57 protein-coding genes and 1 pseudogene (2 of these 58 running past the window's edge) are annotated in these 56,211 nt (G+C 60.4%); 10 read left to right on the top strand and 48 right to left on the bottom strand.

From position 1 onward, the window contains the following. From M0746_RS05240 to M0746_RS05205, 8 genes are all read right to left on the bottom strand, one after another. A protein-coding gene (locus tag M0746_RS05240) for a YkgJ family cysteine cluster protein (protein ID WP_258448405.1) crosses the window boundary here: on the bottom strand, window positions 1-224 show its 5' portion. 31 nt of this gene lie to the left of the window's left edge; 224 of the gene's 255 nt are visible here — the first part of the coding sequence; the start codon lies at window positions 222-224; its stop codon lies off the left edge, out of view. Between the two features lie 163 nt (window positions 225-387). Next, window positions 388-861: a translation initiation factor 2 gene (locus M0746_RS05235; protein WP_258448404.1), complete on the bottom strand. Its 474-nt coding sequence runs from the start codon at window positions 859-861 to the stop codon at window positions 388-390. 77 nt (window positions 862-938) lie between these two features. Further along, window positions 939-2,378, bottom strand: coding sequence for an aminotransferase-like domain-containing protein (locus M0746_RS05230; RefSeq protein ID WP_090285127.1), 1,440 nt, complete (start codon window positions 2,376-2,378; stop codon window positions 939-941). A gap of 723 nt (window positions 2,379-3,101) precedes the next feature. Further along, complete coding sequence (locus M0746_RS05225) at window positions 3,102-3,914, bottom strand: OmpA family protein (RefSeq protein WP_208940231.1); 813 nt, start codon at window positions 3,912-3,914, stop codon at window positions 3,102-3,104. Next, window positions 3,911-4,267 carry a DUF4398 domain-containing protein gene (locus M0746_RS05220; RefSeq protein WP_093099465.1) on the bottom strand — a complete coding sequence of 119 codons (357 nt, stop codon included), beginning with the start codon at window positions 4,265-4,267 and terminating at the stop codon, window positions 3,911-3,913. The genes M0746_RS05225 and M0746_RS05220 overlap by 4 nt, the downstream gene beginning before the upstream one ends. Window positions 4,268-4,276: 9 nt before the next feature. Further along, window positions 4,277-5,098, bottom strand: coding sequence for a substrate-binding periplasmic protein (locus tag M0746_RS05215; protein ID WP_258448403.1), 822 nt, complete (start codon window positions 5,096-5,098; stop codon window positions 4,277-4,279). A gap of 79 nt (window positions 5,099-5,177) precedes the next feature. Further along, a complete protein-coding gene (locus tag M0746_RS05210) occupies window positions 5,178-6,107 on the bottom strand; it encodes an electron transfer flavoprotein subunit alpha/FixB family protein (protein WP_208940229.1) in 930 nt (309 codons plus the stop codon). Continuing rightward, entirely contained in the window at window positions 6,108-6,857 is a 750-nt protein-coding gene (locus M0746_RS05205) for an electron transfer flavoprotein subunit beta/FixA family protein (RefSeq protein ID WP_090285137.1), read from the bottom strand. A gap of 546 nt (window positions 6,858-7,403) precedes the next feature. On the opposite strand from M0746_RS05205, the gene M0746_RS05200 reads away from it, so the two are divergent. Continuing rightward, window positions 7,404-9,068 (top strand): electron transfer flavoprotein-ubiquinone oxidoreductase, encoded by a 1,665-nt coding sequence (locus M0746_RS05200; RefSeq protein ID WP_208940228.1) that lies wholly within the window; start codon window positions 7,404-7,406, stop codon window positions 9,066-9,068. Window positions 9,069-9,250: 182 nt separating this feature from the next. Here M0746_RS05200 and M0746_RS05195 read toward each other — a convergent pair whose 3' ends face one another. Then, window positions 9,251-10,141: an AraC family transcriptional regulator gene (locus tag M0746_RS05195; RefSeq protein WP_258448402.1), complete on the bottom strand. Its 891-nt coding sequence runs from the start codon at window positions 10,139-10,141 to the stop codon at window positions 9,251-9,253. 192 nt (window positions 10,142-10,333) lie between these two features. Here M0746_RS05195 and M0746_RS05190 point away from each other — a divergent pair, with 192 nt between their 5' ends. Then, entirely contained in the window at window positions 10,334-11,386 is a 1,053-nt protein-coding gene (locus M0746_RS05190) for an NAD(P)-dependent alcohol dehydrogenase (protein WP_258448401.1), read from the top strand. Between the two features lie 11 nt (window positions 11,387-11,397). On the opposite strand, the gene M0746_RS05185 is transcribed toward M0746_RS05190, so the two are convergent. From M0746_RS05185 to M0746_RS05165, 5 genes are all read right to left on the bottom strand, one after another. Then, a complete protein-coding gene (locus M0746_RS05185) occupies window positions 11,398-12,201 on the bottom strand; it encodes an IclR family transcriptional regulator (protein ID WP_090285143.1) in 804 nt (267 codons plus the stop codon). Window positions 12,202-12,263: 62 nt separating this feature from the next. Beyond that, window positions 12,264-13,574 carry an MFS transporter gene (locus M0746_RS05180; RefSeq protein ID WP_258448400.1) on the bottom strand — a complete coding sequence of 437 codons (1,311 nt, stop codon included), beginning with the start codon at window positions 13,572-13,574 and terminating at the stop codon, window positions 12,264-12,266. Between the two features lie 170 nt (window positions 13,575-13,744). Next, window positions 13,745-14,893 (bottom strand): galactonate dehydratase, encoded by a 1,149-nt coding sequence (gene dgoD / locus M0746_RS05175; RefSeq protein ID WP_007908327.1) that lies wholly within the window; start codon window positions 14,891-14,893, stop codon window positions 13,745-13,747. A 62-nt stretch (window positions 14,894-14,955) separates the two neighbouring features. Next, window positions 14,956-15,576 (bottom strand): 2-dehydro-3-deoxy-6-phosphogalactonate aldolase, encoded by a 621-nt coding sequence (locus M0746_RS05170; protein WP_093099455.1) that lies wholly within the window; start codon window positions 15,574-15,576, stop codon window positions 14,956-14,958. 18 nt (window positions 15,577-15,594) lie between these two features. Continuing rightward, a complete protein-coding gene (locus M0746_RS05165; protein ID WP_258448399.1) occupies window positions 15,595-16,584 on the bottom strand; it encodes a 2-dehydro-3-deoxygalactonokinase in 990 nt (329 codons plus the stop codon). A gap of 192 nt (window positions 16,585-16,776) precedes the next feature. Here M0746_RS05165 and M0746_RS05160 point away from each other — a divergent pair, with 192 nt between their 5' ends. Beyond that, complete coding sequence (locus M0746_RS05160; protein WP_258448398.1) at window positions 16,777-17,250, top strand: hypothetical protein; 474 nt, start codon at window positions 16,777-16,779, stop codon at window positions 17,248-17,250. A 3-nt stretch (window positions 17,251-17,253) separates the two neighbouring features. On the opposite strand, the gene M0746_RS05155 is transcribed toward M0746_RS05160, so the two are convergent. Further along, on the bottom strand, window positions 17,254-17,733 hold the full coding sequence (locus M0746_RS05155) for a GNAT family N-acetyltransferase (RefSeq protein ID WP_258448397.1): 480 nt from the start codon (window positions 17,731-17,733) through the stop codon (window positions 17,254-17,256). Between the two features lie 223 nt (window positions 17,734-17,956). Between M0746_RS05155 and M0746_RS05150 the strand changes: the two genes are divergently transcribed. The 5 genes from M0746_RS05150 (at window position 17,957) to M0746_RS05130 (ending at window position 21,086) form a co-directional block, all read left to right on the top strand. Next, entirely contained in the window at window positions 17,957-18,610 is a 654-nt protein-coding gene (locus M0746_RS05150; RefSeq protein WP_258448396.1) for an HD domain-containing protein, read from the top strand. 109 nt (window positions 18,611-18,719) lie between these two features. Next, window positions 18,720-19,970 carry an MFS transporter gene (locus M0746_RS05145; RefSeq protein WP_258448395.1) on the top strand — a complete coding sequence of 417 codons (1,251 nt, stop codon included), beginning with the start codon at window positions 18,720-18,722 and terminating at the stop codon, window positions 19,968-19,970. 25 nt (window positions 19,971-19,995) lie between these two features. Further along, a complete protein-coding gene (locus tag M0746_RS05140; protein WP_093099449.1) occupies window positions 19,996-20,337 on the top strand; it encodes a hypothetical protein in 342 nt (113 codons plus the stop codon). Window positions 20,338-20,384: 47 nt separating this feature from the next. After that, window positions 20,385-20,642: a hypothetical protein gene (locus M0746_RS05135; protein ID WP_208940221.1), complete on the top strand. Its 258-nt coding sequence runs from the start codon at window positions 20,385-20,387 to the stop codon at window positions 20,640-20,642. 63 nt (window positions 20,643-20,705) lie between these two features. Further along, a complete protein-coding gene (locus M0746_RS05130; protein WP_258448394.1) occupies window positions 20,706-21,086 on the top strand; it encodes a Rho termination factor N-terminal domain-containing protein in 381 nt (126 codons plus the stop codon). 114 nt (window positions 21,087-21,200) lie between these two features. Here M0746_RS05130 and M0746_RS05125 read toward each other — a convergent pair whose 3' ends face one another. The 27 genes and pseudogenes from M0746_RS05125 to M0746_RS04995 all read right to left on the bottom strand — a co-directional run bounded on the left by M0746_RS05125 (window position 21,201) and on the right by M0746_RS04995 (window position 46,051). Then, on the bottom strand, window positions 21,201-22,130 hold the full coding sequence (locus M0746_RS05125; RefSeq protein ID WP_258448393.1) for a PfkB family carbohydrate kinase: 930 nt from the start codon (window positions 22,128-22,130) through the stop codon (window positions 21,201-21,203). Next, window positions 22,123-23,589 (bottom strand): purine-cytosine permease family protein, encoded by a 1,467-nt coding sequence (locus M0746_RS05120; RefSeq protein WP_258448392.1) that lies wholly within the window; start codon window positions 23,587-23,589, stop codon window positions 22,123-22,125. The genes M0746_RS05125 and M0746_RS05120 overlap by 8 nt, the downstream gene beginning before the upstream one ends. A gap of 217 nt (window positions 23,590-23,806) precedes the next feature. After that, entirely contained in the window at window positions 23,807-24,805 is a 999-nt protein-coding gene (locus tag M0746_RS05115; RefSeq protein WP_258448391.1) for an ADP-ribosylglycohydrolase family protein, read from the bottom strand. After that, the gene (locus M0746_RS05110) at window positions 24,802-25,515 is read right to left on the bottom strand and encodes a GntR family transcriptional regulator (protein WP_258448390.1); all 714 of its coding nucleotides are present in this window, start codon (window positions 25,513-25,515) and stop codon (window positions 24,802-24,804) included. Before M0746_RS05110 ends, M0746_RS05115 begins: the two co-directional genes overlap by 4 nt. A gap of 196 nt (window positions 25,516-25,711) precedes the next feature. After that, complete coding sequence (araH, locus tag M0746_RS05105; RefSeq protein ID WP_093106558.1) at window positions 25,712-26,680, bottom strand: L-arabinose ABC transporter permease AraH; 969 nt, start codon at window positions 26,678-26,680, stop codon at window positions 25,712-25,714. Between the two features lie 12 nt (window positions 26,681-26,692). Then, complete coding sequence (araG, locus tag M0746_RS05100; RefSeq protein ID WP_258448389.1) at window positions 26,693-28,240, bottom strand: L-arabinose ABC transporter ATP-binding protein AraG; 1,548 nt, start codon at window positions 28,238-28,240, stop codon at window positions 26,693-26,695. A gap of 53 nt (window positions 28,241-28,293) precedes the next feature. After that, window positions 28,294-29,298 (bottom strand): substrate-binding domain-containing protein, encoded by a 1,005-nt coding sequence (locus M0746_RS05095; protein WP_258448388.1) that lies wholly within the window; start codon window positions 29,296-29,298, stop codon window positions 28,294-28,296. A gap of 136 nt (window positions 29,299-29,434) precedes the next feature. Beyond that, window positions 29,435-30,253, bottom strand: a complete 819-nt coding sequence (locus tag M0746_RS05090; RefSeq protein WP_258448387.1) for an SDR family oxidoreductase — start codon at window positions 30,251-30,253, stop codon at window positions 29,435-29,437. Between the two features lie 272 nt (window positions 30,254-30,525). Beyond that, a complete protein-coding gene (locus tag M0746_RS05085; RefSeq protein WP_258448386.1) occupies window positions 30,526-31,401 on the bottom strand; it encodes an SMP-30/gluconolactonase/LRE family protein in 876 nt (291 codons plus the stop codon). Between the two features lie 128 nt (window positions 31,402-31,529). Beyond that, window positions 31,530-32,246, bottom strand: a complete 717-nt coding sequence (locus M0746_RS05080) for a FadR/GntR family transcriptional regulator (protein WP_258448385.1) — start codon at window positions 32,244-32,246, stop codon at window positions 31,530-31,532. A gap of 193 nt (window positions 32,247-32,439) precedes the next feature. Then, window positions 32,440-33,000 (bottom strand): DUF1285 domain-containing protein, encoded by a 561-nt coding sequence (locus M0746_RS05075; RefSeq protein ID WP_258448384.1) that lies wholly within the window; start codon window positions 32,998-33,000, stop codon window positions 32,440-32,442. A gap of 15 nt (window positions 33,001-33,015) precedes the next feature. Further along, on the bottom strand, window positions 33,016-33,621 hold the full coding sequence (locus tag M0746_RS05070; RefSeq protein WP_025113023.1) for a DUF4823 domain-containing protein: 606 nt from the start codon (window positions 33,619-33,621) through the stop codon (window positions 33,016-33,018). A 164-nt stretch (window positions 33,622-33,785) separates the two neighbouring features. Next, window positions 33,786-34,754 carry a GTP 3',8-cyclase MoaA gene (locus M0746_RS05065; protein WP_258448382.1) on the bottom strand — a complete coding sequence of 323 codons (969 nt, stop codon included), beginning with the start codon at window positions 34,752-34,754 and terminating at the stop codon, window positions 33,786-33,788. A gap of 137 nt (window positions 34,755-34,891) precedes the next feature. After that, entirely contained in the window at window positions 34,892-35,530 is a 639-nt protein-coding gene (locus M0746_RS05060; RefSeq protein ID WP_160059005.1) for a TetR/AcrR family transcriptional regulator, read from the bottom strand. Between the two features lie 350 nt (window positions 35,531-35,880). Next, a complete protein-coding gene (locus M0746_RS05055; RefSeq protein WP_258448381.1) occupies window positions 35,881-36,672 on the bottom strand; it encodes a TatD family hydrolase in 792 nt (263 codons plus the stop codon). A 12-nt stretch (window positions 36,673-36,684) separates the two neighbouring features. Continuing rightward, the gene (locus M0746_RS05050; protein ID WP_090285187.1) at window positions 36,685-37,041 is read right to left on the bottom strand and encodes a PilZ domain-containing protein; all 357 of its coding nucleotides are present in this window, start codon (window positions 37,039-37,041) and stop codon (window positions 36,685-36,687) included. Window positions 37,042-37,083: 42 nt separating this feature from the next. Next, entirely contained in the window at window positions 37,084-38,067 is a 984-nt protein-coding gene (locus tag M0746_RS05045) for a DNA polymerase III subunit delta' (RefSeq protein ID WP_258448380.1), read from the bottom strand. After that, window positions 38,060-38,692, bottom strand: coding sequence for a dTMP kinase (tmk, locus tag M0746_RS05040; RefSeq protein WP_208940207.1), 633 nt, complete (start codon window positions 38,690-38,692; stop codon window positions 38,060-38,062). The genes M0746_RS05045 and tmk overlap by 8 nt, the downstream gene beginning before the upstream one ends. A 19-nt stretch (window positions 38,693-38,711) precedes the next feature. Continuing rightward, complete coding sequence (gene mltG, locus M0746_RS05035) at window positions 38,712-39,884, bottom strand: endolytic transglycosylase MltG (RefSeq protein ID WP_258448379.1); 1,173 nt, start codon at window positions 39,882-39,884, stop codon at window positions 38,712-38,714. A gap of 3 nt (window positions 39,885-39,887) precedes the next feature. Beyond that, entirely contained in the window at window positions 39,888-40,703 is an 816-nt protein-coding gene (gene pabC, locus M0746_RS05030; protein ID WP_258448378.1) for an aminodeoxychorismate lyase, read from the bottom strand. Further along, entirely contained in the window at window positions 40,703-41,947 is a 1,245-nt protein-coding gene (gene fabF, locus M0746_RS05025) for a beta-ketoacyl-ACP synthase II (protein ID WP_085655165.1), read from the bottom strand. The genes pabC and fabF overlap by 1 nt, the downstream gene beginning before the upstream one ends. Window positions 41,948-42,055: 108 nt before the next feature. After that, window positions 42,056-42,294: pseudogene (gene acpP / locus M0746_RS05020) on the bottom strand (acyl carrier protein). Window positions 42,295-42,490: 196 nt separating this feature from the next. After that, on the bottom strand, window positions 42,491-43,234 hold the full coding sequence (gene fabG, locus M0746_RS05015; protein WP_016770989.1) for a 3-oxoacyl-ACP reductase FabG: 744 nt from the start codon (window positions 43,232-43,234) through the stop codon (window positions 42,491-42,493). 16 nt (window positions 43,235-43,250) lie between these two features. Beyond that, entirely contained in the window at window positions 43,251-44,189 is a 939-nt protein-coding gene (gene fabD, locus M0746_RS05010) for an ACP S-malonyltransferase (RefSeq protein ID WP_258448377.1), read from the bottom strand. 123 nt (window positions 44,190-44,312) lie between these two features. Continuing rightward, window positions 44,313-45,323 (bottom strand): phosphate acyltransferase PlsX, encoded by a 1,011-nt coding sequence (plsX, locus tag M0746_RS05005; protein ID WP_258448376.1) that lies wholly within the window; start codon window positions 45,321-45,323, stop codon window positions 44,313-44,315. A gap of 4 nt (window positions 45,324-45,327) precedes the next feature. Beyond that, on the bottom strand, window positions 45,328-45,510 hold the full coding sequence (rpmF, locus tag M0746_RS05000; protein WP_003179396.1) for a 50S ribosomal protein L32: 183 nt from the start codon (window positions 45,508-45,510) through the stop codon (window positions 45,328-45,330). Window positions 45,511-45,523: 13 nt separating this feature from the next. Continuing rightward, the gene (locus tag M0746_RS04995) at window positions 45,524-46,051 is read right to left on the bottom strand and encodes a YceD family protein (RefSeq protein ID WP_003204262.1); all 528 of its coding nucleotides are present in this window, start codon (window positions 46,049-46,051) and stop codon (window positions 45,524-45,526) included. A 105-nt stretch (window positions 46,052-46,156) separates the two neighbouring features. On the opposite strand from M0746_RS04995, the gene M0746_RS04990 reads away from it, so the two are divergent. Next, on the top strand, window positions 46,157-46,735 hold the full coding sequence (locus M0746_RS04990) for a Maf family protein (RefSeq protein ID WP_258448375.1): 579 nt from the start codon (window positions 46,157-46,159) through the stop codon (window positions 46,733-46,735). A 51-nt stretch (window positions 46,736-46,786) separates the two neighbouring features. Here the strand turns inward: M0746_RS04990 and sppA are convergent, their stop codons facing one another. Genes sppA through rluC form a run of 3 tightly spaced genes read right to left on the bottom strand, consistent with a single transcriptional unit; the run spans window position 46,787 to window position 49,405 of the window. Continuing rightward, window positions 46,787-47,776 carry a signal peptide peptidase SppA gene (gene sppA / locus M0746_RS04985; RefSeq protein WP_093099410.1) on the bottom strand — a complete coding sequence of 330 codons (990 nt, stop codon included), beginning with the start codon at window positions 47,774-47,776 and terminating at the stop codon, window positions 46,787-46,789. Window positions 47,777-47,796: 20 nt separating this feature from the next. Continuing rightward, window positions 47,797-48,459 carry an HAD-IA family hydrolase gene (locus M0746_RS04980; protein ID WP_093099409.1) on the bottom strand — a complete coding sequence of 221 codons (663 nt, stop codon included), beginning with the start codon at window positions 48,457-48,459 and terminating at the stop codon, window positions 47,797-47,799. Beyond that, window positions 48,446-49,405, bottom strand: a complete 960-nt coding sequence (gene rluC / locus M0746_RS04975) for a 23S rRNA pseudouridine(955/2504/2580) synthase RluC (protein ID WP_187677799.1) — start codon at window positions 49,403-49,405, stop codon at window positions 48,446-48,448. Before rluC ends, M0746_RS04980 begins: the two co-directional genes overlap by 14 nt. A 698-nt stretch (window positions 49,406-50,103) precedes the next feature. On the opposite strand from rluC, the gene rne reads away from it, so the two are divergent. Further along, complete coding sequence (gene rne, locus M0746_RS04970; RefSeq protein WP_258448374.1) at window positions 50,104-53,361, top strand: ribonuclease E; 3,258 nt, start codon at window positions 50,104-50,106, stop codon at window positions 53,359-53,361. A 189-nt stretch (window positions 53,362-53,550) separates the two neighbouring features. Here rne and M0746_RS04965 read toward each other — a convergent pair whose 3' ends face one another. The 3 genes in view from M0746_RS04965 to M0746_RS04955 are tightly spaced (each overlapping or abutting the next) and all read right to left on the bottom strand, a layout consistent with a single transcriptional unit that may run on beyond the window. Next, window positions 53,551-54,147, bottom strand: coding sequence for a nucleotidyltransferase family protein (locus tag M0746_RS04965; protein WP_258448373.1), 597 nt, complete (start codon window positions 54,145-54,147; stop codon window positions 53,551-53,553). Next, entirely contained in the window at window positions 54,144-55,124 is a 981-nt protein-coding gene (locus tag M0746_RS04960) for an XdhC family protein (protein ID WP_208940197.1), read from the bottom strand. Before M0746_RS04960 ends, M0746_RS04965 begins: the two co-directional genes overlap by 4 nt. After that, window positions 55,124-56,211, bottom strand: partial view of a xanthine dehydrogenase family protein molybdopterin-binding subunit gene (locus M0746_RS04955; RefSeq protein ID WP_258448372.1) — the 3' end only. Its footprint extends 1,234 nt past the window's final position; only the last 1,088 of its 2,322 coding nucleotides appear in the window; the start codon falls outside the window, past its right edge; its stop codon occupies window positions 55,124-55,126. The genes M0746_RS04960 and M0746_RS04955 overlap by 1 nt, the downstream gene beginning before the upstream one ends.

The raw sequence follows: 56,211 nt of genomic DNA, 5'->3' as shown, positions 1-56,211 counted from the left end.
ATCAGCCTGATCGCTTCTTCAGAGCTGCTGCCACAGACTTCGACATCCGCCGCGAAGCCCGAGCACACCGGCGGACGCTCCGGGCGGCCGAAGATGTTGCACAGGTTATCGACCGACAGCTGCACGCAACGTTCGCCGGCAGGTTTGCCATCGGGCATGCCAGGAATCGGCGAACTGATGGAAGGGGCAATGCAGCAAGCGCCACAGCCTTCACGGCATTTCATGACGAACAATCCTCGCAACGGGCGATGTGTAAAGAGACGGGAAACAGAGTAACCGCTAAAACGGCTGTTTCAAATTGTCTGCGGCGGGTTTTCAGCGATAAGTGAAAGTGACTGACCAGTCTCCGACAAAGCGTCTGTTCTGTGGGTCACAGGCAAGTGTCATTTACTGTTTGAATTCGAAGTCCAGCGCCGCGCCTTCAACTTCGCGGCGTTCGTCATTGCGCAGTTGCAACTGCATTTCGTTGCTGAGCAAACGTCCGTTGAGCTGGAAGCCGCTGTCCTTTTCGCCAAACATCTGCGGCAGAATCGCCTCGCGCTTGGGCAACTCCACGGTGCCTTTGGGCTTCAACTCTTCAACCATGTCCTTGGGTAGGCTGAGGTCGAGCTTGGCCTTCGGCAATCGGGTTTTCGCGACTTCGCTGGCAGGTTTCGATTTCGAGGCTACCGGGCGGCGCTTCTTCACGGTGGCGGCTTTTTTCGCCTGCGCTTTCTTGACCGGCGCTGCGGTTTTCGCGGTTTTCTTGCTCGTACTGGTCGCCGCGGGTTTTTCCTGGGTGGCAGCCGCCATGACACTCGGCGCCTGACCGATCATCAACAAACCCAGCAAAACCCACGCGGCAGGAGCAATCGCTTTCATGGACCCAACGAACTGACGGCAGAGGGCCACATGCTCGCTTTTTGCGCGCGACAAGACAAGCCTGACCTGCCGCTCGTTCAGAATCCGCCAGCGGTTTCCTGGCACAGTTGCGTCGCCAACAGCCCCAGCGTCATCAACGCCCGTTCCGCCTCACGGTTCCACGGGATGCCGCAGTTCAGGCGAATACAGTGGTTGAATTGCTCGGTATTACTGAAGATCAGCCCCGGCGCAATGCTGATGCCCTGCTGCAACGCACGGACATGCAATTCCTGCGTATTGACCCGTCCCGGCAAGCTCACCCAAAGGATGAAACCGCCCGTGGGCCGGGTCATTTGCGTACCTTCGGGGAAGTGCTGCTGCACGGCCAGCTGAAATGCGCTGAGGTTTTTCCGGTATTCCTGGCGGATGTAGCGCAAATGCCGGTCATAGCCGCCGTTTTCCAGATAAGCAGCAATCGCCATCTGCGTGACGCTGCAAGCCGAATGCGTACTGAAGGTCTGCAAGCGCTGGATTTCCTGCTGATACTTGCCAGCGATCATCCAGCCGATGCGCACACCCGGCGACAGGGTCTTGGAAAAGCTCGAACAGTAGATCACCCGATCGAGGCGGTCATAGGCCTTGAGCGCTTTGGTCTTGCCCTGCTCGAACATCAGCTCGCCGTAGATATCGTCTTCGACGATCTGGATATCGAAATCCGAGGCCAGGCGCAGCAGTTGCTTCTGCCGCTCTTCGGGCATGGTGCCGCCCAGCGGATTGCTCAGGCGCGTAGTCAGCACCAACGCCTTGATCGACCACTGGTTGGCCGCCAGTTGCAGCGCTTCCAGGCTCATGCCGGTGGCGGGGTCACTGGGGATTTCGATGACCTTGAGACCGAGCAGATCGGCCAGTTGCAACAGACCGTAATACGTCGGCGATTCAGCAGCAATCAGATCCCCCGGCCGGGTCAGCACCCGCAATGACATTTGCAGGGCATCAACACAACCGTGGGTAATTACCACCTCGGATGGATCGACCACCACCCCGGCGTCACGCATGCGAATCGCCACCTGCCGACGCAACGGTTCAAAACCGGGGCTGAACATGTAACTGAAAGCGCGCGGACTATGGAAACGGGTGACCTTGGCCAATTGCTGATGCAGCGCACGCACCGGCAAATAATCGACACTCGGCACCGCCGCACCCAGCGGAAACACCCCTTCGCGTCGCGACTCGACCAAAACCTGCTGAATGATACTGCTGCGCGTCACCAGCCCCGGCCGCTCAACCCGCGCAATATCCGGCGTCGGCGCCGTCAGCGCCGGCGTCTGATGCACGTAATAACCCGACTGCGGCCGCGCCCGGATCAAACCCTGATCCTCAAGATTGGCGTAAGCCTGCAACACCGTCGCATGACTGACATTGAGCTGCGAACTCATCTTGCGCACCGAAGGCACCCGCTCCCCCGGCTGATAAACGCCACGCCGAATATCCTCGGCCAGCTGCTGAGCAATACGTTGGTAGAGCAAGAGATTGGTCATGACGCAGCACTCGATTTCACGGGCGATTTTATTCTTGTGCGAAACAATACCGGAACAGTTTAGAAGTGTACTGGGACAGTTGTCACTTTAGTCGACGATACAGTGCGGTGTCTGCCGGGACTGTGCTGTTTTTTTGAGAAGTGGTGGAGGAATGTCGATCAAGATCAAAAGCCCCTCACCCTAGCCCTCTCCCAGAGGGAGAGGGAACTGACCTTGGTGGATGCGAGGGCTACGTCGACCTGCGATACCGAGTCGAATGCAAATTTCAAACCCAACCAAAATCGGCTCCCTCTCCCTCGGGAGAGGGCTGGGGTGAGGGGCAGCCACACCGAAAATCCCAAGCCAACCACTCGCTTCTAACCACTCATTACAATGAGCGAAGCTCGAGTGCCCTTGATCTTGATCTTGCCTAACCAGCGACATCGGAAGGCTGAGCGCAGGGATTGATCCGGGCGTGGGAGCGCAGCGACCGTCTGGCGCAGCCAGACACAGCGGACGTAGGTGCAGCGAAGCAAACCGTAGCCGCTGCGCCCGGATCAGTTCCGGAGCGAAGGAACCCGAGCCTGCGAGGGCCGAACGCAGGAGCAAAGCCTTTGGTTCCTTTTTGGCGTCTGAAAAAGGGACTCGCCGTAAGGGCGAAACCGCCACCCGCATCACCCCAAAAAACGGATATTCACCCAAAAACCCAAGAACCTGGTCGGCCCAGAGGCCGCCAAGGCCAACCTAACGAGCCGCCCCGAGCTGCCCCTTCTCATCAGAAAAAACAATCTCCACCCGCCGATTCTGCGCCCGCCCACGCTCGGAAGCGTTGGCGTCTACAGGATACTCATCCCCATACCCCTCAACCTGAATCCGCTTGTCATCAATCCCCAGGTCAATCAGCACATCCGCCACCGACTGCGCCCGGTCGCGAGACAACTTGAGATTCTCCTGCTTGCCGCCGGTACTGTCGGTATACCCCTCGATGCGCACCACACGCTTGGGATTCAACTGCAGGAACTGGACAATCTTCAACACCACCCGATTGGCCGAATTCTTCAGCTCCGCTTCCCCGGTATCGAACAGCACATCGCCCAAGGTCATCACCAGGCCGCGGTCAGTCTGCGTAGTCGCCAGCGCGACAATCTGCTCCTCGAGCCACTTGCCCTGCTGCTGCACACTCAGCAGCTTCGATTCGCGCAAAGCCAGTTGCAGACGCTGCCGCTCAAGTTCGAGCTTGGCCGCACGCTCTTCGTTGAGCACCTGATTGGTATGCTCACGAGCAATTTCGCTGTAACGCTGGCTCAGATAAGCGTAATGCACCACGTCCGAACCGCTGCCCCAATAGGTCGACAAACGATCGGCACGGGCCAAAGACTCACCGGCCCGAATCACGTCTTTGGGCGCGATACGCAACACGTTCGAATCTTCCTTGACCTTCTGGAAGTCGCCACCAGCCTGCTGCAAAGCCTCTTCGCTGTGCTGCCCGGCGCAGCCAGAAAGGCTGGCGCAGCCGACGAGGATCAGGCCGCCGAGGATTTTCACTGACAGATTCATTGGGCATTCCCCAGTTGCTTGCGCAGTCGGGTGATGCGGGTGTTCAGTACATTCAATTGCTCTTCACTTTTCTGCGTCAGCACCTTGGCTTCGGCCAGCCGCGCATCCAGCTCAGCCTGCTCGGCGCGCATTCGCGCGTTGCGGTAAGACTGATCAGCCATGCTGCCTCTGGCGCGGGTGTACTTGGTTTCTGCCAGTTTCATTTCCGGCACTTCGTCGGCCGTGGCGCCAACAGCCTTGGCCTGAGTGATGGCCTGCTCGGTCAGACGCATTTGTTCGATGGGTGCCGGATCAGTCGCGCAACCGGCCAGAGCCAGAACGGCCACGGCCGCGAAAAGAGGTCGAATACTCACTAAAAATCCCTACTGTTTGGGGGTACTGACGGGTTGTGGCGGCTGTTGCTGCTGCGCCTTCCAGCGCTCGATATTGCGTTGCAGTGCAGCCTCCGTCAGTCCGGACGCGGGCAATTCTGTCATCTTTTTGGCGAGCTGTCCGCGCAACCACGGATCGTTGCATGCCGAGTTATGGGAAACCGCAAGGAACAGACCGGGCCGATCTATGGGTTGCTCGAACGCCAACAGATCGTTGGTCATGCCCAGCGCCTGCGCGGCCGCCATGCCTGAATAGCGGCCGGCGAGTACGTATTCCACCTCACCCAATAGCAGTTTCTGCAGAGCCTGGGTGAGGTTGGCTGTCTTGGTCAGGGTCAGATTCTGCTCGGCGAAAGTGCCGAATGCCTGGGTCATCCGCGACTTTTCCGACAGCGCGCCGGCATGTCCGTGCAGGTCTTTGGCTTCGCTGTAAACCAGGGTCGAGCCTTTGCGGGTCCAGACCAGATAGTCGTTTTCCAGCAGCGGCGGATGAATGTAGTCGAGGCTTTCCAGCTCATTGAGGGTCAGTGGCGCATCGGCGAGCATGTCCATGCGTCCGCTGCGCACCTCGTCGAGGGCTTGCGCGCGCTTGCCGGCATAGAGCAGCTCGATTTTGATGCCGAGGTCTTTGCCGACTTGCTGCAACAGGTCGGCACTGGCGCCAATCAGCCGTTTCGGGTTTTGCGGGTCCTGCCACAGGTACGGTGGCGCATCCGGGCTGCCGGTGACGACAAGGCGCTCGCACTTGCCCGCCGCTGATACCAGCAAGGGCAACAGGGCCAGCCCCAACAACCATCCGCAGCGCAGATCCATGGCAACACGCTCCCACTCAAATCCGAGACAAAAAAAGCCCGACCAAACGGTCGGGCTCTTTATAAGTGAAGCAGCTGGATTAGACCAGCTTCTCCAGCTCAGGTACGGCTTCGAACAGGTCAGCCACGAGGCCGTAATCGGCCACCTGGAAGATCGGCGCTTCTTCATCCTTGTTGATCGCAACGATCACTTTGGAGTCTTTCATGCCGGCCAGGTGCTGGATCGCGCCGGAGATACCGACGGCGATGTACAGCTGTGGCGCAACGATCTTGCCGGTCTGACCGACCTGCATGTCGTTCGGTACGAAACCTGCGTCGACCGCAGCGCGCGAAGCACCGACGGCTGCGCCAAGCTTGTCGGCCAGAGCGTACAGGTGTTTGAAGTTGTCGCCGTTCTGCATGCCGCGGCCGCCGGAAACGACGATCTTGGCAGCGGTCAGCTCTGGACGGTCGGACTTGGCCAGTTCTTCGCCAACGAAGCTCGAAGTACCTGCATCGTGCGCAGCGCCAACGGCTTCAACGGCAGCCGAACCGCCTTCTGCGGCAACCGGGTCGAAACCGGTGGCACGCACGGTGATCACTTTGATCGCAGCGGTCGACTGGACGGTAGCGATGGCATTGCCGGCGTAGATCGGACGCTTGAAGGTGTCAGCGCTTTCGACCGAAATGATCTCGGAGATCTGGTCAACGTCAAGCTGCGCAGCAACGCGCGGCAGGATGTTTTTGCCGTTGGAGGTAGCGGCAGCCAGGATGTGGCTGTAACCAGCGCCAAGCTCGGCCACCAGCGGGGCAACGTTTTCCGGCAGCTGATGCGCGTAAGCGGCATTGTCAGCATTCAGGACTTTGCTCACACCGGCGATTTTCGCAGCGGCTTCGGCCACCGGGCCTGCGCCCTGACCGGCTACCAGCACGTGGATGTCGCCGCCGATTTTGACAGCGGCAGCCACGGTGTTCAGCGTGGCCGGAGCCAGCACTTTGTTGTCGTGTTCAGCAATAACCAAGATAGTCATTTAGATTACCTTCGCTTCGTTCTTGAGTTTTTCAACCAGTTCAGCCACCGACTTGACCTTGATGCCCGCGCTGCGTGCAGCCGGCGCTTCGACTTTCAGGGTCTTGTTGGTGGAGGCGGTGGAAACGCCCAAAGCGTCCGGAGTCAGCGTCTCGAGAGGCTTCTTCTTGGCTTTCATGATGTTTGGCAGGGACGCATAACGCGGCTCGTTCAAACGCAGGTCGGTGGTGACGATGGCTGGCAGTTTCAGCGAAACGGTCTGCGCGCCGCCGTCGATTTCGCGGGTCACGGCAACCGTGTCGCCGGAGACTTCGACTTTCGAGGCAAACGTGCCCTGACCGTAGCCGCTCAGTGCAGCGAGCATCTGGCCGGTCTGGTTGTTGTCGCTGTCGATCGCCTGCTTGCCAAGGATCACCAGTTGCGGCTGTTCCTTGTCGACCACGGCCTTGAGCAGCTTGGCCACGGCCAGGGAAGTCAGATCTTCAGCGGATTCGACGAGGATGGCACGGTCGGCACCCAGAGCCAGTGCGGTACGCAGCTGCTCCTGAGCGGTGGTCGGGCCGATGGAGACGACGACGATTTCAGTCGCAACACCCTTCTCTTTCAGGCGTACGGCTTCTTCCACTGCGATTTCGCAGAACGGGTTCATCGACATCTTGACGTTGGCGAGATCGACGCCGGAATTGTCCGCCTTGACGCGAACCTTGACGTTGTAATCCACAACGCGTTTGACAGCTACAAGAACCTTCATGGATTCCTCGTTACTCTCCGGTGAAAAGAAAGTCGCCTAGGCGAACCTGGCGGTTGATGTTCATCAGGCTAAAGGGCACCTCTAAAAACGCCGACATGGGTGCAAGGTTTGCGATGTGAATGTCGCTGACCGTTCGTCAGCGGTGACTGACCAGTCGTGGATTTCCACCTCGAGCGAGCGCAGCACGAAAACCGCGCTGCGCTCCACCTTTTACTGCCTGTGCCCTGTCTTTAGACGTGCTCCTGAAAGCGCCAGTCCGCTTACGACCAGCGCAAAACCGCCCGTATATTGACCGGAACGCCTATTCCGGTCAATACAGCAAAATGACCACTCATAAGCCGCGCTTCTTTGATTTCTCTGGGCTGGAGGCAATTCAAACAAACGTTTGTATTGGACGCTGAGAGTGGTGTAGATATAATGCGCCGCCTAGAGAGAAAGGTGGGTTTCCCGTTATTCCCCTTGACGTTAACGTAAAGGCTGGCGGGATGCGACATCAAACCTCCAAATCAGAAAAAAAACTGTTGAGCCTTGAGTAGGAGATAGCCTGTGGAACGCGAATACATGGAATTCGACGTGGTCATCGTCGGTGCCGGCCCCGCGGGTCTGTCCGCCGCCTGCCGTCTGAAGCAGAAGGCCGCTGATGCCGGTAAGGAAATCAGCGTCTGCGTGGTCGAAAAAGGCTCCGAAGTCGGCGCTCACATCCTCTCCGGTGCGGTGTTTGAACCCCGTGCACTGAACGAGCTGTTCCCGGACTGGAAAGAACTTGGCGCCCCGCTGAACACGCCGGTGGCCCGCGATGACATTTTCGTGCTGAAAAACGCCGAAAGCGCGCAGAAAATTCCTGACTTCTTTGTGCCCAAGACCATGCACAACGAAGGCAACTACATTATTTCCCTTGGCAACCTGTGCCGTTGGCTGGCCCAGCAGGCGGAAAACCTCGGCGTGGAAATCTACCCGGGCTTCGCCGCTCAAGAAGCACTGATCGACGAAAACGGCGTGGTCCGCGGGATCATCACCGGTGATCTGGGCGTCGACCGCGAAGGCAACCCGAAAGAAGGCCTGTATACCCCCGGCATGGAACTGCGCGGCAAATACACGCTGTTCGCCGAAGGCTGCCGTGGCCACATCGGCAAGCAACTGATCAAGCGCTACAACCTCGACAGCGAGGCTGACGTTCAGCATTACGGCATCGGCCTCAAAGAAATCTGGGAAATCGACCCGGCCAAACACCAGCCAGGCCTGGTGGTGCATACCGCCGGCTGGCCGCTGGACATCATGGGCACCGAGAACACCGGCGGTTCGTTCCTCTATCACCTGGAAAACAATCAGGTTGTGGTCGGTCTGATCGTCGATCTTTCCTACAGCAACACCTTCCTGTCGCCGTTCGACGAATTCCAGCGCCTCAAGCATCACCCGGTGCTGGCGCAGTACCTGGAAGGTGGCAAGCGCATCAGCTACGGCGCCCGCGCCATCGCCAAGGGCGGCCTGAACTCGCTGCCGAAAATGGTCTTCAAGGGCGGCGCGCTGATCGGTTGCGATCTGGGCACCCTGAATTTCGCCAAGATCAAAGGCAGCCACACCGCGATGAAGTCCGGCATGCTTGCGGCCGAAGCGGTGGCTGACGCGCTGTTTGCGGAAAAGGACGGCACTGAAGAGCTGACCACCTACGTCGATGCCTTCAAGAACAGCTGGCTCTATGAAGAACTGTTCGCCAGCCGTAACTTCGGCGCGGCGATTCACAAGTACGGCGCGATCATCGGCGGTGGGTTCAACTGGCTGGACCAGAACATTTTCGCCGGCAAACTGCCGTTCACCCTGCGTGACACCAAGCCGGATTACGCCTGCCTCAAGCTCGCGGCCGACTGCAAGAAGATCGACTATCCGAAACCCGACGGCAAGCTCAGCTTCGACAAACTCAGCTCGGTGTTCATCTCCGGTACCAACCACGAAGAAGAACAGCCGTGCCACCTGAAGCTGACCGATCCAAGCATTCCGATCAGCAAGAACCTGCCACTGTACGACGAACCGGCGCAGCGCTACTGCCCGGCCGGCGTATACGAAGTGGTGACCAAAGAGGACGGCGAAAAGCGCTTCCAGATCAACGCCCAGAACTGCGTGCACTGCAAGACCTGTGACATCAAGGACCCTGCGCAGAACATCACCTGGGTTGCGCCGGAAGGCGCCGGCGGCCCGACTTACCCGAACATGTAAGTCGAAGCGCTGAACAACAAGGCTCCCTGCACGGGGGCCTTGTTGTTGCCTGCAATTTACGCAACAACACCGACCCCCTGTAGGAGTGAGCCTGCTCGCGATAGCGGTATATCTGTGCCGACAATATCGACTGACACACCGCCATTGCGAGCAGGCTCACTCCTACAAGGGACAGCGCAGGCTCAGGCAGCCCGCTCATCCCCGGGACTACGCTCGAAGTAGCGCTTGTACTCGCGGCTGAACTGCGACGTGCTCTGATACCCGACCCGATGCGCCACCTGCGCCACGCCCAGCCCTTCGGCCACCAGCAACGTCTGCGCCTTCAACAAGCGTAAACGCTTCAGATACTGCACCGGCGACAGCAGCGTGCTGCGTTTGAAGTGCTCATGAAAGGTCGACACGCTCATGTTGGCGCACCCGGCCAGGGTCTCGACGTTCAGCGGCTCGGTGTAATGCGCGTGCAGATGACTGATCGACGCCGCCACTCGCGCAAACTGCCCCTGCTGTTCGACCAATGCCCGCAGCACATCCGCCTGCGGTCCGCGCAAGGCGACAAACAACAACTCACGCACCCGCGCCGGGCCGAGAATCTGGCACTCCAGCGGATCGTGCAAACAACTGAGCAAGCGCTCAACGCAACCGCGCATGCCATCGTCAAGCACCACCGAGGTCATCGACTCCGGCGTCTGCGCCGGAATATGCCGCCCCGGCGCCAGGCCCATCGCAAACACCAGTTCACCCAGCAATACCCGATCGATCGCCACCGAGACGCCAAGCAGCGGTGCATCCGGCAAGGCAAATGTCTCGCATTCGAACGGCACCGGCAGCGCCTGAATCAGGTAATGCCCGGCGCCATATTCCATGGTGCGCGGCCCGAGAAACGCCAGTTTGCTGCCCTGGGCGATGATCATCAGGCTCGGTTCATAAATGTGCGGGCCGCGCGCGACGTCACAACTGGCGCGCAATATCTGCACGCCGGGCAAGCCGGTCTGGCTGTAACCATCGCGCAGCGCCAGCGGTTCGATCAGCGAAACCAGCCGGGCGTTGGCATCAAGATGACGGGTCAGTTGCATTGAGTCGTTCTTCACAAAAAAACACGCAATAAGGGATGAAAGCATCATCGCAGATCCGTTTGCCAATGCGACCGCGCAAACCCGCATGCCGGAGAATTAGGCATGAGACCCGGAGAATTCGCCATGGCCGCACAAGCATTCGGCGCCCAGAATCCGCTGCCTCACTTGTTCCTGCTTTAGCGAGGTTTGCCCATGTACACCGCGATCGGTTATGCCGCCCAGTCAGCCACCACTCCCCTCGCCCCGATGAAATTCGAACGCCGCAGCCCGCGTGCTGACGACGTTGCCATCGAGATTCTGTATTGCGGCGTCTGCCACTCTGACATTCACCAGGCACGCAATGAATGGGGCATTGCCGTTTATCCGTTGATGCCCGGCCACGAGATCGTCGGAAAAGTCACCGCGATCGGTGCGAATGTCACCCGACACAAAGTCGGCGATCTGGTCGGCGTCGGCTGCATGGTCGACTCGTGCCGTACCTGCGAAGCCTGCCAGTCGAACCTCGAGCAATATTGCCTCGAAGGCCCGACCATGACTTATGCCACCCCGGACCGGGTCGATGGCAGCAACACCATGGGCGGTTATTCCGACAGCATCGTGGTCAGCGAGCACTTCGTCGTGCGTATTCCGGAACGCCTGGCATTGGCCAGCGCCGCGCCGATTCTCTGCGCCGGCATCACCACCTACTCGCCACTCAAGCACTACGGCGTAAAGGCCGGCGACAAGGTCGGGATTCTCGGCATGGGCGGCCTCGGCCACATGGGCATCAAGTTCGCCAAGGCCATGGGCGCTGAAGTGACGCTGTTCACCCGCTCGGCCAGCAAGGCCGAAGAAGGTCGGCGTCAGGGCGCCGATCATGTGATCGTGTCCACCGACGCCGAGCAAATGAAAGCCGCGGCCGGTTACTTCGATTTCCTGCTCGACACCATTCCGGTGCAGCACGACCTTAACCCGTACCTCGATACCTTGCGTTTTGACGGCGTGCACATTCTGGTCGGCCTGATCGAACCGATCGATCCGCCGGTGCATGCGGCCAAACTGGTGCTGGGGCGTCGCGTGTTGGCCGGATCGTTGATCGGCGGCGTTGCGGAAACCCAGGAAGTGCTGGATTTCTGCGCCGAACACAACATCACGTGCGACATCGAAATGCTCGACATCCGCCAGATCAACGAGGCTTACGCGCGAATGATTGCCGGCGACGTGAAGTACCGCTTCGTCATCGACATGGCGACGCTCAAGGCTTAAACCTTAAAGGCTTATACCTTCAAGCCAAGCTCCGCCGACAGCCGGGCTGTGACCCCTTTGATCAGGGGAATCAGCTCGGCCATTTTTTCCAGCGGCATATAGGGCACGGTGCTGGCGATGCTGATCGCCGCAACAATGCCCTTGCTCGCATCACGAATCGGCGCCGCCACACAGCGGATCGACGGTTCGTTGTCTTCCAGATCGAAGGCGTAGCCACCGGCCACGTATTCGCTCATGCGCTGTTCAAGCTGTTCCCACGATTGCTGGGGATGCTGCGGCCAGAACTGACTTTTCCCACCCGCCGGCAGACTGATGTCGTACAGACGTTGCCAATCTTTCGGCGAGTCATCGAGCATCAACGCCTTGCCGATACCGGTGCGCGCCAGCGGCATGCGATGGCCGACCCGCGAACGCATCTCCGGGCCATTGCGCCCGGGATTCTTCAGCAGGTAAAGCACTTCATCGCCTTCACGAATCCCCAAGTGCACGGTGTCACCGGTCAACGACGACAACTCGTCCAGATACGGCCCGGCCAGGGTCACCAGCGGCAATTCTTCGCGAGCCTGAAAACCCAGCTCGATCAGCTTCGGCCCGAGCAGATAACCGATTTGCGGCACTACGCGCAGGTAGCGCTCGTCGACCAGGCAACTGGCCAGACGATGGGTGGTGCTGCGCGTGGTGCCGATCAACCGGGCGATCTCCTTGAGATCGCGGGCGCCACTGGCCACCGCTTGCACCACACCGAGGCCGCGCAATAGCGTCTGGGTGCCGGTGGGCGCGGCGTCCTTGGTTTTTTCCGGGGCGTCTTCCTGCATATCCAGCCTTTTTACCGTTGAGCGAGGGAACGGGCGGCATTATGGTCGCCCGACGCAGACCACTACAACTCGATACGTTCGACCTTGCCCACCAGCAGCACGTAGGACAACGCACCGACCAGCGCGAGCACAGCGATGTAGGTGATCGCCGGAGCAAACGAATCACCGCTGGCGAGGAAGCCGATCACGATCGGTGTGGCAATCGCCGACAGGTTGCCGATGAAATTGAACACCCCGCCCGTCAGCCCGAGCAGGCGTGCCGGGGCCAGCGTCGAGACCAGCGACCAGGTGATCGATGCCAGCCCGTTGCCGAAAAATGCCAGCGCAAGAAAGGCAATTACCAAAGGCGTCGACTCAACGAAGTTCGCACCGATGATCGCCGTGGAGATCAGCAGCCCGCTGATGATCGGCAACTTGCGCGCGAAGCCGACGCTGTAGCCGCGACGAATCAACCAGTCGGAGAAGAACCCCGAGCACAGCACACCAACGAACGCGGCCAGAAACGGCAGCGACGCCAGCAGGCCGGACTTGATGAAGTCCATGCCGCGATACTTCACCAGGTAAGTCGGAAACCAGGTCAGGAAGAACCACAGCGTCGAGTTCAGGCAGAACTGGCCGAGGTAGATGCCCCACAATTTGCGTTTGCTCAGGACAATGCCCAGATCGGTCCAGCTGAATTTGGCTTTGACCTTGGCCGTTTCCGCCTGGATATCGACCAGCCCGCCGCCCTCGCGAATCAGCTCGATTTCTGCCTCGTTGGTGCCTTTGAAGTCTCGTGGCTCGCGATACACCGCGTACCAGATCAGCGCCCAGAGAATGCCGACCGCACCGGTCGCGACGAACACCATGTGCCAGCCAAATGCATGTTGCAGCCACGCCAGCACCGGCGTCAGGAAGGCCAGACCGACGAACTGCCCGGAGGTGTAGAAACCGATCGCCGTGGCGCGTTCGCGCTCGGGAAACCAGGTGGTAACCACGCGACTGTTGATCGGATACGCCGGCGCTTCCAGTGCACCGACTGCCATGCGCAGCACGAACAGGGCGATGAAACTGCTGACGAAACCGAGCATCACCGTGGCCACCGACCACAGCAGCAGTGCGACGCTGTAGAGAATCCGTGGCGGTACGCGATCGACCAGCCAGCCGCCGGGGATCTGCATGGCGGCGTAGGTCCAGCCGAACGCGGAAAAGATCAGACCGACATGCACCGGATCGATGCCCAGCTCGCTGGTCAGCGCCGGCGCGGCAATCGACAGGTTGCTGCGGTCGAGGTAGTTGATGACCACGGTGATGAACAGCAACACCATGATGAAAAATCGCTTGCGGCTGGGCGTGACTAAAGACGCCTGCCCGGTGAGGGTGTGCGTTTGCATGAGGAGAGCCTCTTTTTATGTTTATTGAGGTCGGCCTGAGGCCTGCACTGCACCCTGTGGGAGCTGGCTTGCCAGCGATGACGTCAGCACATCCAACATTGATGTGACAGACACACCGCTATCGCTGGCAAGCCAGCTCCCACAGGGTTTTGTGGTGTGTCAGGAATGACTCACCACTCGGCAAAGCTGCCATCGGCATGGCGCCAGATCGGGTTGCGCCAGCGGTGGCCGACCGCCGCGCGCTCGATCACGTACTCCTCGTTGATCTCGATGCCCAGCCCCGGGCCGTTCGGAATCTTCACGAAGCCTTTGTCGTAGTCGAAAACGCGTGGGTCCTTCACATAGTCGAGCAAGTCGTTGCTCTCGTTGTAATGGATGCCCAGGCTCTGCTCCTGGATAAACGCGTTGTAACAAGCCGCGTCGAGTTGCAAACACGCCGCCAGTGCAATCGGCCCCAGCGGGCAATGCAGCGCCAGCGCCACGTCGTAGGCTTCGGCCATGTTGGCGATCTTGCGGGTTTCGGTGATGCCGCCCGCATGGGAAGCATCCGGCTGGATAATGTCGACGTAGCCTTCGCTCAACACGCGTTTAAAGTCCCAGCGCGAAAACAGCCGCTCGCCGAGGGCAATCGGCGTGCTGGTCAGCGGCGCCAGTTCTTTCAGCGCTTCGTAGTTTTCGCTGAGCACTGGCTCTTCGATGAACATCAGTTTGTACGGGTCGAGTTCCTTCATCAGCACTTTGGCCATCGGCTTGTGCACGCGGCCATGGAAGTCGACGCCAATGCCGACGTTCGGCCCCACCGCGTCACGCACGGCGGCGACGTTGGCCAGGGCCAGATCGACTTTTTCGAAGGTGTCGAGGAACTGCAGTTCTTCGGTACCGTTCATTTTCACCGCGGTGAAACCACGGCTCACCGCTTCTTTCGCCGCACGCGCCGTGTCGGCCGGACGGTCGCCACCAATCCACGAATACACACGAATCTTGTCGCGCACCTGGCCACCGAGCAGGTCACTGACCGATACACCGAGGGCCTTGCCCTTGATGTCCCACAAAGCCTGATCGATACCGGCCAGTGCGCTCATGTGGATCGCACCGCCGCGGTAAAAGCCGCCGCGATAGAGCACGGTCCAGATGTCTTCGATGTTGCGTGGGTCTTTGCCGATCAGGTAGTCGGACAATTCTTCAACGGCAGCGGCCACGGTGTGCGCCCGGCCTTCGACCACGGGTTCGCCCCAACCGGTCACGCCCTCATCGGTTTCGACCTTGAGGAAGCACCAGCGCGGCGGGACGATGAAGGTCGTGAGTTTGGTGATTTTCATCTCTGCTCTCTTTTGTAAATGCAGCTTTTATTAGATGCAGCGCACGCGGCGCCGGAAAAGTCTTAACGAAGCGCTTTCCATGCGGCCACATAGGCCTTGGCATTGACTGCCACTTGCTCTGGCGTCATGCCCGGCTTGAACAATCCGGAACCGAGGCCGAAGCCTTTCACGCCGGCATCGAGGAACGCCTGCATGTTGTCCGGGGTGATGCCGCCGACCGGCGCCAGCACCGTGCCCGCCGGCAAAACCGCGAGCCAGGCTTTGACGACTGCCGGACTCATCTGCTCGGCCGGGAACAGCTTGAGAATGTCCGCGCCCTCCTCCAGCGCCGCGAAGGCTTCGGTCGGCGTGGCCACACCCGGCGACAGGTACAGCCCGGCCGCTTTCGCCGCGCGCAGGACCTTGGCATCGCTGTGCGGCATGACGATTACCTGGCCGCCGGCATCCTTCACCTGTTGCACTTGCTGCGCGGTCAACACCGTGCCGGCACCGATCAGGCAATCGGCGGGCAAGGTCTTGCGCAGGGTGGCGATACTTTCGTACGGCGAAGGGGAATTGAGCGGTACTTCGATGACGCGAAATCCGGCGGCATACAGGACTTCTCCCACAGCTGCGGCGTCCTGCGGTTGCAGGCCACGCAGGATTGCGATCAGACCGTTTTGCGCCAGTGCTTGCTTGAGCATGTCAGGCCTCCAGTCAGGTTAACGGGATGAGGAATCGATCAGTCCGGCGGCACGCGCCAATTGCCACAGGCCACGCTCGGTAGCCTGCTCGGCCAGCGTCACCCGGGCGAACCCGCAGGCGTCCAGCGCACGGCTGTAACGCGCGCAGAGCTGGCCGTTGCCGATCAGCACGATCGAAGGAAGATCCGGATTATTGCGACGTTGGCGCTGCACTGCGGCGAGCGCAGCCAGTTCATGGCCGATCATCAGCCCGGACAGGTAATCGGCTTGCAACGTCGGGCTCAGTTCACCGGTCAGGCCCAGCGTGCGCGCGCTGAACAACGTCGAGAGCACGCCCAATTCACCGTCAGCCGACAACGCGACCTGCACACCGCGGTCGAACGCCTGCGCCTCGAAAGTGGCACTGGGTTGCTGAGTACGGCCGAGAATGCTGTGCTCGCTGAGCACCGCGAACACTTCGCCGGTCATGAACGTGTCGAAATGCGTGATGCAACCATCGACCACTTCGACCCACTTGGAATGACTGCCCGGCAGGCCGATCAAAAGGTCAGCGCCCGCCTCGACCGGCAGTTGCTGGAGGACACCCAGCACCTGGGTTTCTTCGCCACGCATCACATTCGGCAGACGCGAACGCTGAATCACCCCCGGCACGATATGCACCGGGGTGCCGCGCAGACTGACGACTGTTTGTAGGGAGTTGCCGAGATTGGCGACGTCCGCCGGCGTTTCGCAGTAGGCCGCTTCGCGCCAGCCCTGCGCGCTGCCGACCATGCCGCAAGCGATCACCGGCAGATCCGGCTGCGCATCGAGCCAGTCGCCGCAGGCCTGATCGAACGCCAGTTCAAAACCATCGGCACATTCACGGCCGTGGATGATCCGCGGGGTCTTGGGCAACTGCATGATCCCGGACGACAGCGCACGCTGTTCCAGCACCACACCGTCCGCCGCGAGTTTGTAAGCACGTAATGAGGTCGTCCCCCAATCGAGCGCGATCAATTGCGCCTGCATCGCTTCACCTGTTCTGTTTTTTGGCAGTGAGTGCGATGGACTATAAACCCGGGCGCGGGGAAATCTCAATATATAAATATCAATCCCATATTGTGGGTTTTACAACTGAGACAACCTTTTCTGCTTCAAGGCTTTTAAAATCCCGCGCCGTATCCACCTCAACATCCGGGTCGCACGCTCAGGGAAGAAAAAATGAAGATCGCTGTGAAAGTTTTATTGATCTGCTGCGCACTTTGCAGCAGCGCAATCGCCGTCGCCTTGCCAATGATCGAAGAGGGGGAGATTTGGGCTTACAAAACCCGGCCTGGCGAAGAAAACTCGACCCTGACCATCCTCAAAATCGAGGAGTACCCCAAGTACGGTGAGGTCGTCCATATCCGGGTAGACGACATTCAGATGATCAACCCGGCCACGGGCGCTGAATTCACCGCAATGCCCCATATGCCGTTTCGAGCGAAAGCCTTGCAGCGCAGCCTGATCCGACGCGTCGGGAAAACTGCGCAGGTTCCAGAATTCAACGAGGGCTACACCTATTGGAAATCGGCATTCGACGAAGAAAAAGCCGGGGCCTTCAAGATCTCTGTGCGACAGGCGCTGGCTGGATTGCTGAGGGGCAATTGGGAAGCCATTGATGAGAACACCGTAAAAACTCCGCGATCACCTTGAGAATCAACCCTCGGCAAAATCCCGCAACACCTTGCCATCCATGCGATACCGCACCCACTCTTCCTGCGGCTGGGCGCCCAGAGATTTGTAGAATTCGATCGCCGGGGTATTCCATTCCAGCACGCTCCATTCGAAGCGGCCGCAGTCGTTGGCGCAGGCGATTTTGGCGAGATGGCGCAGCAGGGTTTTGCCGGCGCCGCCGCCGCGTTGTTCGGGGGTGATGTAGAGGTCTTCGAGGTACAGGCAATTGCTGCCCAGCCAGGTCGAATAGCTGAAGAAGAACACCGCGAAACCGATTGGCAAGCCGTCGCGCAGGCAGATCAGGCCATGAGCGGTGGCGCCTTCGCCGAACAGGCTGCGTTCGATGTCGGCGACGCTGGCGATGACTTCGTGGCGGGCCTTTTCGAAATCGGCGAGTTCGGTAATGAAGGCGAGGATCTGCGGTGCATCGCTGGGAGTCGCCGGGCGGATTTCGATCGTCATGGACGGGCCTTGTGTGCAAATTAAAGCGCCATACTAAGGCGCGCAGCGGCGCTCGTCACATGGCAAACGGACCAACTTATCTGATTTGCTGAACATTGCTGATCCTGTGGGAGCGAGCCTGCTCGCGAATGCGTCCTTTCAGTCAGTCCTAAGGTCAACTGACAGAATGCCTTCGCGAGCGGGCTCGCTCCCACAGGTTTTGCGACAATCTGAAAGGATGTTTATGACCGTTGAATATTTCACGCCCATGCAGGCACTTGCATCAGCATTGCTACCCCACGCGCTGCAGCCTTCAGACGACGGCGCCCACGACCTCGCCCACCTGCAGCGCGTCTGGCACAACGCACGCACGCTGCATGAAACGGAAGGCGGTGAGCTCGATGTCTTGCTCGCCGCAGTGCTGCTGCACGATTGCGTATCCGTCGAGAAAAATTCGCCGTTGCGCGCTCAGGCCTCGCGTCTGGCAGCGGACAAGGCTTCGTCCGTCCTGAAAGCGCTGAACTGGCCCAACGAAAAAATCACCCAGGTCGCCCACGCCATCGAAGCCCACAGCTTCTCCGCCAACATCACTGCGCTGACCCGCGAAGCGAAAATCGTCCAGGACGCCGACCGCCTCGACTCGCTGGGCATGCTCGGCGTCGCGCGGACGTTTTATGTCGCCGGGCGCATGGGGGCGGCCCTTTACGATCCGCAAGACCCCGAGGCGCATCACCGCGACTATGATGACACACGCTTTTGTCTGGACCACTTCCAGACCAAACTGCTGCACCTCGCCGAGGGCTTCCAGACCGCCACTGGCCAGCGCCTGGCGCAGATTCGCCATCAGCGTTTGAAAGGTTTCATGGAGCAGTTCAAGGAAGAAATCGGCATCGTCTGATCTTTTACTCCGGCAAAGCACGATCCTGACTTCAGCAACCTCACACCTGACGCGCACATTCGCCGTGATAAACAGACAAGGTTAATTCCCTCGCTCAAGGAAGCGCGCCATGTCCCAGGCAACACCCAAGGTGTCAGGCAAACTGTTCGGTCTGTTCTGTCTCGCCAGTTATCTGCTGTCGCTGTCATATGGTTCGACGTTTTTGCTGGCGCTGTTGATCGGTGCGCGCGGCGGCAATGAACATGACGCAGGCACGGTGATTTCGGCGGCGATGCTCAGTACCTTTGTTGCCGTCCTGGGCTGTGGTCACCTCGTGGACCTGCTCGGTGCGGCGCGCTCGGTTGCCTTGTTCGCCCTGCTCCTGGTGGCGGCGAGTCTGGGCTTTGCGATGACTCCGGGGGTCGGTAACGGGCTGGTGTTTTTCGGTTTACTGCTGGGATTGGGTTGGGGAGTGTTCTACACCCTGGGGCCGATCATCGTTGCCAGCCTGGTGGCCCCGGTTCAGCGCGCGAAATATTTCGCCTTGCTGTCCGGCAGCATGATGAGCGGGATCGGCAGCGGCCCCTTGTTCGGAAGGGCGGCCGGTGCACTGGATTTACCGCTCGCTTCAGCCTTTTATCTGGCTGCGCTGGCAAGCCTGGTCGGTGCGCTGCTGTTCTGGCGACTCGCCCCGAGACTGAACCCATCGCAAACCACCACAGCGAAAATCACTTGGCGCGCGACCACTCAGGTGCTCAGCTCTCGAGCTGTGCTGCCGATCATCATGGTCGGTCTGGGCGGTTGCGTGTTTGGCGGGTTGTCGAGTTTCCAGACCAGCTACGCCGCCGTGCGAGCGCTGGATTATTCGTGGTTTTTTGTGGGGTTCATGGGCGCGGCGATCAGCAGCCGGATGTTGATCGCAGGCTACGTGATCAAACGCGATCCGTTACGCGCTTCGTGCCTGCTGTCGGGTGTGATGCTCGCGTCGGTCATGCTGTTCGCCTTCGGCGTCAACGGCGGCCTCAGCTATCTGCTGGCGGCGGTCATGCTCGGAGTCGGTTACGGGTTGACCTACTCGGTGATCAACGGCCTCGCCGCCAACGAAGCACCTGATGGCAGCACGTCCCAGGCACTGTTGCTGTTCAGCCTCGCGTACTTTATCGGGGTGTTCGGCTTCCCCTTGCTCGCCGGCAAACTCATCGTCGAGCAAGGCATGGCGTCATTGCTGCTGACGTTGTCGGGTGTGGCGCTGGCGAACTGGTTGATCACAATCGGTCGCCTGCTATGGCGCCGATTCACTGCAAAAAACCTCAGGCCGACGCCGACCGTTCGTCGATCCTCAGGCACCAATCCCCACGCGCGGCGGACCAATCAAGGGTAAGGATTCCAATCACTGGAGAAGCCCTATGATCCCGTCAAGGTTGACCGCTTTCGTCTTCAGCGCCCTGCTCTGCCCTGCGGTATTCGCCGCCTCGTCCACGGCAGCAGGCACTGGCCCTACCGATCCGACCCCGCCTCGCGCCCCAGCCATCAACAGTGCCCCCGGCATGAACACCGATGGCTCCGGCGTGCCGCTGATCAATCAGCCGCCGGCCACCGGCACTGACCCGCGCACGCAAGGCAGCGATCCGGGCCGTCAGGGCGGGATGAACACGCCTGATTCACCGGCTGCACCGGACAATGCCGGCCCCGGTGTCGGTTCAAAAACCACCACCGGTGGCTCCGGCTCCGAAGGCGCCGGTCAGTAGCAGTTCGCCGACGCGAGCGCCCTATTCACTCCCATGAAGAGGTAACCATGAACGTCGACAAAGACCTGGAAAAAGAAGTCCTCACCCGCCTGCTGCACGCGCATCCCAACGGTTTGGGCAAGGAGGTGCTGGACAATTACCGGGGCGAGAAAGTCGTGGCCAGCGCCCTCGCCGCCCTGCAGGAGCGTGGTCTGATTCACCATGGTCATGTGACTTGCAGCGAAGCGGGCGAACACTCGCTGAACCTGCCGATCAAGCTCAGCGCCGCCGGCGTTGAAGCGGCGCAGAAACTCGATCAGCAGTAGTTGCGAAGTCGCTCGCTGCCGGTGCGGCGAGCGGCTGTATCTGCACACAAGAGGAGAAATCCCATGCCTCGCGGAAGCAAAGACAAATACACCAGTGAACAGAAGCGCAAGGCCGAGCACATCGAAGACAGCTACGAGAAAAAGGGCGTGTCGAAAGATGAAGCGGAAGCCCGCGCGTGGGCGACCGTGAACAAGCAATCGGGTGGCGGCGAGAAGTCCGGCGGCTCAGGGCGTAAAAAACCGGCGAGCGCCAAGTCGGAAGATCGCAAGGAGTCGTCGCGGCGTGCTGTGGCCAGTCGCAAGGGGCATTCGCGTAGCAGCGAAACCTCGAAGGATGCGCAGACCGTCGACAGCCTGATGAAGGAAGCCCGGGCGAAGAATATTCCGGGACGCTCTTCAATGCGCAAGCAGGAATTGATTGAGGCGTTGCGCAAGGCCGGTTGAGTCTGATGGCCTCATCGCTGGCAAGCCAGCTCCCACAGATTTTTCGGGTGGTTGCACTATCGCACTTATACCCTAAGACCCTGTGGGAGCTGGCTTGCCAGCGATTGCGATGCATCAGTCGCCGCAGAACTCGCGGATAAACGCATCCACCTCAGCCACCCCCGGCGCTGTCGCCGGCCCCCAGCGCGTTACCGCCAAGGCCGCCGCCGCGTTCGCCCGCCGCGCGGATTCATCTGCGTTCAGCCCCTGCGCAAGCCCGGCGATAAACACTCCGGCATGCGCGTCGCCGGCACCGTTACTGTCTACCGCTTTAACAGCAAACCCCGGCACATGCCGGCGCTTCCCGGCCTGCTGAATCCAGCAGCCCTGCGGACCGTCGCGCACGACCATCAGCACGGTTTCCGGCAGCAGTTCCGCGAGGCGATCCATCGCGATACCAAGCTCATCGGCTCCAGTAAAACGCAGCGCCTCGACACTGTTGCTGGTCCACACATCGATGCGCGGCAGCAGCGCCTGCATCAACGGCGAATCCGGCGATTCCACCAACGGCCCCGGATCGAACACCACGTTGATGCCCTTCGGCAAGGCCAGCGTCCAGTCGAGCAACGCTTGCGCCTTGCCCTCGTGAAGCAGGCTGTAACCACTGAGGTAGACATAATCGCCCGTCTCGGCGGCAACGCTGTGCAAGTCCTCGCTGGTCACCTCACCTTCGGCACCGATGTAGGAGATGAAACTGCGCTCGGCCGAGGCATCGGTCAGCGCCACGCAAAAACCGGTGTCGCGTTCAGCAGGTTCAGCAATACCGATGCAGATGCCTTCAGCCTGCATCGCCTGCCGCGCCAGATCGCCGAAACGTCCGGTGCCGTGGCGACCGAGATAAACCACCGGCAGGCCGTTGCGCACCGCTGCCGCCATGACATTGAACCCGCCGCCCGCTTCGAATCCCGCCGACTGCGCCAACACGTCGCCGCCAATCTGCGGGAGTTTTTCCACGGCCATGACCAGGTCGATGATGACCTGGCCGGTGTGCAACATCTTAGGCATGAGCATTCTCGGGTTGCGCGGCGCGGCGATCTTTCGCCCCGCCCAATACAAGGTACAGGCCGCCGGCAACGACAAACGTCACGATCCAGCCGAGGCCGTTATGGCCCAGCCATGAGTCGGACAGGAAACCTTTGAACCAGACGTTCTCGGCAGTGGTGCCGATAGTGGTGAAGCTGAAACCCAGCACGATGGCGATCGCCCAGGCGCCAAACGCGCGCCACTCGATACCGCCGTGGTACCAGTAGGCGCTGCTCGGGCTGACGTCAAGCAGGTCCTTGGGGCTGTAGTAATGACGATGGATCAGATCGACCACGAAAATCCCGACCCACGCCGTGATCGGCACCGCCAGCAGGGAAATGAAGGTGATGAACGGGCCGTAGAAGCTGTCGGCAATCAGCATGAAATAAATCGAACCGGCGAAGATCGCGACGATGTCCACCACCACCGCGTAGACGCGTTTGACCTTGAGGCCCAGCGTCAGCGTGGTCAGGCCGGCGGAGTACACCGACAGGTTGTTCGACAGCAGCAGACCACCGAACGCAGTGATCAGATATGGCACGGCCATCCAGGTCGGCAGCATGTCGCGGATCGCCACAATCGGGTCAGTCGCCGACGCCAGATCGTTGTTGCCCACCGACAGCAAGCCACCAAGGGTGATCAGCAGCACCAACGGAATCCCCGCGCCGAACGCAGCAGAAGCGACCAGCCGCACGGCTTTGACGCTGCGGTGCTGATAGCGCGACATATCCGCGCCAGCGTTGGCCCAACCGATCCCGGTGCCGGCGGCCATGGTGCCGATGCCGATGATCATCGCGCTCAGCGGCGCCGGCGTGGCGTTGAACACCGCGCTCCAGTCGATGGTCGCGCAAAGGAAGCCACCGACCAGAATGTTCAGCGCACCGAACACGTACGTCGCCCACTTCTGAATGACCAGCAAAGTCGCATGACCCAGGCCGGACACCGCCAGAGTCAGCAAGACGAAAATCGCGATGAAGATCAGCGTCAGCAGCGGCGCACTTTTTGCCTCCACCGGAGAGCCGAACAGGATCGAACACAGCGACAGCAACACGAACGCGGCGGTGGTGGTGTTGACCGTCTCCCAGCCCAGGCGCGACATCAGCGACACCAGCGTCGGGCCGATATTGCCGCGTACGCCGAAGATCGCTCGTGACAGAGTCAGGCTCGGCGCGCGGCCCCGTCGGCCGGCAATCGAAATGATCCCGACCACCGCAAACGAACCGGCGGCGCCGAGGATCGCGACGATGATCGCCTGCCAGATCGCCAGCCCGCGAAACGCCACCAGCGTGGCGCCCAATGGCAGGCCAAGAATGGAAATATTGGCAGCGAACCAGACCCAGAACAGCTGCAGAGGATGGCCGTTGCACTCGGCTTCCGGCACCGGCTCGATGCCGCGGGTTTCCAGTTGCCCGGCGCTCTGCCCAGCGGTCGATGAACTCATGAACGTGCTCCTGTTTGCCTTTTTTGTGGTTGTGGCAATGATGCAAAACAAGACATTGCGGCCGTCCCGGGCCTGTCTGCGCGATCCATTGCGGATGAATGATTCAAAAATTCTGGTGCGCCTATCGCCGGCAAGCCAGCTCCCACAGGTACAGAGTGAACCTTAAAATGTGCACTTTCCTGTGGGAGCTGGCTTGCCAGCGATGGCGCCAGCCCAGTCAACGCAAGGCCAACAGCCCCTGCACCAACGGCTCAAGCTGCAGCTGATTGACCGATTTCACCGTTTCAATCATTGGCTCCGGCCAACACTCAAGCCCCAGGCAGGCGCCCAGCATCGCGCCGAGTATCGCCGCGATGGTATCGGTGTCGCCACCCAGACTGGCGGCCATGCACAACGCTTCGAAAGCGTTCATCTCACCGATGGCCACCTGTTGCGCCAACGCGAACGAGACCACCACCGATTCCTGCGACGCCACCGAAGTGCCGATGACGTCGTAGAGCAGATCCGCCAGCAGCGCCTTGTCGCTGTCGACACTGATGGTGCGCGCCCAACTGATCCGTGAGCCGATTCGGCCGCCGGCGACCCAGTGCCCGTGGGTTTCTGCCTGCTGCGCGATTTGCTGACCGAGGTTCAACGCCTCGCCCAGATCCAGACCATTGACGCCAGCAGACACCACCGCCGCCACCGCCGCCGCGCTGGAAATTCCCAGCGTGGTGTTGTGGGTGACCTGGCAGGCCTGCACCACGGCTGCGATAAACCGTTCGCGATCCGCCACATCGGCGGCGATCCCGACCGGGGTGATGCGCATCGCCGCGCCGTTGGTGGTGCCGTAACGCCCGGCCTCTTCCGGTGAATGGCCGGCGAGAATCATTTCAATGGCGCGTTTGGTCGAGGGGCCGAGCAAGTCCTGCGAGCCTTTGGCCTGCATCTCGGCTTCCCACTCGATCAGGCGTTGCGCGAGGATCGCCGGCTCGATGTGGCCCTTGCCCTCGATCAACAATTCACCGACCAGAATCGCCTGTTCGGTGTCGTCGGTGATCGAGCCTTTGGGCATGTTCGCCGCGATGGGTTGCAGCGGCCCGGCGTCCTGCAGATCGGTGATCTGGCCGAAACGCGCCTTGATCGTTTCGCGGCTTAGCGATTGCGTCGGCATGCCCAGCGCATCACCGAGGGCCAGACCATAAAAAGCGCCGAGGGCACGGTTAAGCGTGGTCATTGCGATTCTCCGAATTGCAGGTGCAGACGGAAATGCACCGGGTCGAGCAGGCTTTCGACCTGCTCCATGAAACGGTTCTGGCGGTCGTAGGTGGTGCGCAGGGCTTTGAGGAAAACCGTACCGACCGGGCGACCGAGCAGTTCGGCATCTTCGGCATTCAGCGGTTCAGCGCCGATCCATTGATCGCCGCGTTCGCCGATGTAGCCGTAAGCGGCCAGAGTGATGGTCAGGGAATTGTCGATCAGGCCAACACGCGGCAGGCTTTCCAGGCCGCCACTGGCTGGCATCAATGAGCGTTCAAGGGACACCAGCGTACCGTCAGTGGCGCGCCGACGACGGTCGAGGGTGATGAACTGGTCGGTGCCGAAACGCACCAGCAGATCGGGCCGCGTCACGGCTTCCAGGCGCAGTACTTCAGTGTTGATCAGCGCCCCGCTGTCGGCCAGCGCCTGTGCCCAGCCGCTGCGCTGATCGAGGGCAACACCGTCGAACGTGACGATGGAGCCGACACCGCTTTGCGTGGCGATGTAATTGCGCCGCTTCAGTTCGGCCAGCGCTTCGCGCAGCGTGCCACGGCTGACCTTGAATTCCTGAGCCAACTGATGCTCGCCGGGCAACAGAAAGCCGTCCTCCATGAGGCCGCTTTCGATGCGCCGGACGAGCTCGTCGACCACCCGTTGTTTCTTGTCGAATCGTACCTGTCTAATCATGTACAAATTGATAACCGAAAGGGGACGTGGCGGGCAAGGGATATTTGAGGAAGGTGACAGAAGGCGGGGAGCTGGAGCGATCCCCTGTGGGAGCTGGCTTGCCAGCGATGACGGCGGCACATCCAAAGTTAATGTTGAATGTTATACCGCAATCGCTGGCAAGCCAGCTCCCACAGGTTTCGTGTTGGGGATGGATTCAGCGTTGTTTCAGGCGATCGATGACGACGGCCAGCAACAAGATCGAACCACGAATCACATACTGATAAAACGTGTCGATGTTCTTCAGGTTCATCGCATTCTCGATGATCGCCAGAATCAACACCCCGGCAATCACATGGCGGATCATGCCGATCCCGCCGCTCAGCGACACCCCGCCCAGCACGCAGGCCGAGATCACTGTCAGTTCGAAACCCTGACCGATCATTGGCTGCCCGGAAGTCATCCGCGACGCCAGAATCACCCCGGCCAGCGCACCGATCAAGCCATGCACGGCAAAGATGATGATCTTGGTCCGGTCAACGTTGACACCGGCCAGCAGCGCCGCTTCCTGGTTGCCACCGATGGCCATGGTGTTGCGCCCGTAGGTGGTGTAGTTCAGCAGCCAGCCGAAGAACAGGAAGCAGACGATGGTGATCAGAATCGGCACCGGCACGCCGAACAACTGGCCGTTACCGAAGACGAAAAACGATTCCTGCGACACGCCGACCGCTTTGCCGTTGGCAAAAATGTAGGCCAGGCCGCGGACGATCTGCATGGTTGCCAGCGTGGTGATCAACGCATTGACGCGCAATTTGGCGATCACGATGCCGTTGATCAGGCCAACGATCAGGCCCATCGCCAGCGCCGCGCTGACGCCGAGAAACACACTGTTGGTGTCGCGCATTACCACTGCCGCGACCACACCGGCACAGGCGATTACCGAGCCGACCGACAAGTCAAAATGCCCTGATGCCAGGCAGTACAACATTGTGCACGCGGCGATGCCGGTGGTGGAAATCGCCAGGCCGAGCCCGCGCATGTTCAGCGGCGAGAGGAAGTTGTCGATCAGTAGCGTGCAGGCAATGAAAATACCGATCGCCGCCAGCAGCATGACCCAGTCGTCGAGGAAGCGCCGCATGTCCAGCGGTTTGCGCTCGGTCGGCAGGGTTTCGTTTTGGGTTGTCATCATAGTCACCTCTCAGTTCGCCACGCCGTCAGCGCGGTGGCGCGGCAAAGCCAGTTGCAGCAGGTTGGATTCATTGGCCTGGTCGCGGTTGACTTCGCCGCGCAGGGCGCCTTCGCACAGCACCAGAATGCGGTCGGAAATGCCCATCACTTCCATCAGGTCACTGGACACCACGATCACCGAAATACCGTCGGCGGCGAGGTTATGGATGATCTGGTAAATCTCCGCTTTGGCACCGATGTCGATGCCGCGGGTCGGTTCGTCGAGCAGCAGGACCTTCATCGGCATCGACAGCCAGCGACCAAGAATGGCCTTCTGCTGATTGCCACCGGAGAGGAATTTGATCTGCTGCCCGGCATGCGGGGTTTTCACTTTCAACGCCTTGATCTGCTTGTCGGCGTTGCCCTTCTCCCACAAACCGCGAATCAGGCAGCCGAGGCTCGAATGCGCGCCCCGGGCACTGATATTGATGTTCTCGGCGACGCTGGCCAGCGGAATGATGCCTTCCTTTTTGCGGTCCTCCGGGCACAGCAGAATGCCGGCGGCAATCGCGTCGCGCGGCGAGCGCAGCTTCAGTTCGTGACCGCGCAATTCGAGGCGTCCGGCGGTGTTGCGCTCCAGCCCGCTGAGCAAACGAAACAGCTCGGTGCGCCCTGCCCCGACCAGCCCGAACAGGCCGAGGATCTCGCCTTTGTGCGCTTCGAAACTGATCGGCTCGCGCAGCCCCGGGCCGAGCAGGCCGTCGACTTTCAACGCCACGGCGCCGCGCGGGCGGTGGCGATAATCGTAGATGTCCTGAATGTCACGACCGACCATGCAGGTCACCAATTGATCGTGGGTCAGCTGGCTCATGTCGTCGAAGGTGCGCACGTAGCGACCGTCCTTGAACACCGTCACCGCATCGCAGATACGGAACACTTCTTCCATGCGATGGGACACGTAAAGCACCACTTTGCCCTCATCGCGCAGGCGGCTGATGATTGCCATCAAGCGGTCGATCTCCCGCGCCGAAAGGCTGCTGGTCGGCTCGTCAAAGGCAATCACATGGGCGCCGCGCGACAAGGCTTTGGCGATTTCAACCAGTTGCCGCTGGCCGAGCGACAGGCGCCCGACCTTGGTCTGCGGGTCGATTTCATCGGCCAGGCCTTTGAGGCAATTCAAGGCTTTCTGGCGCAGCTCGCTGCGATTGATCAAACCGAAACTGGCCGGCAAGTGGCCGAGAAACAGGTTCTCGGCCACGGTCATTTCCGGGACCAGATGCAGTTCCTGGTGAATCACCGCGACGCCGCTGCCAATGCTGTCGGCGGTCGATTTGAACGCCATGGTCTGCTCGCCGATCTGCAACTCGCCGCTGCTCGGGATATAGGCGCCACCGAGGATTTTCAGCAGGGTCGATTTGCCGGCGCCGTTTTCGCCCATCAGCGCATGAACCTGGCCAGGATGTGCGACGAAACTGATGCCGTCCAGCGCCTTCACGCCGGGAAAGGTCTTGCCGATCCCGTTGAAACGCAGGCTGCCGCTGGCGCTGTGTTGTTCTTGTGTCTGTACTTGCGCGTGCATAAAGCCACCTCTTCACACCGATAAACGGCCCGGTTATCCGGGCCGTCGCTGCGTCAGTTCCACAGGCCGATTTTTTCCAGCTCTTGCTTGAAGTTTTCGCGGGTGATCAGGGTGACGTCATCCATGGCGGTGTACTTCGGCGGCTCTTTGCCGGTGGTGATCCACTCGTACATCATCTCGGCGGTCTTGTAGCCTTCGATGTGCGGGCTTGGCAGCATCGAACCGAAGAAGCCGCTATTAGGCTTTTTCAGTTCGCCGATGGCGTCGGTGCCGTTGATGCCGATGCCGATCACGTTGGTCGCGGCGAAACCGGCCGCTTCGGTGGCGCGCACGCCGCCCAGCACGGTGTTGTCGTTCATGCCGCCGATGATCAGGTTTTTCGCCGCGCTCGGCAGTTTCACCAGCGCCGAGTTGGTGGCGTCCATGCTGCCCGGTACGTCGAGGGTTTTCAGCGCGGCGAAGAGGATGTGATCTTCTGGCATGCCGGCCTTCTTCAGGGCATCGACCGAACCGTCGGTGCGCTTCTTGCCGGTGTCGAGTTCGTTGTAGGTGTTAACCACCGCGTAGGTGTCTTTCCAGTCCCAGTTACGCTTCTTCGCTTCAGCGGCCATGGCGTCGCCCTGCTTCTGGCCGACTTCGAACGCAGCCATGCCCAGGTACGGTACGTTTTCCATGAACTTGCCATTGGCGTCGACAAAACGGTCGTCGACAGCGATTACCTTGAGGTCGTTGATTTTGGCTTTGGCCATGATCGCCGGGCCGAGCGACACATCCGGCGGGCAGATCACGAAGCCCTTGGCGCCATTGGCCGCAAGACTGTCGATGGCCGAAAGGGTTTTCTCGCCATCGGGCACAGCGATCTTGATCAGTTCAAAGCCTTTGTCCTTGGCGGCTTTTTCAGCGAAGGCCCACTCGGTCTGGAACCACGGTTCTTCGGCCTGCTTGACCAGAAAACCGATCTTCACCGCGTCGGCGGCGAGCAGCGCGCTGCTCAGGCTGAACGCAGTGACCGCCAGGGCAGTGCTGCAGAGGGTACGAATCCCGAATCGACGTTTCATCAGATGACTCCTTGTTATTTTTTTTGAGCAAGGTTTGAAAAGCGTTGAAGCGTGTTCTCAGTGGAGCGTGTTGAAAATAGTCATATCGTATGATGATTGGATTGCAAGCGTAGTTCAGCCCTGCAAATTCGTTCATTCAGTCGTGGTACATCACCGAACGCCCACCATCGATGGTGATGCACGAAGCATTGATAAAGGGTGCTTCGTCACTGGCGAGAAACACCGCCGTCATCGCCACTTCCAGCGGCTGGCCGATGCGTTTCGGCGGGTGCAGGTCGAAGGCGCGCTGGCGCTCGGCGTGCGGGTCGGCGAAACCATTCCAGTAGTCGACGTTCAGTTGCGTTTCGATATAGCCCGGCGCGATGGCGTTGACGCGAATGCCTTTGGCCGCGTATTCGATGCCCAGCGCACGGGTCAGGCCGAGCAAGCCATGTTTGGCCACCGGGTACGGAAAGCAGCCGGGAATGATGTGGCTGGAATGGGTCGAGGCGATATTGATGATGCTGCCCACGCCCTGCTCGATCATCTGTGGCAACACCGCTTTGCAGCCGTACCAGGCGCCGTCCAGGTCAATGGCGAAGCAGCGGCGCCAGTCTTCTTCGGTCATTTCCAGCGGATCGCGAAACACGTTGACCCCGGCGCAATTGACCAGCACATCGATCCGCCCGTGCAGTTCAACGCCGCGTTTGGCCATGGCGTTGAGATCGGTCTGACGTGAAACGTCGGCCTGCAGGGCTTGCACGTCGTAGCCCTGAGCGCGCCAGTGCGCGGCGACGTTTTCGACTTTTTCCGCCTGGATGTCGCTGATCAGCAGTTTTGCCTGTTGGCAGGCGAACGCAGCGACAATGGCTTCACCGATGCCTTGCGCAGCGCCGGTCAGCAGCACGACCTTGCCTCGCAGACGTTCACCTTTGGGCGGTGCAGGCACCGGCGGCAGAGTAAGCGCTTCAGCCACGGGTCAGGCCTCCTGTGCGCAGGCGCAAAAAAACCGGGCATCGACCGATGTCCGGTTTGCAAGGCGTACAGAATTGAACAGGCAAGTGCGCGCCAACGACTACAAGCCGTGGCGAGGGACGGACTTCGCGCTGGAGTGCGATAAACATTCGCTGCATCACTTCACCTGTTTTGTTCTTTTTAAAGTGTGAGTGCGTGTTACTGCTGGAGCCGACTATAAACCTGACCGCCAAATAATCTCAATATATAATTTTGCATCCCATATTATGGGATTTACCCAGCAAAACGCGTACAGAGTTTTCCTGCAACATCGACGCGCATCGACAGCACCGCGCCATCCAGCGGATGGTCAAGCGGGCTCTGCGCGCTGGTGATGTAGAGGGTTTTCAGGTCGGCGCCGCCAAATACGCAACTGGTCGGACGGCTGACCGGCAAATCAATCTTGCGGTCGACAACGCCGTCGGGCGTCAGACGCAGCAGACAGCTGCCGTCCCAGCGCGCATTCCATATGTAACCTTCAGCGTCCATCGCCGAGCCGTCCGGGCCGCCGTGCTGATCGGATTTATAAAAAACCTGCGCATCGTCGAGACTGCCGTCGGTGCGGATGAAATATTGATTCAGCGCGCTGTCGAGGCTGTCGCCGAACAGCACTCTGGTGCCGTCGTCACTCCACAGCAGGGTGTTGGGGATGCCCAGATTGAGCAGCAACGGTGTGACGCGTTGATCCGGATCGACCCGGAACAAACCGCCGGAGCGGCGTACGATCGGCAGGTCTTCCCCCTGTTCGCCGATGTTGTTCTGCATGGTGCCAAGCCATAACCGGCCTTGCGCATCGCAGCGCGCCTCATTCGGGCGGTTGCCGGGTTGCGGGTCGGCGACGCAGAACAGCGTCAGCCGCGGTTCAAGGCCCGGCGAATCGAGATCAAGGCGATAGACACCGCTACTCAGGGTCACCAGCGCATCGCCGCTGCTGCACGGAATGAATGCGGACACGTGTTCGGGCATCTGCCAGATCTGCACGTTCTGGCCAATCAGACGCAGCGCCTGTTTGCCGGCGATATCGACCCAGTACAGCGCCTGGGTCGGCGCATCCCAGAAAGGACCTTCACCGAGCTGGGCGCGGTGTTCGGTCAGGGCGGTCCACTGCATTTGAGGGCTCCATTATTGTTGTTTTCTGTAGGAGTGAGCCTGCTCGCGATCGCGGTGTGTCAGTGACGTTGATATCAACTGACTGGCCTCATCGCGAGCAGGCTCACTCCTACAGGGGATCGGTGTGTTCAGCTGGCTTTTTTGTCGGCCATGACCTTCGGGTAAAAACGCTTTATTGCCAAGTCTGCGTTGTCGATCAGGGTCATGCACGCCCACACGCCGCGCGTTGAGTCGCGGGCGGCGATGGCGTCGGCCATGTCTTTGTGGATCGGTAACGTGCGGCGCAGTTCATCCGGGTCGGCGGCCGACACTTCGAACGACACCGCGAGCAGCGCGCCGAGGGCCGGGACCATCTGTTCGATAAATTGATTGTGGCTGGCGTCGAGAATGCATTCGTGGAAGGCCTGGTCGGCGCGGTTGTAATCGATGCCGCTGTCCACCGCGCGTTCAAGCGCGTGATAGGCCATTGTCACTGCTTCGATCTGCTCCGGGGTTGCGCGTTCGCAGGCCCAGCGCACCGCCATCGGTTCGATGGTGCGACGCAGATCGAGCAGGTCGTCGACGAAGTTCTCCGGCAAACCATTGCGCGACAGCCAGCCGACCACTTGCGGATCGAACAGGTTCCAGCGCCGCACCGGCAAGACTCGCGTGCCGACTTTCGGCCCGACTTCGAGCATGCCTTTGGCAACGAGGGTTTTGATCGCTTCGCGAATCACCGTGCGGCTGACCCCGAGCTGTTCGCCCAGATCCGCCTCGACCTTGATGGTCTGCCCCGGCCGCACCTGGCCCGCGGCGATCCAGCTGCCCAGCCAGTCAACGGTTGACGCATGAAAGCTGCTGGACATGAACACCTCAAAGCGGTTCGCGATGGGTGAACACGCTAATCATCATACGAATAACAGTCAACGGGATTTTTCAGCTGGAGTACAAAACCCTTGTAGGAGTGAGCCTGCTCGCGATGACGGTGTATCAGTCAACGCACTGTCGACTGTCACACCGTCATCGCGAGCAGGCTCACCCCTATAAGGGGTACGGGTTTTAAGGTTCGAGGCCGATGCGAAAGAACTCGCCGCCGCTCCACACGCCCAGCCAGCGCTGGCCATCGATTTCGCGGCTGACGGCCAATTCCACCAACTCGTAGAACACGTTGCGGTGGATCAGCGCTTCAAGATTTGTGCGCACATGCACATAGGGCGCCGGCTCCTGCGTCGTCGGATCGATCTCTACACGCAGCGGATGCTCCTGCCCGGCCTCGGTGATTTCGTCGACGTTCGTGGTGAAGCGCAGCACTTGCGCTTCGCCCTCGCCTTCCACCTCAACGGCGATCGCCACGAACGGCGCATCGTCGACCTTGATGCCGACCTTCTCGACCGGGGTGATCAGGAAATAATCATCGCCGTCGCGGCGGATGATCGTCGAGAACAGCTTGACCATCGGCTTGCGCCCGATCGGCGTGCCCAGGTAATACCAGGTGCCGTCGCGGGCGATGCGCATGTCGATGTCGCCGCAGAAGTCCGGATTCCACAAGTGCACCGGCGGCAGGCCTTTGGTTTTGGGGATCTGTCCCAACAGGTAATTGGCTTTTTGCGGGCCACTCATGGTGCTCTCCTTTGGTTATTGGTCACCGATCCCCAGCAAACTGCGTGCGTATTGCGCCAGTGGCGGGCCGATCAGGTCTTCAGGCTTGTTGTCGTGGAACGTCAGTAAACCGCCACGACTTTTGATCCGTGCAGTATCAATCAAATACTGGGTGCTGGTCTCGATCAACATGATCTGAATCACCCCGCCGTCGATACCGAGGCGGTCAACCGCTTCCTGATCGAGCCACTCATCGGAGTTGCCGATGCGGTCATCAGCCTTGGCGAAACGCGTGTACAGCAAGTAATGCGCGCCGGCATCGCGAGCTTCACCCATGGCTTGGTCGAGGCCTTCGGGAGCGCGGGCGCGGCGGACCATCGGGAAGTACTCGACAAAACCCTTGAAGGCTTCTTCGGCAACTACGTTAGGTCGCGGGTAAGAACCGCCCGGCGGTGCAAAAGCGCCCTGAGCGATGTAGATGAACGAGTCCGGCTGAATGCGGAAATTGTTCACGCGACGGCTGTCGCTGTGGTCCAGCAAACCGGCATCGCTCATCTGGTAGCGAGTGCCCTCGGCCATATCGCTGACAGTCATACAGCCGCCAAGCGCCAAAACGGCCAGCAGCAAAACCAGGCTACGCATCCTATTCCTCCAAAGGCCGGTGACGGAAAACCGGCGAATGGCCGTTGAATGCAGCTTTTGCGCCAGCTCGGGAAATTCAGCGCCAGAGGCATTCGCGAGCAGGCTCGCTCCCACCTAGGAATGCATTCCCCTGTGGGAGCGAGCCTGCTCGCGAAGGCGGTAATTCAGCCGCCGATAATCTTCATGACTGTCGCACCACCGGAAAACGCCACCTCCTGCTTGTCCCCCAGCGCCTTGATCAGCAAGCGCTGCAACGCCGGCAACGCCTCATGCCGCGGCTTGTCGAGCAGATCACCGACATAATGGCGGTTGCTCGACGACAGGCAGCCATGCAACCAACCGGTCGAAGACAGGCGCAGGCGCGAGCAGGTCCGGCAGAACGGTACGCTTTCATTGGCGATCACGCCGAAGTTACCCAGACCGGGAATCGCGTAACGAACCGCCGTGGCATCGATCGGCGCATCGGTCTGCGCGTACTCGTAGCGCTCGCCGATCAGGCTGAGCAGTTGCTCGAGGCTGACGAACTGCTGCAGGAACGCATTGGAATCCTTGGCCAGATGGCCCATGCGCATCAGCTCGATGAAGCGCAGTTCGAATCCGCGTTCGAGGCAGTAATCGAGCAGCGGCATCACCTGATCGAGGTTCTGCCCGCGCAACGGCACCATGTTGACCTTGATCTTCATGCCCGCCGCGGCAGCCTGCTGCATGCCGTCGAGCACGCTGGCCAGATCACCGCCACGAGCGATGCTGCGGAAGGCTGCCGGGTCAAGGGTATCGAGGGAAACGTTGATGCGGCGCAAACCGGCATCGACAAGCAAGGGGAGTTTTTTCGTCAGGAGCTGGCCGTTGGTGGTCAGGCTGATGTCGTCCAGGCCCATCTTGCCGACGGCGCTCATGAACGATTCGAGTTTGGGGCTGACCAGCGGCTCGCCGCCGGTGATGCGCAAGCGCTCGATGCCGGCCGCTTCGATCAGATACGCCACGCCGCGGGCCATGGCTGCGGCCGACAGCTCATCCTGCGCCGCCACCAGCCGCTTGCCGTTCGGCACGCAGTAGGTACAGGCGTAATTGCAGGCGGAAGTCAGGCTGATACGCAAATTGCGAAAACGCCTGCCTTGACGGTCAACGATCATGATCACTCCGGCGATGGAAAATCGAGCGGCTAAAACTTGACTCAGAATTCAAGTTTTAGCAAGCCCTATGCCTGAGTATATTCCTGCGGTATTGCGACCTGTAGCAAAATCACGGCGCAATAAGGCTGCTGAATGGCTCAGCTGCTCGGTATTTCCGGGTCGCGCTTACGCTTGTTGCCCATGCGCACGCCAATGTCCATCAGGAACTGGAAGAAGCCTTCCTGATCTTCCAGCACATTGCTCCAGAACGGCGAGTGGTACAGCGCGACTGCGCCGTGCACCAGCGCCCAGGCAGCGCAGTAATGGAAGTACGGCGGCACGTCTTCCAGCTTGCCTTCGCTGATGCGGCCCTTGATCAACAGCGTCAGGCGTTCGAAGTTCGAGGCACGGATCTTGTGCAGCTCCTCGACCATTTCCGGCACCTGATTGCCTTTGACAACCTTCTCTTCGAGACGGTCGAACAGGCGATAGCGCTGCGGGTCACGCATGCGAAATTCGAAGTAGGCGCGCGACAGCGCTTCCTTGTCCTTGTCGACGTCCGCCGAATGCAGCAGCTCGTTCAAATCGCGCTCGTAATCGAGCATCAGGCGCAGATAGATCTCGGCCTTGGATTTGAAGTGCTTGTAGATCGTGCCTTTGCCGATACCCACGGCATCCGCAATCATCTCGACGGTGACACTGTCTTCACCCTGGTCGAGGAACAGCTTGAGCGCGGTATCGAGAATTTCCTGCTCGCGGCGACGAAACTCACGGACCTTACGAGGTTCTTTGTGCATAAGAAAAGGTCTGAAGGGTCAAAATACGAAGCCGCGTATTATGCCTAACTTGCGCAAAAATGCACGGATCATCGACCATATCTGTGTTTGCCGTTCATTTTGAGAACGTTTCAGGAGCAATGAGAACTCAACTGAAGCAAACGTATTCCAAATTTGTTTAAAAACCCCGACCGGCTTACTGGACTGCGCGCCAGACTGATCAATACTTGAACTGTCGGGCGACATCTCCCCCAAGTGTCGCGCCGGTAAAGGTACCAAGGGACCGCGTGCCTTTGTTTTACTCCTAATGGTCTTAACCCGGATTCACCCCCCAGAACCCGGGTTTTTTTTGCCTGCGATTTGGCCAGTCGCTACAGGGCAGATTTAACACTCGCCAAGGGAAACAGACGCTTGAAGTTCTCAGTGGTCTGCTCGGCAAATCGCTCGTAGTTCTCGCCGCGCAGCATCGCCAGGAACTCCGCCACCTCGCGCACATACTGCGGCAGGTTGGGCTTGCCGCGATAAGGGATCGGCGCCAGATACGGCGAATCGGTCTCCACCAGCAAGCGATCCGCCGGCACTTTGCTGGCGACATCGCGCAACGCAGAGGCATTGCGGAACGTAACGATGCCCGACAGGGAAATGTAATAGCCCATGTCCAGCGCGGCTTTGGCCATGTCCCAGTCTTCGGTGAAACAGTGCAGCACACCGGCCTGGGGCAATGCGGCTTCACGCAGCAGCTCGAGCGTGTCGGCACGGGCGCCGCGGGTGTGGATGATCACCGGTTTGCCGGTCTGTTGCGCCGCCTGCAAGTGCAGGCGGAAGGACGCTTGCTGCAGCTCGGCGGCTTCCGGTTCGTAGTGATAGTCGAGACCGGTTTCGCCAATTGCCACCACTTTCGGGTGATCGAGTTCGTGCAGCAGCCAGTCGAGCGCCGGCGCCGCGCCGGGCTGGACGTCGAGCGGATGCACGCCAACCGAGCAATCCACATCCGCATACCGCTCGGCGAGGGCTTTGACGTCGGCGGCGTTGTCGGCGCTGACGCCAATGCACAGAAAGTGCCCGACGCCGCGCCCGCGAGCTGCATCGAGCGCAGCATCCAGCGAGCCGTCATGGGCGGCGAGGTCAAGGCGATCGAGGTGACAATGGGAATCTACGAGCATAAAAACGGCAACTTACATCGTGTGGGTGGGACGGTCGGACTTAAGCGCTCCGGCCAGATGGGTTTCAATGCGGCTGCGCGCGGTGTCGTCGCCATCGTTGAACTGCACGCCGACACCGGCGGCACGATTGCCTTGCGCACCTTTGGGCGTGATCCAGGCGACCTTGCCGGCAACCGGGATCTTCTCCGCCTCGTCCATCAGATTGAGCAGCATGAACACCTCGTCGCCCAACCGGTAGCTCTTGTTGGTCGGGATGAACAAGCCACCGTTCTTGATGAATGGCATATAGGCGGCATACAGCACGGATTTGTCCTTGATCGTCAAAGACAAAATGCCGTTGCGCGGGCCGGGGCTGATCGGTTCAAGCATGCTCACCTCCACTGCTGATGTTCAGAGTCTAGGTACACATTTCTATCTTTGACCAGGCAATCCCGCCCATTGCACCAATAAAGCTTCGAGCAGCAACGCCGGATTGAGGTTGGCCTTGCTCAGCACCTTCTGCCGCTGGGCGAGAATCCAGTCCTGGATATCGAGGACTTTGCCTTGCGCACTTTTCTGCGCCAGGTACTGCACAACCTTGCGCATGTCAGGCAGACCGAGGCCAGCCTCGTCCTGAGTCAGCTGATAACGCAGGATCAGACTCGACCAGTCGCAGTACCAGTCGAACAGGCGCAGCATCGGAATGTTTTTCCATTCCTCAGCCAATTGCGTCGGCGACTGCTGGCCCTTGAGCAACTTTTTCACGCCTTCGACCACCTGCGCGCGCTGCTCGCGCACGCCTTGGGCTTGCAGGCTGACCGCCATCAACGGCGAACCGGCCGCCAGCGTCAGCAGTTCGACACGTTCTTCTTCGGAACACTCCGGCAACGCTTGCGCCAGCCATTGCAGACTCATCGCCTCGCCCGGCAATGGACAGGCCTGCTGCACGCAGCGGCTCTTGATCGTCGGCAGCAAACGGCTGGTCTGGTGGCTGACCAGCAGCAACACGGTGTCGCCAGACGGCTCTTCAAGGCTTTTCAGCAAGGCGTTGGCGGCGTTGATGTTCATCGACTCGACCGGCTCGATCAGTACCACTTTGCGCCCGCCCAGTTGCGCGGTCTGCACGACGAAACTGACCAGATCGCGCACCTGGTCGACCTTGATGGCCTTGTCGGCTTCTTCCGGTTCAAGAATGTAATTGTCCGGGTGGCTGCCGGCCTTGAGCAGCAGGCATGATTTGCACTCGCCGCACGCTTCCGGGGCCGGACGCTGACACAGCAGGCTGGCCATCAAACGCTCGGCCAAGGCCCGTTTGCCAATACCGGCCGGGCCGTGCAGCAGATAGGCGTGGGCGTGCTGGCTACGCCCGGCCAGTTGCTGCCAGAGGCTGTCTTGCCACGGATAGGCCTCAGCCACGGCTCAGCTCCACCAGATTCGGAATCAGGGTATCCAGCGATTGTTGCACCTTGGCCAATGGCTGACCGGCGTCGATCCGCACATAGCGCGCAGGATCGGCTTCGGCACGTTTGAGAAACGCACTGCGCACTGCTTCGAAAAAGGCTCTCCCTTCAAGTTCGAAGCGATCGAGTCGGCCACGGGCGCTGGCACGCGCCAGGCCGATTTCTACCGGCAGATCGAAGATCAGCGTCAGGTCCGGGCGCAGGTCGCCCTGCACGAAGCTTTCCAGGGTGGCGATGCGCTCCAGCGACAAGCCGCGACCACCGCCCTGATAAGCGTACGTCGAGTCGGTAAACCGGTCGCACAGCACCACGGCGCCACGCGCCAACGCCGGACGAATCACCTCGGCCAGATGCTGCGCACGCGCGGCGAAGACCAGCAACAGCTCGGTATCGGGGTTCATGACTTCGTCGGCCGGGGCCAGCAGCACATCGCGAATCCGCTCGGCCAGTGGCGTGCCACCCGGCTCACGGGTCAGCACAACTTCGATACCGGCGGCGCGCAGGCGCTCGGCGAGGTATTCGCGGTTGGTGCTTTTGCCGGCGCCTTCCGGGCCTTCGAGGGTAATAAACAAGCCAGTCACAGGCAGTCCTTAATCAAAGTCATTGCGCGTTTTCGGGGGCAGCGGCGTCTGGTGCCGGCGCAGGCTCCTGCGGCGTAACCTGTGGCAGTGTTTCCGGCGCGGGATTGGGCGAGGCTGGCGGTATCGCTTCCTCGGCTGCCGGGGTTTCCGGCGCTGTTGCCGGTGCGGGGCTGGAGCGGTAATCGGCACGGCGCTTGAGCTGATACTCGCGCACCGCATTGTTGTGCGCATCCAGATCATCGGAGAACACGTGGCTGCCGTCACCACGGGCGACGAAATACAAGCTGGTGCCCTCCACCGGATTCAGCGCAGCGTGAATCGCTTCACGCCCGACCATCGCGATCGGCGTTGGCGGCAGGCCAGGAATCACATAGGTGTTGTACGGCGTCGGTTCTTTCAGGTGCGCGCGGGTCAGCTTGCCGGTGTAACGATCGCCCAGGCCGTAAATCACCGTCGGGTCGGTCTGCAGTTGCATACCCAGCGCCAGGCGCCGCACGAAGACCCCGGCAATCTGCCCGCGCTCCTGCGGTACGCCGGTTTCCTTCTCGACCAGCGAAGCCATGATCAGCGCCTGATACGGCTCTTTGTAAGGCACATCGGCAGAACGTTTTTCCCACTCGCTGGCCAGCACTTCGTCGAGACGAGCAAAGGCCTTTTTCAGCAACTCGGCATCGGACATGCCGCGCACGAAACGGTAGGTGTCGGGAAAGAAGCGTCCTTCCGGAAACAAGCCTTTATGGCCAATCTTCGCCATGACGTCGCTGTCGCTCAAACCGTTCAGGGTCTGCTCGAGCTTTTCATCCTTGGCCAGCGCGGCGCGCACTTGATGGAAATTCCAGCCTTCGACAAGCGTCAGGCTGTATTGCACCACATCGCCACGCTTCCATGAGTCGATCAGACCGTTGACGGTCATGCCCGGCTGCATGCGGTATTCGCCGCTGTGGATGGGCGTGCCGGCGAGGTTGAAGCGCCAATAGACACGCAGCCAGAACGCGTCCTTGATGACGCCATCGGTTTCGAGGGAAAGAAAAGTCCGGGTCGGCGTCGAGCCTTTCGGCACATCCAGCAATTCTTCCTGGGTGATGTTCAGCGGCTGTTCCAGCGCACTGTGAATCTTCCAGGCGCTGGCGCCCAACAGCAGCCCTGCCAGAACCAGTCCGGTTTCCAGCAGCAGCAAAAGTTTACGTCTCACAAATCAGGCATCCAATAGGGCGCGGGCAAGGGTTTGCAGTTTACGGGTGAGCGGGCCAACCGGCCAGCTCAGTGCAGCGTAAGCGCGTACCGGCCACACGCCATACACGCTGTTGCAGACGAACACTTCATCGGCCCATTGCAGCTGCTCCAGGCGGATATCAGAGATTTGGCTGGGGATGGCCAATGACTCGGCCTGAAACAATATTTCTGCGCGCATCACACCGGCGACGCCACAGCGCTGCAAATCCGGAGTCATCAACACGCCGTCGCGCACGATGAACAGATTGCTGAACACACCTTCAATGACGCGTCCGGTGCGGTCGAGCATCAAGCCTTCGGCGTGCTCGCTGTCCTGCCATTCGGCGCGGGCGAGTACTTGTTCGAGTCGATTGAGGTGTTTGAGCCCGGCCAGCAGCGGCTGCCTGGACAACCGCGTGTTGCAGGGAAACAGGCGTATGCCGTGCTCGGCATGGGCAGCGGGATAAGCGGCAGGAGGATTGCCTTGCAGAATGCGGCGACCTGGTGCCGTCGGATCGGGCGCATAACCGCGCTGACCGTCGCCACGCGTGAGGATGAGCTTGAGTACGCCCTCGCCCATCGCTGCCGCATAACGCAGCAGCTCGTCGCCAATCAGCTCGATATCGGCCGTGATGGCCAGACGCGCACAGCCTTCGGCCAGACGCGCCAGGTGCCGTTCCAGCAGGATCGGCTGGCCACCACGCACGGCGATGGTTTCGAACAGACCATCGCCGTAAGCCAGGCCGCGATCTTTCAGCGACAGACTGTCAGCCGGTTGACCGTCGACCCAGCTGTCCATCAGCCTGCGAACCGGCGGAACGCCAGGGTGCCGTTGGTGCCGCCAAAACCGAAGGAGTTCGACAGCACGACGTCGATGTCCATGTTGCGCGCCGTGTGCGGCACGAAGTCAAGGTCGCAGCCTTCGTCCGGCTCATCGAGGTTGATGGTTGGCGGCGCCACCTGGCTGTTGATAGCCAGTACGCTGAAGATCGCCTCGACCGCGCCTGCTGCACCCAACAAGTGACCGGTCATCGATTTGGTCGAGCTGACCGCCAGCTTGTAGGCGTGGTTGCCGAACACCGACTTGATCGCATTGGCTTCGGCAAGGTCGCCGGCCGGTGTCGAAGTACCGTGAGCATTGATGTATTGCACCTGATCGACATTGATCTTCGCGTCGCGCAGCGCATTGGTGATGCAGCGTGCGGCACCGGCACCGTCGGCCGGTGGCGAGGTCATGTGGAAGGCATCACCGCTGGTGCCGAAACCGATCAGTTCGGCATAGATGGTCGCGCCGCGCGCCTTGGCGTGCTCCAGCTCTTCGAGCACCAGCGCACCAGCGCCGTCGGACAGCACGAAACCATCACGGCCCTTGTCCCACGGACGGCTGGCACGGGTCGGTTCGTCGTTGCGGGTCGACAGCGCACGGGACGCGCCGAAGCCGCCCATGCCCAGACCGCACGCGGCCATTTCGGCACCGCCGGCAATCATCACGTCGGCTTCGTCGTACATGATGTTGCGCGCCGCCATGCCGATGCAGTGCGTACCGGTAGTGCATGCAGTGGCGATGGCGTAGTTAGGTCCCTGGGCACCCAGATGGATGGACAGGAAACCGGAAATCATATTGATGATCGAGCCTGGCACGAAGAACGGTGAAATCCGTCGTGGGCCTGTCTCATGCAGGGTACGGCTGGTTTCTTCGATATTGGTCAGACCGCCGATCCCCGAACCCATGGCAACGCCGATGCGCTCACGGTTGGCGTCAGTGACTTCCAGCCCGGCGTTGCGCACGGCTTGAAAGCCTGCGGCGAGGCCGTACTGAATGAACAGGTCGAGCTTGCGCGCTTCCTTGACCGACAGGTATTCCTCGACATTGAAGCCTTTGACCGAGCCGCCGAAACGGGTGGAATAGGCAGAAAGGTCGGTGTGTTCGATCAGACCAATGCCACTGCGGCCAGCCAGAATGCCCTGCCAACTGCTCGGCACATCCGTGCCCAGTGGCGACAACATACCCATACCGGTGACTACGACGCGTCTACGCGACACAGCACTCTCCTTTTTCGAATGACGACTTTGCATCAGGCCTAAAGAAAAAACCGCACGCCGTAATGGCAGTGCGGTTTTTCCATGACAGCTAGCGACGACTAAAAACGATTACGCCTGGTGGGCGTTAACGTAGTCGATTGCAGCTTGTACAGTAGTGATCTTTTCAGCTTCTTCGTCAGGGATTTCGGTCTCGAATTCCTCTTCCAGAGCCATCACCAGCTCAACGGTGTCAAGGGAGTCGGCACCCAGGTCTTCAACGAAGGAAGAATCGTTTTTGCTACTTCTTCCGCCTTGACGCCCAGTTGCTCGGCAACGATTTTCTTGACGCGCTCTTCGATGGTGCTCATACCTTGTTTTCACTCCTAATGGACAAATTCAGGCAGCTGGCCAGTGGGTAAGTGTATAGAAAGACTTTTCAGTTTTTCAACTGAAAGCTTCACTCCTCGAACCCTGCGACCCTCTGCCTATAAATAGATTGCAGCTTTATAACGGATTTTAGACAGCTCGTATGACATTTTTTTGAAGCAATCCGTCACATTTTACTTACATGTACATCCCACCGTTCACCGGGATTGTAGCCCCGGTAACGTATGCCGCACCGTCGGATGCAAGAAAAGCGACCACGGACGCGATCTCTTGAGCTTGCCCCAGACGACCCAGCGGAATCTGCGTCTGCAAGGCTTCACGCTGTGCTTCAGGCAGCTCGCGGGTCATATCGGTGTCGATGAACCCTGGGGTCACCGAGTTGACCGTAATCGAACGCGAACCGACTTCACGCGCCATCGCCCGGCTGAAACCTTCCAGACCGGCCTTGGCGGCTGCATAGTTTACTTGGCCGGCGTTGCCCATGGCACCCACCACCGAGCCAATACTGATAATTCGACCCCAACGCGCCTTGGTCATGCCACGCAGAACGCCCTTGGACAGGCGATACAGACTGTTCAGGTTGGTATCGATCACGTCGTACCATTCATCGTCTTTCATGCGCATCATCAGGTTATCGCGGGTGATGCCGGCATTATTGACCAGAATCGCCACCGGCGCACCGAACTGCTCCTGAATGCCCGCCAGCACTGCGCTGACCGATTCGTCACTGGTGACATTGAGTTCGAAACCAGCGCCCTGGATACCGTTTTCCTTCAGGGTTGCAGCAATGCGCTCGGCACCCGACGCGGAGGTCGCGGTGCCGACAACGATAGCGCCCTGACGACCCAGCTCCAGCGCGATGGCCTGGCCGATACCGCGGCTTGCACCGGTGACCAGTGCAACTTTACCTTGCAGACTCATGCAAGTTTCTCCTGATTCAGGCCTGCGCTGCGCGAGCGGCAGCGAAGGCATCTGGGGTATTGAGGTTGGAAGTCGCAACGCCTTCGGCGCAGCGCTTGTTCAGACCGGCCAGGACCTTGCCCGGACCGCATTCGACCAGATTGGTCGCGCCTTTGGCGGCCAGCGTCTGCACCGACTCGACCCAGCGCACTGGCTTGTAGAGTTGTTCGAGCAGATCACGCTTGAGGGTTTCCAGGTCGGCCGGCACTTGCGCGCTGACGTTCTGTACGACCGGGATCTGCGGTGCCTGCCAGTCGATGGCGGCGACGGCTTCGGCAAAGCGCTCGGCGGCCGGACGCATCAGCTCGCAGTGCGACGGCACGCTCACCGGCAATGGCATCGCACGCTTGGCGCCACGGGCCTTGCAGCCTTCAATGGCGCGCTCGACGGCAGCCTTGGCACCGGCAATCACTACTTGGCCCGGCGAGTTGAAATTCACCGCGCTGACGACTTCGCCTTGCGCGGCTTCGGCGCAGGCTGCCAGCACATCAGCGTCTTCCAGACCGAGGATGGCAGCCATGCCGCCCTGCCCGGCCGGAACCGCTTCCTGCATCAGCTGACCGCGGCGCTCGACGAGTTTGACCGCGTCAGCCAGAGTCAGGCTGCCAGCAGCGACCAACGCGCTGTATTCACCCAAGCTGTGACCGGCAACGAATGCCGGACGCACACCGCCTTCCGCCAGCCACAGACGCCACAGGGCGATCGAGGCGGTCAGAATCGCCGGTTGAGTCTTGTCGGTTTGATTGAGCAGCTCTTCCGGGCCCTGCTGGGTCAACGCCCACAGGTCATAGCCCAGCGCAGCAGAGGCTTCTTGAAAGGTTTCGAGGATCAGCGGATGTTGCGCGCCCAGCTCGGCCAGCATGCCGAGGGACTGCGAACCCTGTCCTGGAAAGACGAATGCGAGGGAAGCAGACATGTAACAAGCCCCTAATGATCTTGTCGTCGGAAAATAACGCCCCGCTCGGGACGCCAGAAACTGACAGTTTGGATGGCCCTTTGAACCGGGCGGTCACATTTAAGCATTGTCCGACGAAAACGCCTAAGACAACAGGTCCTCCAGACGACCGTGGAGGCGCTCGGGCAAGTTCTCCTGGATCTCGATCAGCGCCCGGGAAATCGCACTCTGAAAGCCTTGAACGCCGGCCGACCCGTGACTTTTCACCACGATGCCCTGCAAGCCGAGAAAGCTTGCGCCGTTATGTCGCGCCGGCGCCAGATCGGCCTGCAGGCGCTTCATCAGCGGCAGCGCCAGCGCGCCTACCGCCCGCGAGGCAAGATTCTTCTTGAATAACGCTTCAATGCGCGCAGCGATCATCGTCGCCAGGCCTTCGCTGGATTTGAGCAGAATGTTACCGACGAAACCGTCGCACACCACCACATCCGCCTCGCCACGGTACAAACCGTCGCCTTCGATGAAGCCGATGTAGTTGATGCCACGCGCCGCCTGCAACAGCGTTGCCGCCAGCTTGACCTGCTGATTGCCCTTGATGTCTTCGGTACCGATGTTCAGCAAGGCCACGCGCGGACGATGAATACCCAGCGTCTGCGCCGCCACCGAGCCCATGACGGCGAACTGCAACAGATGTTCGGCGCTGCAATCGACGTTGGCGCCCAGATCGAGCAACTGACAATAGCCAGTTTGCGTCGGGATCGCGGCCACCATCGCCGGGCGATCGATGCCCGGCAAGGTCTTCAGCACAAACCGCGACAACGCCATCAACGCACCGGTATTGCCAGCGCTGACGCAGGCCTGAACCTTGCCATCACGCAACAACTCAAGAGCGACACGCATCGACGAGTCCGGCTTGCCACGCAGAGCCTGGGTCGGCTTTTCGTCCATGGTGATGAGTTCGCTGGCCGGCACAATCGTCAGGCGCGCGCGATCGGCAGCCGATTGGCCGTTGATCAGTTCTTCAAGAAGGGAGGGTTGACCGACGAGGGTCAGGTGCAGCGAGGGCGTAGCAGACAGGCAAGCAAGGCTGGCCTGAACAATGCTGCGGGGACCGAAGTCCCCGCCCATTGCGTCAATCGCGATGACTTGAGCGGACAAGTGATTACTCGTCAGCGCCCTTGTCGATCACTTTACGGCCACGGTATACGCCTTCTGGCGATACGTGGTGACGCAGGTGAACTTCACCGGTGGTTTTTTCTACAGACAGGGTGCTAGCCTCGAGAGCGTCGTGCGAACGGCGCATGTCACGGGCAGAGCGGGATTTTTTGTTCTGCTGAACAGCCATAATTGATTAACTCCTAAACGTTTGGGTCACGCTTTAACTGCGCCAATACACTGAACGGGTTGGACCGCGTTACCTCGTCCTCGCTCGGTTCGGGCTCATCTGCTCCCGCCGGCTGCTGGCATTCTTCCGGATGATGAGCAGGCACAATGGGCAAGGCGAGCAAAAGCTCCTCCTCGATCAGTGACTGCAGATCCAATGGATCTTCGCCCAGTTCCAGCACGTCATAACCTTTCGGCAACGACTGGGTATTCGCACCCTCCTTCACCACGGCGTAACTGCATTCGCTGTGGATCGGCAGGGTGACCAGCTCAAGACAACGCTGGCAAACCATTTTGACTTCGGTGTCGATAAAGCTGTGGATTACCACAGATTTACGTTCATCTCGTTCAAAAACGAATTTGGCCTGCACCGTACCGACATCGTCGGAAAGCGGGTCGCAGAGTCTCTTCAAATCGGCCAGCAGCAGTTCACCTTGAAGGGTGGTGCCACGGTCAGCCAATTTGCGCGGGTCAACGTGAGGTGGAATCGGGTCATTCAACATAGGCGCAGCATTATAGGGATGCACCCACCCATGTCAAAGGAAATTGTGCCCTGTCCGTCACTTGCGTGCCTCCGCTAGAATCCGCACCTGCCTGAGGAGACGCCCATGCTGCCTTTATTACTTGCTTCAAGCTCGACCTATCGACGCGAATTGCTCGCTCGCCTGCACTTGCCGTTCGTCTGCAGCTCGCCGGATATCGACGAAAGCCACCGCCCGGGCGAGCCGGCCATTGAGCTGGTCAAACGCCTCGCCGAACAAAAAGCGAGAGCACTGGCTGACAGCCATCCTGGCCATTTGATCATCGGCTCGGACCAGGTGGCGATACTTGGCGAACAGATCATCGGCAAGCCACACACCTTCGAAAAGGCCCGCGAGCAATTGATGGCGGCCAGCGGCGCGAGCGTGACCTTCCTGACCGGCCTGGCCCTGCTCAACAGCCAGACCGGCCACTGCCAGGTCGACTGCATGCCATTTACCGTACACATGCGCAAGCTCGACCCAGCGCGCATCGAGCGCTATCTGCGCACCGAGCAGCCTTACGACTGCGCCGGCAGCTTCAAGGCTGAAGGTCTCGGCGTCAGCTTGTTCCAGTCCACCGAAGGCCCGGACGCCACCAGCCTGATCGGCCTGCCGCTGATTCGCCTGATCGACATGCTACTGGCTGAAGGCGTACAGATTCCCTGACCCAGAAAAAAACCGGCCATTGAAAGGCCGGTTTTTTTATACAGCGAAGGCTTATCGCAACGACGGCCCGTGGAAACCCATCCACATCGCCAACTGCTCGGCCACACTGGCGCCGAGCTTTTTCGAGAAGCGGTCGAACGGCGATTCCTGGACCGTGAAGTCCACCAACTCCTTCTCGCCAATCACGTCACGCGCTACCGAACTGGCACTGCCCAGGCCGTCGATCAGACCCAGCGGCAGCGCTTGCTCACCTGACCAGACCAGCCCGGAGAACAGCTCCGGATGCTCCTTGTCCTTCAAGCGATCGCCACGCCCCTGCTTGACGCTGTTGATGAACTGCTTGTGCGTGGTGTCCAGCACACTCTGCCAGAACGCCGTTTCTTCGGGTTTCTGCGGCTGGAACGGATCAAGGAACGCCTTGTGCTCGCCCGACGTGTAGGTGCGACGCTCGACGCCGAGCTTTTCCATGGTACCGACAAAGCCGTAACCGGCTGCCGTTACACCAATCGAACCGACCAGACTGGCCTTGTCGGCGTAGATCTGATCGGCCGCGCTCGCGATGTAGTAGGCACCGGACGCACCGAGATCGGAAATCACCGCATACAACTTGATCTCCGGGTGCAGGCCACGTAACCGTTTGATTTCGTCATAGACATAACCCGACTGCACCGGACTGCCGCCCGGGCTGTTGATGCGCAGGATCACGCCCTTGACCTTTTTATCTTCAAACGCAGCGCGCAGGCTGCCGACGATATTGTCGGCACTCGCCGGTTCTTTATCCGCGATCACACCGTCAATTTCGATCAGCGCCGTGTAGTTCGGGCCGCGCGTTGCGCTCTTTTCCATGTCCATCAGTGGCGTGAACAGCAGCAACGCAACAAACAGATAAACAAACGTCAGCAGCTTGAAGAAGATCCCCCAGCGCCGCGAGCGACGCTGTTCCTGCACGCCAGCCAGCAAGGTTTTTTCCAAAAGCTTCCAGCTTTTCGCGTCACCGTCGTCGGCACTTGCCTTGGCCGGTGCTTTCCATTCGTCGGTCATGCCATCACCCCAAAAACGTATTAAGCCTGCTGCCCCAGCCAGGCATGCAATTCAGAAAACCGGTCGATCGACAGCAACGGCTCGAACTGTTGCAGCGATTCGATCGACTGCGCGCCATAACTGACGGCCACCGACCCCATCCCCGCGTTGCGCGCCATCAGCAGATCGAAGGACGAATCACCCACCATCAGCGCCTGTTCGGCACGAACACCACAATGAGCAAGGATCTGCTCCAGCATCAGAGGGTGCGGTTTGCTGGCGGTTTCATCGGCGGCGCGGGTAATGTCGAAATAATCTTCCCAGCCATTGGCCTTGAGCACCCGATCGAGCCCGCGGCGATTCTTGCCGGTCGCCACCGCGAGGTGATAACCCTGCTCGCGAAACGACGCCATCGATTCGATGACCCCCTCGAACAACGGCGAAGGCACGGCTTCAGCAGCGATGTAGTGATCGGCGTAGTACTCGCGAAACGCGGTCATTTCGGCATCGCTGATTTCCGGGTACAAGGTGCGAATCGCTTCTGGCAAACCCAGACCGATAATGCCCTTGACCGCGAAATCATCGCGCAGCTCGAAGCCGGAACGCCCGGACGCCGAGTGCATGGCCTCGACAATCCGGTGAATGGAATCGGCCAGCGTGCCGTCCCAGTCGAAAATCAACAATTTGTAATCAGGGTGCTGCACTCAGGCGCTCCACAGTCTTGGCCCACATTTCATCGACCGGGGCTTGCAAGGTCAGCTTGCCGCCATCGGGCAGCGGCACGGTCAGCATGTAGGCATGCAGAAACAGGCGTTTGCCGCCCAGATCGCGAATTTCCTTGGTGAAATCATCGTCGCCATACTTGCTGTCGCCGGCGATGCAATGCCCGGCGTGCAAGGTATGCACGCGAATCTGGTGCGTACGACCGGTGACCGGCTTGGCCTCGACCATGGTCGCGAAATCACCGAAGCGGCGCAGGACCTTGAACACGGTCAGGGCTTCCTTGCCTTCATCGTTGACTTCAACCATGCGCTCGCCGGAACGCAGATTGCTTTTGAGCAACGGCGCACTGACCTGCTTGATTGAAGTGGCCCAGTTACCGCGCACCAGCGCCATATAGCGCTTGTCGACGCCGTCGCCGCGCAGTTTTTCGTGCAGGTGACGCAGCATGCTGCGCTTCTTGGCAATCATCAGCAGGCCGGACGTGTCGCGGTCAAGACGATGAACCAGTTCCAGCTCTTTCGCATCGGGACGCAACTGACGAAAGGCTTCGATCACGCCGAAATTCAAGCCGCTGCCACCGTGAACGGCAATGCCTGCGGGCTTGTTGATCACGATCAGGGCCTTGTCTTCGTAGACGATCGATGCCTCGAGACGCTGCAGCAGACCCTGAGCCAGCGGCACCGGCTCGTCGCGCTCAGGCACGCGAACCGGCGGCACGCGCACGATATCGCCGGCCTGCAGCTTGTATTCGGGCTTGATCCGGCCCTTGTTCACACGCACTTCGCCTTTGCGCAAAATGCGGTAAATCAAGGTCTTGGGCACGCCTTTGAGCCGGGCGAGGAGAAAATTGTCGATTCGTTGGCCGGCATACTCCGGCGAGACTTCAAGCAGTTGAACGCCTGGAGTCGAAGGGGCAGTAGTTGTCATGCCGCGGATGATAACAATTTTTATGGAATTGAAGCACTTAATCATTGCTGCTATAGTCGCGAACGCCGCCAAAAGCGGCCTGGACAGCGGAACCACGGTCAAAGACCGGCCCTGACCAACGCAATTCACCAGGGCGCGAGGCCGTCCTACGGGGCTTTCGCTACGTAACGGTGGAGTTTGCGGTTGTAACGAGCGCAGGTGACATGAGGCCTGAATTACACCGCCGGGCAGAGTTCTGACTCGCCCGGCAGGCGACATTCGAGGCCAGTTCACAAAGTGCAGTCAGCTGCGAATGACCCCGAGCGATTGTTCCGGAAACATCGCCTGAATTAGCCATGATGCGTGACCTCCCCTTTCGGAGCTCACGGTAAATGCCAACCCGCTGCGGATTCTGCGCGCGGCAGCACCCGAATTATCAGGGATACGTGTAGGGTGGAGATGCACAACCGCCGGACTGTGTAGCAACAAGCTTTTACAAGACGCTTCATCTCGTCCACAGCCGCTGGTTGATTCCTCCTCCTGACTGAGTGCTTAAGTAGCCACAGCAAGCAGGACGCGTACGTCGCGGTATCGGCCCAATTGGCCTGACATCGCTGGACACGGGAATGGCCAACCACTCCCGACGCACCTGACACCGACCGTGAGAAGTCGTGTGTGCCGAACGCCGTTTCCGGCAGCCCGGAAACCGACGGTACTACATGAAAAGAATGCTGATTAACGCAACTCAACCCGAAGAGTTGCGTGTTGCACTGGTAGATGGCCAGCGCCTCTACGACCTGGACATCGAATCCGGTGCACGCGAGCAGAAGAAGGCCAACATCTATAAAGGCCGTATCACTCGCATCGAACCAAGCCTTGAGGCTGCCTTTGTCGATTTCGGCTCCGAGCGCCACGGCTTCCTGCCCCTCAAAGAAATCTCCCGCGAATACTTCAAGAAAGCCCCCGAAGGCCGCGTCAACATCAAGGACGTCCTGAGCGAAGGCCAGGAAGTCATCGTTCAGGTCGAAAAAGAAGAACGTGGCAACAAGGGCGCGGCCCTGACCACCTTCATCAGCCTGGCCGGCCGTTACCTCGTGCTGATGCCGAACAACCCGCGTGCCGGCGGTATCTCCCGTCGCATCGAAGGCGAAGAGCGCAACGAACTGCGTGAAGCGCTGAACGGTCTGGTTGCTCCGGCCGACATGGGTCTGATCGTGCGCACTGCAGGCCTGGGCCGCAGCAGCGAAGAAATGCAGTGGGACCTCGATTACCTGCTGCAACTGTGGACCGCCATCAAAGAAGCCTCGCTGGATCGCTCCGCGCCGTTCCTGATCTATCAGGAAAGCAACGTGATCATCCGCGCGATCCGCGACTACCTGCGCCAGGACATCGGCGAAGTGCTGATCGACAGCGTTGAAGCCCAGGACGAAGCCCTGACCTTCATCCGCCAGGTGATGCCGCAGTACGCCAGCAAGATCAAGCTGTACGAAGACAGCGTTCCGCTGTTCAACCGTTTCCAGATCGAAAGCCAGATCGAGACCGCCTTCCAGCGCGTCGTCGAATTGCCTTCCGGCGGCTCCATCGTCATCGATCCGACCGAAGCCCTGGTGTCCATCGACATCAACTCGGCACGCGCCACCAAAGGCAGCGACATCGAAGAAACCGCCCTGCAGACCAACCTTGAAGCCGCCGAAGAAATCGCCCGTCAGTTGCGCCTGCGCGACATCGGCGGTCTGATCGTCATCGACTTCATCGACATGACCCCGGCCAAAAACCAGCGCGCCGTGGAAGAAAAAGTCCGCGAATGCCTGGAAGCCGACCGTGCCCGCGTGCAGATCGGCCGCATCTCGCGCTTCGGCCTGCTGGAAATGTCCCGTCAGCGCCTGCGTCCATCGCTGGGCGAAAGCAGCGGCATCGTCTGCCCGCGTTGCAACGGCACCGGCATCATCCGTGACGTTGAATCGCTGTCGCTGGCGATCCTGCGCCTGATCGAAGAAGAAGCCCTGAAAGACCGCACCGCCGAAGTCCGCGCTCAGGTGCCGATCCCGGTTGCTGCGTTCCTGCTCAACGAAAAACGCAACTCGATCACCAAGATCGAACTGCGTACCCGTGCCCGTATCGTCATTCTGCCGAACGATCACCTGGAAACGCCGCACTTCGAAGTTCAGCGTCTGCGTGACGACAGCCCGGAAGCCGCGACCAACCAGTCCAGCTACGAAATCGCTGCCGCCGCTGCCGAAGTCGAAGAAGTCCAGCCAGCCGCTGCGACCCGCACCCTGGTTCGCCAGGAAGCTGCGGTCAAGACGGCCCCGGCCCGCGCCAACGCGCCGGTGCCGACCGAAGTCGCTCCAGCCGCCCCTGCTCCGGCCCCGGTGGCCGCGCCAGAGCCAAGCCTGTTCAAGGGTCTGGTGAAATCGCTGGTCAGCCTGTTCGCTACCAAGGAAGAGCCTGCCGCTCCGGTCGCCGTGGAAAAACCGGCTGCCGAACGTCCGGCGCGCAACGAAGAGCGTCGCAACGGTCGTCAGCAGAGCCGCAACCGTAACGGTCGCCGCGATGAAGAACGCAAGCCGCGCGAAGAACGTGCACCGCGTGAAGAACGCGCCCCACGTGAGCCGCGTGAAGAGCGTCAGCCGCGTGAAGCCCGCGAAGTGCGCGAGCCTCGTGAAGCCCGCAGCGAAGCGCCGGCCGCCCGTGAAGAACGCGCGCCACGTGCACCGCGTGAAGAACGTGCTCCGCGTGCGCCGCGTGAAGACCGCAAGCCTCGCGGCGAGCGTGAAGAACGCGTACGTGAACTGCGTGAGCCACTGGACGCCGCTCCAGCGGTAGCCGCTGCCGCCGCCGTCACCGCTGAAGAGCGTCCGGCCCGCCAGCCACGCGAGGAACGCGCCCCGCGTCCGCCGCGTGAAGAGCGTCAGCCACGCGCCGAACAGGCCGCTGCTGCCGTCGCCGAAGAAGAAGTCATCAGCAACGAAGAGCAGCTGCCGGAAGACGGTCAGGACGGCGCCGAAGGCGATCGTCCACGTCGTCGCTCGCGCGGTCAGCGTCGTCGCAGCAACCGTCGTGAGCGTCAGCGTGATGCCAACGGCAATGTGATCGAAGGTTCGGAAGAATCCGAATCCAACGAAAACGCTGGCGAGCCAAGCACTGCCGATCTGGCCGCTGGCCTGGCCGTCACCGCCGCCGTTGCCAGCAGCGCGATCAGCGCTCCGGCCGAAGCACAGGCGCACGAGCAGGCTGAACGCGCTACCGCCGCCACACTGGAAACTGCTCCAGTCGAAGCGCCGGTTGTCGAAGCTAACACCCCGGTGGAAGTGATTGCTGCTCCGGAAGTCGAAGTGACACCGGTCCGCGAAGCTCAGCCTCAGGTTGAAGCGGTCGCGGAACCAGAAGCTGTTGTTGAAGCGCCAGTTGTAATCAGTGAACCAGCAACTGAAACCGTCGCTGAATCCGTAACCGAAACCGTGCGTGAAGTTCGCGAAGAGCAGACTGCCTTCAACTGGACTGCCGAGCCTGCGAAGACCGAAGCACCAGCGCCAGTCGCTGAAGCAGAAGTTGCAGAGGCTATGGTTTCCGAGCCAGTGGTCGCGGCCGCCGAGCCGGCCCCGGCGCCAGTGGTTGAAGCGCCGGTTGTCGAGGCCCCTGCCGTCGTCGAAGCGCCAGCCCCGGTGGTTGAAGCTCCGGCTCCGGTCAGCGCCCTGACGCCAAACGGTCGCGCACCGAACGATCCGCGTGAAGTGCGTCGTCGCAAGCGTGAAGCCGAGCGTCTGCAGAAGGAAGCCGAACTGGCCGCCGCTGCGGCGCCTGTGGTTGCCGAACCCGCCGCTGCTGCCGAAGTGATCGAGGCAGCACCTGCCCCGGTTGCCGAAGAAGCATCGGTTGAAGCGGTGATCGCCGAGGCACCACGCTCCGTTCAGGACGCGGTCGAGCAACGCGAAGAGGCCGAGGAAAAAGAGCACGAGCCGAAACCTCTCGTGTAATTCCCAAGCCGTTAAAAAGCCCCGCCCGGTGTAAGCCTGGCGGGGCTTTTTTATGCCTTTAATTTATGCCTGAACACCGTCCCTTGTAGGAGTGAGCCTGCTCGCGATAGCGGAGTGTCAGGCGACAGATATTTAGCTGAACCACCGCTATCGCGAGCAGGCTCACTCCTACAGGGGTCCATGCATGGTTCAGGAATGTGTGAAGACCAGCGCCTCAGGCACGTCGACATCCCACAGCACGCCAGGGTCATTCACCACCACCTCAACCACCCTGCCCAGCCCAAACAGCGGTTTGGCACCGCGATCACCGGACAATCCGGACAACGCCGGGCCAAACGAACGGCCAAAACCCACCGGATGGCCGAACTCACCACCCAGCACCGGCACGCTCACCGCATCGTCAGCCATCGCCGCGACCACTTGCTCAATACTCGACGAGAGGATGAACGGCATATCCCCGAGCACGATCAACCAGCCATCCGCATCGGCACACGCAGCGACACCTGCGGCAATACTGTCGCCCATGCCGGTCGACTCGATCGAAACAACGTCACAACCATAAGCCTGGGCCATGCGCATCGCCTGCGGCCGCGCCTCGGTCGTTACCAATACGCGCTTATCGAGTTCCGCTGGCAAGCTCACCAGCACCTGCTCGATCACCGAGCGCACCGCGCCATCGCGCCCGGTGCAGTCAGCGAGCAATTTGTCCTTGTCGGGACCGGCAATCTGGCGAAAACGACTGCCCTCGCCCGCTGCCAATACAATCACTGCGATGGATCGGCTCATGCGCCCTCCAGCGGTTTTTTCTGCTTTAACTCCACGCCGTTCTTGATCGCGACGATCTCCGCGAGCAGCGACAAGGCAATCTCTGCCGGCGAGTGACTACCGATGTGCAGACCGATAGGCCCGTGCAAGCGATCAATCGCCGCTTGCGACAAGCCTAGCTGAGCCAGATTCTCGCGGCGTTTCTGACTGTTGACCCGCGAGCCCAGCGCGCCGACGTAAAATGCCGGCGAATCCAGCGCCGTCAGCAGCGCCATGTCATCCAGACGCGGATCGTGGGTCAGCGCAACAATCGCGGTGCGCTCGTCGGTCTGAATGCTCAGTACTGCGTCATCCGGCATGCCCGATACAAACCGCCCGTGCTGCTCTTCCCAGCCATAGACAAACTCGGTGCGTGGATCGCAAATCAACACTTCGAAATCCAGCAGGCGCGCCATGTCCGCCACGTAACGCGACAACTGCCCGGCGCCGATCAGCAGCAGGCGCCAGCGCGGGCCATAAATGGCGCGCAAGGTCTTGCCATCGAACACCAGCGAATCGCTTTTACTGGCGGGCACAAGCGTCACTTCGCCGGTTTCGATGCTCAGTTCGCGAGCGACGATCTGGTGATCTTCGCAACGGGCGAGCAGTTCTTCGACCCACGCCGGGTCGCCAACGCGCTCCTCGGTCAGGCGCAGGGTGCCGCCACAGGGCAAACCGAAACGCGCCGCCTCCTCACGGGTCACGCCGTAGGTAATCAACTGCACCGGCGGGCCATCGCTGGCGATACGGCCGTCGTGCAGGCGGGCAATCAGGTCATCCTCGACGCAACCGCCCGACACCGAACCGATCACCACGCCATCCTCGCGCAAGGCGAGCATGGCACCAGGCGACCGGGGTGCAGTGCCCCAGGTCTGCACCACGCTGAACAGCACCACTCGCTGCCCGGCGCGGCGCCATTCAAGGACGCTGCGCAGGACGTTCAGATCGACGCTGTCCATTACGCCTGCGCCTTCTGCCAATCCTGCAACTGATAACGCACGGGCAAGTTGCGGATACGTTTGCCGGTGGCGGCGAAGATTGCGTTGCACAGCGCTGGCGCAATCGGCGGTACGCCTGGCTCACCGACGCCACCCAACGGTACATCGCCCGGCGGCGTGACCAGATGCACGGCGACTTCTTTCGGCGCCAGCGACATGCGCGCCACTTCATACATATGGAAGTTGTCCTGCTGGACCTTGCCGTCCTTGAAGCTGATTTCACCCAGTACCGCGTTGCCCAGGCCCATCACGCAGGCGCCTTCGAACTGCGAGCGGATGCGCTCGGGGTTGATCTGCGGTCCGCAATCCACAGCAATATCGGCCTTGTGCACGATCAGCGTGCCGTCGTCCTTGACCTCGACTTCAATCACCGCCGCCACATAAGTGACGAAGCTGTAGTGCACTGCCAGGCCAAGACCGCGGCCCTTGGGCAGCTTGCGCCCCCAACCGGCTGCCTTCGCTGCGGTTTCCAGCACGGTGCGCATGCGTCCGGTATCGATCGGATAGCGCTCGGGTGACTCGCCGTAGTTCCACTCTTCGCTCAAGGTGCGCGGGTCGATCTGGCGATCGGCGCCGAGCAGTTTGATCTGATACTTCAGCGGATCTTCGCCGGCCTTGTGCGCCAACTCGTCGACGAAACTCTGGATCGCGAAACCATGGGGAATGTTCGACACCGAGCGATACCAGCCCACCCGCGTGTGCACCTTGGCTTCGGGGTTTTCCAGACGCACGTTGGGAATCGCGTAGGCCATGTTGGTGAAGCCCATGCCCAGCTCGAAAGCCGCTTCATGGTTCATGTCCGGGGCGAACAATGCGGTGATGCTCGGCGCTACAGTGCGGTGCAACCAGCCAGACGGCATGCCGTCCTTGCCGACGCCGGCCTTGAGGTATTCGGCCGACACGGTGTGGAAATACGAATTGTGGATGTCGTCTTCGCGTGTCCACTGCACGCGCACAGCCTTGCCGGGAAATTCCTTGGCGAGGATCGCTGCTTCAACAACAAAGTCCGGTTTGGACTTGCGACCGAAACCGCCGCCGAGCAAGGTGA

The sequence above is a fragment of the Pseudomonas sp. S11P7 genome (genome assembly GCF_023195435.1).
Lineage (GTDB): Bacteria > Pseudomonadota > Gammaproteobacteria > Pseudomonadales > Pseudomonadaceae > Aquipseudomonas > Aquipseudomonas fluorescens_G.
This window is presented reverse-complemented; position numbering and strand designations above follow the sequence as displayed.

What these genes read in the sequence shown, in the direction of transcription:
- M0746_RS05235 (WP_258448404.1), bottom strand. Translation starts at nt 861, where the DNA reads ATGAAAGCGATTGCTCCTGCCGCGTGGGTTTTGCTGGGTTTGTTGATG.
- M0746_RS05230 (WP_090285127.1), bottom strand. Translation starts at nt 2,378, where the DNA reads ATGACCAATCTCTTGCTCTACCAACGTATTGCTCAGCAGCTGGCCGAG.
- M0746_RS05225 (WP_208940231.1), bottom strand. Translation starts at nt 3,914, where the DNA reads ATGAATCTGTCAGTGAAAATCCTCGGCGGCCTGATCCTCGTCGGCTGC.
- M0746_RS05215 (WP_258448403.1), bottom strand. Translation starts at nt 5,098, where the DNA reads ATGGATCTGCGCTGCGGATGGTTGTTGGGGCTGGCCCTGTTGCCCTTG.
- M0746_RS05210 (WP_208940229.1), bottom strand. Translation starts at nt 6,107, where the DNA reads ATGACTATCTTGGTTATTGCTGAACACGACAACAAAGTGCTGGCTCCG.
- M0746_RS05205 (WP_090285137.1), bottom strand. Translation starts at nt 6,857, where the DNA reads ATGAAGGTTCTTGTAGCTGTCAAACGCGTTGTGGATTACAACGTCAAG.
- M0746_RS05195 (WP_258448402.1), bottom strand. Translation starts at nt 10,141, where the DNA reads ATGCAACTGACCCGTCATCTTGATGCCAACGCCCGGCTGGTTTCGCTG.
- M0746_RS05190 (WP_258448401.1), top strand. Translation starts at nt 10,334, where the DNA reads ATGTACACCGCGATCGGTTATGCCGCCCAGTCAGCCACCACTCCCCTC.
- M0746_RS05185 (WP_090285143.1), bottom strand. Translation starts at nt 12,201, where the DNA reads ATGCAGGAAGACGCCCCGGAAAAAACCAAGGACGCCGCGCCCACCGGC.
- M0746_RS05180 (WP_258448400.1), bottom strand. Translation starts at nt 13,574, where the DNA reads ATGCAAACGCACACCCTCACCGGGCAGGCGTCTTTAGTCACGCCCAGC.
- dgoD (WP_007908327.1), bottom strand. Translation starts at nt 14,893, where the DNA reads ATGAAAATCACCAAACTCACGACCTTCATCGTCCCGCCGCGCTGGTGC.
- M0746_RS05170 (WP_093099455.1), bottom strand. Translation starts at nt 15,576, where the DNA reads ATGCTCAAGCAAGCACTGGCGCAAAACGGTCTGATCGCAATCCTGCGT.
- M0746_RS05165 (WP_258448399.1), bottom strand. Translation starts at nt 16,584, where the DNA reads ATGCAGGCGCAATTGATCGCGCTCGATTGGGGGACGACCTCATTACGT.
- M0746_RS05160 (WP_258448398.1), top strand. Translation starts at nt 16,777, where the DNA reads ATGAAGATCGCTGTGAAAGTTTTATTGATCTGCTGCGCACTTTGCAGC.
- M0746_RS05155 (WP_258448397.1), bottom strand. Translation starts at nt 17,733, where the DNA reads ATGACGATCGAAATCCGCCCGGCGACTCCCAGCGATGCACCGCAGATC.
- M0746_RS05150 (WP_258448396.1), top strand. Translation starts at nt 17,957, where the DNA reads ATGACCGTTGAATATTTCACGCCCATGCAGGCACTTGCATCAGCATTG.
- M0746_RS05145 (WP_258448395.1), top strand. Translation starts at nt 18,720, where the DNA reads ATGTCCCAGGCAACACCCAAGGTGTCAGGCAAACTGTTCGGTCTGTTC.
- M0746_RS05140 (WP_093099449.1), top strand. Translation starts at nt 19,996, where the DNA reads ATGATCCCGTCAAGGTTGACCGCTTTCGTCTTCAGCGCCCTGCTCTGC.
- M0746_RS05135 (WP_208940221.1), top strand. Translation starts at nt 20,385, where the DNA reads ATGAACGTCGACAAAGACCTGGAAAAAGAAGTCCTCACCCGCCTGCTG.
- M0746_RS05130 (WP_258448394.1), top strand. Translation starts at nt 20,706, where the DNA reads ATGCCTCGCGGAAGCAAAGACAAATACACCAGTGAACAGAAGCGCAAG.
- M0746_RS05125 (WP_258448393.1), bottom strand. Translation starts at nt 22,130, where the DNA reads ATGCCTAAGATGTTGCACACCGGCCAGGTCATCATCGACCTGGTCATG.
- M0746_RS05120 (WP_258448392.1), bottom strand. Translation starts at nt 23,589, where the DNA reads ATGAGTTCATCGACCGCTGGGCAGAGCGCCGGGCAACTGGAAACCCGC.
- M0746_RS05115 (WP_258448391.1), bottom strand. Translation starts at nt 24,805, where the DNA reads ATGACCACGCTTAACCGTGCCCTCGGCGCTTTTTATGGTCTGGCCCTC.
- M0746_RS05110 (WP_258448390.1), bottom strand. Translation starts at nt 25,515, where the DNA reads ATGATTAGACAGGTACGATTCGACAAGAAACAACGGGTGGTCGACGAG.
- araH (WP_093106558.1), bottom strand. Translation starts at nt 26,680, where the DNA reads ATGACAACCCAAAACGAAACCCTGCCGACCGAGCGCAAACCGCTGGAC.
- araG (WP_258448389.1), bottom strand. Translation starts at nt 28,240, where the DNA reads ATGCACGCGCAAGTACAGACACAAGAACAACACAGCGCCAGCGGCAGC.
- M0746_RS05095 (WP_258448388.1), bottom strand. Translation starts at nt 29,298, where the DNA reads ATGAAACGTCGATTCGGGATTCGTACCCTCTGCAGCACTGCCCTGGCG.
- M0746_RS05085 (WP_258448386.1), bottom strand. Translation starts at nt 31,401, where the DNA reads ATGCAGTGGACCGCCCTGACCGAACACCGCGCCCAGCTCGGTGAAGGT.
- M0746_RS05080 (WP_258448385.1), bottom strand. Translation starts at nt 32,246, where the DNA reads ATGTCCAGCAGCTTTCATGCGTCAACCGTTGACTGGCTGGGCAGCTGG.
- M0746_RS05075 (WP_258448384.1), bottom strand. Translation starts at nt 33,000, where the DNA reads ATGAGTGGCCCGCAAAAAGCCAATTACCTGTTGGGACAGATCCCCAAA.
- M0746_RS05070 (WP_025113023.1), bottom strand. Translation starts at nt 33,621, where the DNA reads ATGCGTAGCCTGGTTTTGCTGCTGGCCGTTTTGGCGCTTGGCGGCTGT.
- M0746_RS05065 (WP_258448382.1), bottom strand. Translation starts at nt 34,754, where the DNA reads ATGATCGTTGACCGTCAAGGCAGGCGTTTTCGCAATTTGCGTATCAGC.
- M0746_RS05060 (WP_160059005.1), bottom strand. Translation starts at nt 35,530, where the DNA reads ATGCACAAAGAACCTCGTAAGGTCCGTGAGTTTCGTCGCCGCGAGCAG.
- M0746_RS05055 (WP_258448381.1), bottom strand. Translation starts at nt 36,672, where the DNA reads ATGCTCGTAGATTCCCATTGTCACCTCGATCGCCTTGACCTCGCCGCC.
- M0746_RS05050 (WP_090285187.1), bottom strand. Translation starts at nt 37,041, where the DNA reads ATGCTTGAACCGATCAGCCCCGGCCCGCGCAACGGCATTTTGTCTTTG.
- pabC (WP_258448378.1), bottom strand. Translation starts at nt 40,703, where the DNA reads ATGGACAGCTGGGTCGACGGTCAACCGGCTGACAGTCTGTCGCTGAAA.
- fabG (WP_016770989.1), bottom strand. Translation starts at nt 43,234, where the DNA reads ATGAGTCTGCAAGGTAAAGTTGCACTGGTCACCGGTGCAAGCCGCGGT.
- fabD (WP_258448377.1), bottom strand. Translation starts at nt 44,189, where the DNA reads ATGTCTGCTTCCCTCGCATTCGTCTTTCCAGGACAGGGTTCGCAGTCC.
- rpmF (WP_003179396.1), bottom strand. Translation starts at nt 45,510, where the DNA reads ATGGCTGTTCAGCAGAACAAAAAATCCCGCTCTGCCCGTGACATGCGC.
- M0746_RS04995 (WP_003204262.1), bottom strand. Translation starts at nt 46,051, where the DNA reads ATGTTGAATGACCCGATTCCACCTCACGTTGACCCGCGCAAATTGGCT.
- M0746_RS04990 (WP_258448375.1), top strand. Translation starts at nt 46,157, where the DNA reads ATGCTGCCTTTATTACTTGCTTCAAGCTCGACCTATCGACGCGAATTG.
- sppA (WP_093099410.1), bottom strand. Translation starts at nt 47,776, where the DNA reads ATGACCGACGAATGGAAAGCACCGGCCAAGGCAAGTGCCGACGACGGT.
- rluC (WP_187677799.1), bottom strand. Translation starts at nt 49,405, where the DNA reads ATGACAACTACTGCCCCTTCGACTCCAGGCGTTCAACTGCTTGAAGTC.
- rne (WP_258448374.1), top strand. Translation starts at nt 50,104, where the DNA reads ATGAAAAGAATGCTGATTAACGCAACTCAACCCGAAGAGTTGCGTGTT.
- M0746_RS04965 (WP_258448373.1), bottom strand. Translation starts at nt 54,147, where the DNA reads ATGAGCCGATCCATCGCAGTGATTGTATTGGCAGCGGGCGAGGGCAGT.
- M0746_RS04960 (WP_208940197.1), bottom strand. Translation starts at nt 55,124, where the DNA reads ATGGACAGCGTCGATCTGAACGTCCTGCGCAGCGTCCTTGAATGGCGC.